The organism is Pseudoclavibacter sp. RFBA6 (assembly GCF_002931575.1).
Taxonomy (GTDB): Bacteria; Actinomycetota; Actinomycetes; order Actinomycetales; family Microbacteriaceae; genus Pseudoclavibacter; species Pseudoclavibacter terrae.
On the sequence record NZ_PSUA01000011.1, the window covers coordinates 1 to 56,663 of the forward strand.

At 68.0% G+C, this 56,663-nt stretch carries 55 protein-coding genes (1 of these 55 running past the window's edge); 13 read left to right on the forward strand and 42 right to left on the reverse strand.

Annotated features, from left to right (window positions below; genetic code table 11):
* Positions 1-223 precede the first annotated feature (223 nt).
* From tyrS to argC, 8 genes are all read right to left on the reverse strand, one after another.
* Positions 224-1,528 carry a tyrosine--tRNA ligase gene (tyrS, locus tag C5C17_RS08570; RefSeq protein WP_104252983.1) on the reverse strand — a complete coding sequence of 435 codons (1,305 nt, stop codon included), beginning with the start codon at positions 1,526-1,528 and terminating at the stop codon, positions 224-226.
* A 28-nt stretch (positions 1,529-1,556) separates the two neighbouring features.
* Positions 1,557-2,198 carry a DNA-3-methyladenine glycosylase gene (locus C5C17_RS08575; protein ID WP_104252984.1) on the reverse strand — a complete coding sequence of 214 codons (642 nt, stop codon included), beginning with the start codon at positions 2,196-2,198 and terminating at the stop codon, positions 1,557-1,559.
* An 8-nt stretch (positions 2,199-2,206) separates the two neighbouring features.
* Positions 2,207-3,640, reverse strand: a complete 1,434-nt coding sequence (argH, locus tag C5C17_RS08580; RefSeq protein ID WP_104252985.1) for an argininosuccinate lyase — start codon at positions 3,638-3,640, stop codon at positions 2,207-2,209.
* Positions 3,641-3,642: 2 nt separating this feature from the next.
* Positions 3,643-4,842: an argininosuccinate synthase gene (locus C5C17_RS08585; RefSeq protein ID WP_104252986.1), complete on the reverse strand. Its 1,200-nt coding sequence runs from the start codon at positions 4,840-4,842 to the stop codon at positions 3,643-3,645.
* Between the two features lie 55 nt (positions 4,843-4,897).
* Positions 4,898-5,827: an ornithine carbamoyltransferase gene (gene argF, locus C5C17_RS08590; protein WP_104252987.1), complete on the reverse strand. Its 930-nt coding sequence runs from the start codon at positions 5,825-5,827 to the stop codon at positions 4,898-4,900.
* Positions 5,828-5,882: 55 nt separating this feature from the next.
* Entirely contained in the window at positions 5,883-6,773 is an 891-nt protein-coding gene (gene argB / locus C5C17_RS08595; protein WP_104252988.1) for an acetylglutamate kinase, read from the reverse strand.
* 89 nt (positions 6,774-6,862) lie between these two features.
* Positions 6,863-8,026, reverse strand: coding sequence for a bifunctional glutamate N-acetyltransferase/amino-acid acetyltransferase ArgJ (gene argJ / locus C5C17_RS08600; RefSeq protein WP_104252989.1), 1,164 nt, complete (start codon positions 8,024-8,026; stop codon positions 6,863-6,865).
* Positions 8,023-9,072, reverse strand: coding sequence for an N-acetyl-gamma-glutamyl-phosphate reductase (gene argC, locus C5C17_RS08605; RefSeq protein WP_104252990.1), 1,050 nt, complete (start codon positions 9,070-9,072; stop codon positions 8,023-8,025). The genes argJ and argC overlap by 4 nt, the downstream gene beginning before the upstream one ends.
* Before the next feature lie 242 nt (positions 9,073-9,314).
* Between argC and C5C17_RS08610 the strand changes: the two genes are divergently transcribed.
* Positions 9,315-10,586 carry a SufS family cysteine desulfurase gene (locus C5C17_RS08610; RefSeq protein ID WP_104253207.1) on the forward strand — a complete coding sequence of 424 codons (1,272 nt, stop codon included), beginning with the start codon at positions 9,315-9,317 and terminating at the stop codon, positions 10,584-10,586.
* On the forward strand, positions 10,583-11,038 hold the full coding sequence (gene sufU, locus C5C17_RS08615) for a Fe-S cluster assembly sulfur transfer protein SufU (RefSeq protein WP_104252991.1): 456 nt from the start codon (positions 10,583-10,585) through the stop codon (positions 11,036-11,038). Before C5C17_RS08610 ends, sufU begins: the two co-directional genes overlap by 4 nt.
* Positions 11,039-11,141: 103 nt before the next feature.
* Here the strand turns inward: sufU and pheT are convergent, their stop codons facing one another.
* Both pheT and pheS read right to left on the reverse strand, forming a co-directional pair.
* Positions 11,142-13,709, reverse strand: a complete 2,568-nt coding sequence (pheT, locus tag C5C17_RS08620; protein ID WP_104252992.1) for a phenylalanine--tRNA ligase subunit beta — start codon at positions 13,707-13,709, stop codon at positions 11,142-11,144.
* A 2-nt stretch (positions 13,710-13,711) separates the two neighbouring features.
* Positions 13,712-14,758, reverse strand: a complete 1,047-nt coding sequence (gene pheS / locus C5C17_RS08625; protein WP_258066092.1) for a phenylalanine--tRNA ligase subunit alpha — start codon at positions 14,756-14,758, stop codon at positions 13,712-13,714.
* Positions 14,759-15,032: 274 nt separating this feature from the next.
* Here pheS and C5C17_RS08630 point away from each other — a divergent pair, with 274 nt between their 5' ends.
* The 4 genes from C5C17_RS08630 (at position 15,033) to C5C17_RS08645 (ending at position 18,501) form a co-directional block, all read left to right on the forward strand.
* The gene (locus C5C17_RS08630) at positions 15,033-15,782 is read left to right on the forward strand and encodes an amino acid ABC transporter ATP-binding protein (protein WP_104252994.1); all 750 of its coding nucleotides are present in this window, start codon (positions 15,033-15,035) and stop codon (positions 15,780-15,782) included.
* A 67-nt stretch (positions 15,783-15,849) separates the two neighbouring features.
* Positions 15,850-16,758 (forward strand): glutamate ABC transporter substrate-binding protein, encoded by a 909-nt coding sequence (locus tag C5C17_RS08635; RefSeq protein ID WP_104252995.1) that lies wholly within the window; start codon positions 15,850-15,852, stop codon positions 16,756-16,758.
* Positions 16,759-16,849: 91 nt separating this feature from the next.
* Entirely contained in the window at positions 16,850-17,503 is a 654-nt protein-coding gene (locus tag C5C17_RS08640) for an amino acid ABC transporter permease (protein ID WP_104252996.1), read from the forward strand.
* On the forward strand, positions 17,500-18,501 hold the full coding sequence (locus C5C17_RS08645) for an amino acid ABC transporter permease (protein ID WP_104252997.1): 1,002 nt from the start codon (positions 17,500-17,502) through the stop codon (positions 18,499-18,501). Before C5C17_RS08640 ends, C5C17_RS08645 begins: the two co-directional genes overlap by 4 nt.
* Before the next feature lie 92 nt (positions 18,502-18,593).
* On the opposite strand, the gene C5C17_RS08650 is transcribed toward C5C17_RS08645, so the two are convergent.
* The 4 genes from C5C17_RS08650 to infC form a co-directional block, all read right to left on the reverse strand.
* Positions 18,594-19,394: an RNA methyltransferase gene (locus C5C17_RS08650; RefSeq protein WP_104252998.1), complete on the reverse strand. Its 801-nt coding sequence runs from the start codon at positions 19,392-19,394 to the stop codon at positions 18,594-18,596.
* Between the two features lie 199 nt (positions 19,395-19,593).
* On the reverse strand, positions 19,594-19,980 hold the full coding sequence (gene rplT / locus C5C17_RS08655; protein ID WP_104252999.1) for a 50S ribosomal protein L20: 387 nt from the start codon (positions 19,978-19,980) through the stop codon (positions 19,594-19,596).
* 40 nt (positions 19,981-20,020) lie between these two features.
* A complete protein-coding gene (gene rpmI, locus C5C17_RS08660; protein WP_068481113.1) occupies positions 20,021-20,215 on the reverse strand; it encodes a 50S ribosomal protein L35 in 195 nt (64 codons plus the stop codon).
* Complete coding sequence (gene infC / locus C5C17_RS08665) at positions 20,215-20,886, reverse strand: translation initiation factor IF-3 (RefSeq protein WP_104253000.1); 672 nt, start codon at positions 20,884-20,886, stop codon at positions 20,215-20,217. The genes rpmI and infC overlap by 1 nt, the downstream gene beginning before the upstream one ends.
* Positions 20,887-21,178: 292 nt before the next feature.
* Here infC and C5C17_RS08670 point away from each other — a divergent pair, with 292 nt between their 5' ends.
* Entirely contained in the window at positions 21,179-21,553 is a 375-nt protein-coding gene (locus C5C17_RS08670) for a DUF1844 domain-containing protein (protein WP_104253001.1), read from the forward strand.
* A 50-nt stretch (positions 21,554-21,603) separates the two neighbouring features.
* Here the strand turns inward: C5C17_RS08670 and C5C17_RS08675 are convergent, their stop codons facing one another.
* The 12 genes from C5C17_RS08675 to C5C17_RS08730 form a co-directional block, all read right to left on the reverse strand.
* Positions 21,604-23,145: an NAD(P)/FAD-dependent oxidoreductase gene (locus tag C5C17_RS08675; RefSeq protein WP_104253002.1), complete on the reverse strand. Its 1,542-nt coding sequence runs from the start codon at positions 23,143-23,145 to the stop codon at positions 21,604-21,606.
* Positions 23,142-23,981: a carotenoid biosynthesis protein gene (locus C5C17_RS08680; protein ID WP_104253003.1), complete on the reverse strand. Its 840-nt coding sequence runs from the start codon at positions 23,979-23,981 to the stop codon at positions 23,142-23,144. Before C5C17_RS08680 ends, C5C17_RS08675 begins: the two co-directional genes overlap by 4 nt.
* Positions 23,982-24,063: 82 nt before the next feature.
* Complete coding sequence (locus C5C17_RS08685) at positions 24,064-24,756, reverse strand: monooxygenase (protein WP_104253004.1); 693 nt, start codon at positions 24,754-24,756, stop codon at positions 24,064-24,066.
* Positions 24,753-26,321, reverse strand: a complete 1,569-nt coding sequence (gene crtI / locus C5C17_RS08690) for a phytoene desaturase family protein (RefSeq protein ID WP_104253005.1) — start codon at positions 26,319-26,321, stop codon at positions 24,753-24,755. Before crtI ends, C5C17_RS08685 begins: the two co-directional genes overlap by 4 nt.
* Complete coding sequence (locus tag C5C17_RS08695; RefSeq protein WP_104253006.1) at positions 26,318-27,187, reverse strand: phytoene/squalene synthase family protein; 870 nt, start codon at positions 27,185-27,187, stop codon at positions 26,318-26,320. Before C5C17_RS08695 ends, crtI begins: the two co-directional genes overlap by 4 nt.
* On the reverse strand, positions 27,184-28,305 hold the full coding sequence (locus C5C17_RS08700; RefSeq protein ID WP_181028531.1) for a polyprenyl synthetase family protein: 1,122 nt from the start codon (positions 28,303-28,305) through the stop codon (positions 27,184-27,186). Before C5C17_RS08700 ends, C5C17_RS08695 begins: the two co-directional genes overlap by 4 nt.
* 99 nt (positions 28,306-28,404) lie before the next feature.
* Entirely contained in the window at positions 28,405-29,262 is an 858-nt protein-coding gene (locus C5C17_RS08705; RefSeq protein WP_104253008.1) for an SseB family protein, read from the reverse strand.
* Positions 29,263-29,280: 18 nt separating this feature from the next.
* The gene (priA, locus tag C5C17_RS08710; protein ID WP_104253009.1) at positions 29,281-30,024 is read right to left on the reverse strand and encodes a bifunctional 1-(5-phosphoribosyl)-5-((5-phosphoribosylamino)methylideneamino)imidazole-4-carboxamide isomerase/phosphoribosylanthranilate isomerase PriA; all 744 of its coding nucleotides are present in this window, start codon (positions 30,022-30,024) and stop codon (positions 29,281-29,283) included.
* A 121-nt stretch (positions 30,025-30,145) separates the two neighbouring features.
* Positions 30,146-30,799: an imidazole glycerol phosphate synthase subunit HisH gene (hisH, locus tag C5C17_RS08715; protein ID WP_104253010.1), complete on the reverse strand. Its 654-nt coding sequence runs from the start codon at positions 30,797-30,799 to the stop codon at positions 30,146-30,148.
* Positions 30,796-31,404 (reverse strand): imidazoleglycerol-phosphate dehydratase HisB, encoded by a 609-nt coding sequence (hisB, locus tag C5C17_RS08720; protein WP_104253011.1) that lies wholly within the window; start codon positions 31,402-31,404, stop codon positions 30,796-30,798. The genes hisH and hisB overlap by 4 nt, the downstream gene beginning before the upstream one ends.
* 9 nt (positions 31,405-31,413) lie before the next feature.
* The gene (locus C5C17_RS08725) at positions 31,414-32,502 is read right to left on the reverse strand and encodes a histidinol-phosphate transaminase (protein WP_104253012.1); all 1,089 of its coding nucleotides are present in this window, start codon (positions 32,500-32,502) and stop codon (positions 31,414-31,416) included.
* A 67-nt stretch (positions 32,503-32,569) separates the two neighbouring features.
* Complete coding sequence (locus tag C5C17_RS08730; protein WP_104253013.1) at positions 32,570-32,884, reverse strand: LysM peptidoglycan-binding domain-containing protein; 315 nt, start codon at positions 32,882-32,884, stop codon at positions 32,570-32,572.
* A 225-nt stretch (positions 32,885-33,109) separates the two neighbouring features.
* Between C5C17_RS08730 and lexA the strand changes: the two genes are divergently transcribed.
* Positions 33,110-33,763 carry a transcriptional repressor LexA gene (lexA, locus tag C5C17_RS08735; protein ID WP_104253014.1) on the forward strand — a complete coding sequence of 218 codons (654 nt, stop codon included), beginning with the start codon at positions 33,110-33,112 and terminating at the stop codon, positions 33,761-33,763.
* 96 nt (positions 33,764-33,859) lie between these two features.
* Here the strand turns inward: lexA and hflX are convergent, their stop codons facing one another.
* On the reverse strand, positions 33,860-35,383 hold the full coding sequence (gene hflX, locus C5C17_RS08740; protein ID WP_104253015.1) for a GTPase HflX: 1,524 nt from the start codon (positions 35,381-35,383) through the stop codon (positions 33,860-33,862).
* A 36-nt stretch (positions 35,384-35,419) separates the two neighbouring features.
* On the opposite strand from hflX, the gene C5C17_RS08745 reads away from it, so the two are divergent.
* Positions 35,420-36,031, forward strand: a complete 612-nt coding sequence (locus tag C5C17_RS08745) for a class I SAM-dependent methyltransferase (protein WP_104253016.1) — start codon at positions 35,420-35,422, stop codon at positions 36,029-36,031.
* On the opposite strand, the gene dapF is transcribed toward C5C17_RS08745, so the two are convergent.
* From dapF to miaB, 3 genes are read right to left on the reverse strand one after another with little or no spacing between them, the layout of a single operon-like run.
* The gene (dapF, locus tag C5C17_RS08750) at positions 36,000-36,911 is read right to left on the reverse strand and encodes a diaminopimelate epimerase (RefSeq protein WP_104253017.1); all 912 of its coding nucleotides are present in this window, start codon (positions 36,909-36,911) and stop codon (positions 36,000-36,002) included. The genes C5C17_RS08745 and dapF overlap by 32 nt on opposite strands.
* 51 nt (positions 36,912-36,962) lie before the next feature.
* Positions 36,963-37,880: a tRNA (adenosine(37)-N6)-dimethylallyltransferase MiaA gene (gene miaA / locus C5C17_RS08755; RefSeq protein ID WP_104253018.1), complete on the reverse strand. Its 918-nt coding sequence runs from the start codon at positions 37,878-37,880 to the stop codon at positions 36,963-36,965.
* The gene (miaB, locus tag C5C17_RS08760; protein ID WP_104253019.1) at positions 37,877-39,400 is read right to left on the reverse strand and encodes a tRNA (N6-isopentenyl adenosine(37)-C2)-methylthiotransferase MiaB; all 1,524 of its coding nucleotides are present in this window, start codon (positions 39,398-39,400) and stop codon (positions 37,877-37,879) included. Before miaB ends, miaA begins: the two co-directional genes overlap by 4 nt.
* 67 nt (positions 39,401-39,467) lie before the next feature.
* Here miaB and C5C17_RS08765 point away from each other — a divergent pair, with 67 nt between their 5' ends.
* Positions 39,468-40,409 (forward strand): hypothetical protein, encoded by a 942-nt coding sequence (locus tag C5C17_RS08765; protein ID WP_146079116.1) that lies wholly within the window; start codon positions 39,468-39,470, stop codon positions 40,407-40,409.
* On the opposite strand, the gene C5C17_RS08770 is transcribed toward C5C17_RS08765, so the two are convergent.
* The 10 genes from C5C17_RS08770 to lepA form a co-directional block, all read right to left on the reverse strand.
* Complete coding sequence (locus tag C5C17_RS08770; protein WP_104253021.1) at positions 40,371-41,234, reverse strand: regulatory protein RecX; 864 nt, start codon at positions 41,232-41,234, stop codon at positions 40,371-40,373. The genes C5C17_RS08765 and C5C17_RS08770 overlap by 39 nt on opposite strands.
* Entirely contained in the window at positions 41,231-42,313 is a 1,083-nt protein-coding gene (gene recA / locus C5C17_RS08775) for a recombinase RecA (protein ID WP_104253022.1), read from the reverse strand. Before recA ends, C5C17_RS08770 begins: the two co-directional genes overlap by 4 nt.
* A gap of 258 nt (positions 42,314-42,571) precedes the next feature.
* Positions 42,572-42,802, reverse strand: a complete 231-nt coding sequence (locus tag C5C17_RS08780) for a DUF3046 domain-containing protein (protein ID WP_104253023.1) — start codon at positions 42,800-42,802, stop codon at positions 42,572-42,574.
* Positions 42,803-42,892: 90 nt separating this feature from the next.
* A complete protein-coding gene (locus C5C17_RS08785; protein WP_104253024.1) occupies positions 42,893-43,204 on the reverse strand; it encodes a helix-turn-helix domain-containing protein in 312 nt (103 codons plus the stop codon).
* 170 nt (positions 43,205-43,374) lie between these two features.
* Positions 43,375-43,914: a CinA family protein gene (locus tag C5C17_RS08790; protein WP_104253025.1), complete on the reverse strand. Its 540-nt coding sequence runs from the start codon at positions 43,912-43,914 to the stop codon at positions 43,375-43,377.
* Positions 43,911-44,540, reverse strand: a complete 630-nt coding sequence (gene pgsA / locus C5C17_RS08795) for a CDP-diacylglycerol--glycerol-3-phosphate 3-phosphatidyltransferase (RefSeq protein ID WP_104253026.1) — start codon at positions 44,538-44,540, stop codon at positions 43,911-43,913. Before pgsA ends, C5C17_RS08790 begins: the two co-directional genes overlap by 4 nt.
* Positions 44,541-44,554: 14 nt before the next feature.
* Entirely contained in the window at positions 44,555-47,410 is a 2,856-nt protein-coding gene (locus tag C5C17_RS08800) for a DNA translocase FtsK (protein WP_104253027.1), read from the reverse strand.
* Positions 47,411-47,495: 85 nt separating this feature from the next.
* A complete protein-coding gene (locus tag C5C17_RS08805) occupies positions 47,496-49,169 on the reverse strand; it encodes a ribonuclease J (RefSeq protein ID WP_104253028.1) in 1,674 nt (557 codons plus the stop codon).
* A 45-nt stretch (positions 49,170-49,214) separates the two neighbouring features.
* Complete coding sequence (gene dapA / locus C5C17_RS08810) at positions 49,215-50,189, reverse strand: 4-hydroxy-tetrahydrodipicolinate synthase (protein WP_104253029.1); 975 nt, start codon at positions 50,187-50,189, stop codon at positions 49,215-49,217.
* 39 nt (positions 50,190-50,228) lie between these two features.
* Positions 50,229-52,073, reverse strand: coding sequence for a translation elongation factor 4 (gene lepA / locus C5C17_RS08815; protein WP_104253030.1), 1,845 nt, complete (start codon positions 52,071-52,073; stop codon positions 50,229-50,231).
* Positions 52,074-52,182: 109 nt separating this feature from the next.
* Between lepA and C5C17_RS08820 the strand changes: the two genes are divergently transcribed.
* The 3 genes from C5C17_RS08820 (at position 52,183) to C5C17_RS08830 (ending at position 54,788) form a co-directional block, all read left to right on the forward strand.
* Entirely contained in the window at positions 52,183-53,784 is a 1,602-nt protein-coding gene (locus C5C17_RS08820; RefSeq protein ID WP_104253031.1) for an ABC-F family ATP-binding cassette domain-containing protein, read from the forward strand.
* Positions 53,785-53,926: 142 nt separating this feature from the next.
* On the forward strand, positions 53,927-54,187 hold the full coding sequence (gene rpsT / locus C5C17_RS08825; protein WP_068493103.1) for a 30S ribosomal protein S20: 261 nt from the start codon (positions 53,927-53,929) through the stop codon (positions 54,185-54,187).
* Between the two features lie 10 nt (positions 54,188-54,197).
* A complete protein-coding gene (locus C5C17_RS08830; RefSeq protein WP_104253032.1) occupies positions 54,198-54,788 on the forward strand; it encodes a DUF1697 domain-containing protein in 591 nt (196 codons plus the stop codon).
* A 153-nt stretch (positions 54,789-54,941) separates the two neighbouring features.
* Here the strand turns inward: C5C17_RS08830 and holA are convergent, their stop codons facing one another.
* Together holA and C5C17_RS08840 are read right to left on the reverse strand one after the other, a co-directional pair.
* The gene (gene holA, locus C5C17_RS08835; RefSeq protein WP_104253033.1) at positions 54,942-55,955 is read right to left on the reverse strand and encodes a DNA polymerase III subunit delta; all 1,014 of its coding nucleotides are present in this window, start codon (positions 55,953-55,955) and stop codon (positions 54,942-54,944) included.
* Between the two features lie 3 nt (positions 55,956-55,958).
* Positions 55,959-56,663 carry the 3' portion of a ComEC/Rec2 family competence protein gene (locus C5C17_RS08840; protein WP_104253034.1) on the reverse strand. 2,433 nt of this gene lie beyond the right edge of the window, so only the last 705 of its 3,138 coding nucleotides appear in the window; its start codon lies off the right edge, out of view — the gene reads right to left on this strand; the stop codon is at positions 55,959-55,961.

The following is a 56,663-nucleotide window of genomic DNA, read 5'->3' on the forward strand; positions in this document are numbered from 1 at the left end:
GATCTCGCTACCCGGTGAGGCAGGAGTTCCGAGTGTAGATCATGTTGCTCCAACTTGCAAGAACAAGTGGCAGATGCTGATCTTTCTTTCAGAACTGTCCGGCCCGTGCGACCCGCTCTCGCGTTTCGCTCCGTCGGCCTGACGAGTGATTACATTACGCAGGGCCAGCCCGGCGCACAACTCGGCGCACATCCCGGGCGTGTCGGGGCCAGGCGGCGAGCCGTCAGGCCCGGAATACCAGGCCTGCGAGCGTCTTCTTGCCCCGACGGAGGACGGCGACTCCGCCGGCGAGCGCTGCCGACCGGCTCACGACGGCGGACTCATCGGTCACGCGCTCATTGTTGAGCGAGACCCCACCCTGCGAAATCGCGCGGCGGGCCTCACCGAGGCTCTTCGCCAATCCCGTGTCGACGAGGGCCTGCGCGACAGGTGCACCATCCGCGATCTCGGCGTTCGGAAGTTCGAGGATCGCCGATCGCAACGTCTGGCCGTCGAGCGCGGTCAGCTCCCCCTGCCCGAAGAGCGCTGCGGAAGCCGCGATGACCGCTTCGGTCGCTGCCGCACCGTGAACGAGCGAAGTCACCTTCGAGGCGAGCGTCTTCTGCGCGACGCGCTTGAAGGGCTCAGTTTCGACAAGGATCTCAAGCTCGGCGATCTCGGCACGAGTGAGGAACGTGAAGATCTTGATGCGCGCGATCACATCGGCGTCGTCGGTGTTGAGCCAGAACTGGTAGAACGCGTACGGGCTCGTGAGCTCGGGGTCGATCCAGATCGCATTGCCCTCGCTCTTCCCGAACTTGGTCCCATCCGCGTTGGTGATCAGTGGCGTTCCGAGCGCGTGGACACTTGCGCCTTCCGTGCGGCGGATGAGATCGACGCCGGAGGTCAGGTTGCCCCACTGGTCGCTGCCACCCGTCTGCAGCACGCAACCGTACTTGCGGTGCAGCTCGAGGAAGTCGATCGCCTGCAGGATCTGGTAGCTGAACTCCGTGTACGAGATACCCGCCTCGGAGTTGAGCCGGGCCGACACGGCATCCTTCTTGAGCATCGAACCGACACGGAAGTGCTTGCCGATCTCACGCAGGAAGTCGATCGCCGAGAGCGGCGCCGTCCAGTCGAGGTTGTTCACCATGCGCGCCGCGTTGTCACCCTCGAACGACAGGTAGCCGTCGATCTGCCCGCGGAGTCCCTCAACCCATTCGGCGACCGTCTCTCGGGAGTTGAGGGTGCGCTCCGCAGTGGGGCGCGGGTCGCCGATGAGCCCGGTCGATCCGCCCACGAGCCCAAGCGGCTTGTGGCCGGCTAGCTGCAGCCGACGGAGAAGGATCAGCTGCACGAGGTGGCCGAGGTGCAGGCTCGGAGCGGTCGGATCGAACCCGCAGTAGTACGTGATCGGCCCCTCGTTCATCCGCTCCTTGAGCTCGGCCAGATCGGTCGAGACGTGGATGAACCCGCGCCACTCGAGTTCGTCGATGACGTGCTCGAAGGTGGCGTCGTTGTGCTGGGTCGTCAGATCACGCGTAGTCACCGCGCAACCGTATCAAGCAGTTGCCCGCTCAGCGCCGCCCCGCGCGGAGCGACCTGTGCGCGATGTAACGGGAGACGGACGCCTCACCGTCGAGCCAGAAGCGCCAGTCGAACGGAAGCGCGCCACCTGGGACGCCAACCCCGACGCGAAGCCCGCGCACGACAGCACGCCGGGCGCCCGGTGCAGGCGGCTCGAGCGCGAAAGGATCGACATCGAACCGCGCGCCGTCATCGGCGATGGTCGCGCCCAGCGCCGTCACGAGGTTGCCCGGCCCACGGGCCAGCTCATGGTCGCGCAGCGGAGCAGCCGAACGGCGCCCCTCGGTGCGCCGCGCCGTCGCCAACTCGACCCCCTCGACGACCTCCCCGGCCCGCAGGAGGACTGCGGAGGAGATCCCCGCCTCCCCCGCCACGACGTTGAGGCAGGTGTGGATACCGTAGATGCGATACGCGTACAGGCGCCCGGCGGGACCGAACATCGTCGCGTTCCTCGCCGTTCGGCCCCGGAAGCCGTGCGACCCCGGATCATCCGACCCCGCGTAGGCCTCCACCTCGGTGAGGCGGACCGAGACGGTGCCCTCGGGAGACGTACGCGAAAGGACCGCCCCCAGCAGCGCGTCTGCTGCGGAGAGCGGTCCCTCGAGAAGGGCCCCGTGGAGGTCCGCGTGCACTCGGGAGCCTAGGACCTGAGCGACGCCAGTCGCTCGCGGAGCTCTGCGATCTGCTCGGTGACGCGAACGGGAGCCGTGCCGCCACGCCCGTCTCGGGTCGCGACGGAACCGTCGACCGACAGGACCTCGCGTACCTCAGGTGAGAGGTGCTCAGACACCGCCGAGATCTCGTCGTCGCTCAACCCGTCGAGGTCGACTCCCCTGGCTTCTGCGGCCTGGACCATGGACCCGGAGACCTCGTGGGCCACCCGGAACGGGACCTGGCGCTTCACGAGCCACTCAGCAACGTCCGTCGCGAGCGAGAAGCCCTGCGGTGCGAGCTCCCGCATCCGCTCACCGTGGAACGTGAGCGTCGCGACCATTCCCGTGAAGGCGGGGAGCACGAGCTCGAGCGTCTCGACCGAGTCGAAGATCGGCTCCTTGTCCTCCTGCAGGTCGCGGTTGTACGCGAGCGGGAGGGCCTTGAGCGTCGCGAGCAGGCCGGACAGATTGCCGATGAGGCGCCCCGCTTTGCCGCGAGCAAGCTCGGCAATGTCCGGGTTCTTTTTCTGCGGCATGATGCTCGACCCCGTCGAGTAGGCGTCATGCAGGGTGACGAAGCCGAATTCCTTCGTGTTCCAGAGGATGATCTCCTCGGAGAGACGCGAGAGGTCGATGCCGATCTGCGCCGCGATGAAGGCGAACTCCGCGACCAGGTCGCGGCTCGCCGTCGCGTCGATCGAATTCGGGGACGACGAAGCGAACCCGAGCTCGCGCGCGACGCGCACGGCGTCGAGCCCGAGCGTCGAGCCAGCCAGGGCGCCAGCACCGTACGGCGACTCGTCGAGGCGCCGGTCGAAGTCACGCAGACGATCGAGGTTGCGGACGAGCGGCCACGCGTGGGCGAGGAGGTGGTGCGACAGCAGCACCGGCTGGGCGTGCTGCAGGTGCGTTCGGCCCGGCATGATGACCTGGATGTTGTGCTCGGCCTGCTGGGCGAGCACGTCCACCAGGGTCTCGAGCTGCTCCGCGATCGTCGCGCTGTGGTCGCGCAGGTACATGCGCACGAAGGTCGCGATCTGGTCGTTGCGGCTACGACCCGCACGCAGCTTGCCGCCCAGCTCCGGCCCGGCGATCTCGATCAGCCCGCGCTCGAGAGCACCGTGCACATCCTCGTCGCTGTCCGCCGCCACGAACTCCGCAGCGACGACACGTCGCTCGAGCTCCGTGAGCGCATCCAGCATGCCGATGAGCTCGACCTCGTCGAGGTACCCCGCGGCCGCGAGCGCACCAGCGTGCGCCCGCGACCCGGCGATGTCGTACTTCGCCAGCTGCCAGTCGAAGTGCGTGGACTTCGACAACCGCGCGAGCTCCGGGGACGGCCCGTCGCTGAAGCGACCGCCCCAGAGCGCGCCCTGCGTGGTCACTCCCCCGGACTTCGGTCCGCCCTCGGCTGCGACCATGCTCAGAGTTCCGGCTTGTCGCGACGCGCCGAGATCTTGGACGGCAGGCTCCAGAGCTCGATGAAGCCCTTGGCGTGCGACTGGTCGAACGTGTCGCCGGTGTCGTACGTCGCGAGGCTGTAGTCGTAGAGCGACTCCTCCGAGCGACGGCCCGTGACGACGGCGCGGCCGCCGTGCAGCGTCATGCGCACCTCGCCGGAGACGTGCTCCTGCGTGTGGTTGATGAACGCATCGAGCGAGCGCTTGAGGCCCGAGAACCAGAGTCCGTCGTAGACCAGGTTCGACCACTCGGCCTCGATACCGCGCTTGAAGCGTGCGACATCGCGCTCGAGCGTCAGGTCTTCCAGGTGCTCGTGCGCCTCGATGAGGGCAAGGCCAGCCGGGGACTCGTAGATCTCGCGGCTCTTGATGCCGACGAGGCGGTCCTCGACGACGTCGATGCGACCGACACCCTGGTCGCCGGCGAGCGTGTTCATGAGCTCGACGACCTGGATGGGCGAGAGCGCCTCCCCGTTGATCTTGACGGGGACGCCCTGCTCGAACGTGACCGTCACCTCGGTGGGCTCGCGAGCCTCGTCCGGGCTCTTCGTGTAGGTGTAGAGGTCCTCGATCGGCGGGTTCCACGGGTCCTCGAGGAACCCGGTCTCCACCGCACGACCCCAGACGTTCTGGTCGATCGAGTACGGGCTCTTCTTCGACTGCTCGATCGGCAGGTTGTGCTCCTGCGCGTACACGATGGCCTTGTCACGCGTGAGCGCGAGGTCGCGCACCGGCGCGATCGACGTGAGCTCCGGGGCCACGGCGGCGACGGCCGCCTCGAAGCGAACCTGGTCGTTGCCCTTGCCCGTGCAGCCGTGCGCGATCGAGTCGGCACCGAGCTCGCGCGCGGTCTTCGCGAGGTGCTTCGCGATGAGCGGGCGGGAGAGCGCGGAAACCAGGGGGTAGCGCTTCTGGTAGAGCGCGTTCGCCTTGAGCGCCGGCACGATGTAGTCGCTCGCGAACTCCTCGCGAGCGTCGATGACCACGGACTCGACAGCGCCGCAGTCAAGCGCTCGCTGTCGCACCTTCTCCATGTCCTCACCGGCCTGGCCGACGTCGATCGCGAGTGCGACCACGTCCTTGCCGGTGGCATCCTTCAGCCAACCGATGCCGACGGAGGTATCGAGACCTCCGGAGTATGCGAGAACGACGCGTTCCGTCATCAATGCTCCTAGCGTTTGAGTCTTGTGTTCAGTCTATGTGCGGTGGATGCGCGGGTCAGGCCGCGGCCTTGGCGAGCAGCCAGACGAGCAGTGCCTTCTGGGCATGGAGACGGTTCTCCGCCTCGTCCCAGATGACCGACTGCGGACCGTCGATGACAGCCGCGTCGACCTCGTACCCACGATCGGCTGGCAGGCAGTGCAGGAAGATCGCGCCTTCAGCCGCCTTCGCCATGGTCTCCTCGGTGACCCGGTAGGCACTCAGCGCATCGATGCGACGCTGCTTCTCGTCTTCGCGACCCATCGACACCCATGTATCGGTGACGACGACGTCCGCGCCTGCCACGAGGGCGTCGATGTCGTCGCCGACGACGACGGAGCCGCCGGTCTCAGCGGCGATGCGCTCGGCGTCCGCGACGACATCGGCACGCGGCTGGTAGCCGACCGGTGCCGCGATACGGACGTGCATCCCCGCCGTCGCGCAGGCGAGGAGATAGGAGTGGCCCATGTTGCTCTCACCGTCGCCGAGGAAGACGAGCGTGCGCCCCGCAGGGTCACCGAGATGCTCGTTGACCGTGAGCAGATCGGCGAGCAGCTGGCACGGGTGGAAGTCGTCGCTGAGGGCGCTCACGACCGGAACGAGCGCGCCGTGCGCCATCTCCTCCAGGCCGCTCTGCGCGTAGGTGCGCCAGACGATGGCGGCGACCTGGCGCTCGAGGACGCGAGCCGTGTCCGATGCCGTCTCCTTGCCACCGAGCTGGCTGGACGCCGTCGAGATGATGAGCGGCGAGCCGCCGAGCTCCGAGATCCCGACGTGGAACGAGACTCGCGTGCGCGTCGAGGTCTTGTCGAAGATCACGGCGACGCTGCGAGGGCCCTCGAGCGGACGCGCGGAGAAACGATCGCGCTTGAGCACCGCGGCGAGCTCGAGCACCTCGCGCTGCTCGGCGGGTGTCAGGTCGTCGTCGCGGAGGAAGTGGCGAATCACAGTGTTGCCTTTCAGTGGGTGACGGAGAGGTGTCAGAACGACGGGCGCGCGCGCATCAGGCGGAGACCTTGGTGCCGAAGCCCTCGGTGGTGAAGATCTCGAGCAGCATCGAATGCGGCACCCGGCCATCGATGATCGCCGCCTGGTCGACGCCGCCCTCGACGGCCTCGATGCACGCCTGCACCTTCGGGATCATGCCGGCCGAGAGGGTCGGAAGCACGGCACGCAGCTCTTCGAGCTTGATCTCGGAGATGAGCGAGTCGACGTCCGGCCAATCCCGGTACAGGCCCGCGACATCGGTGAGCATGATGAGCTTGGCCGCGCCCAGAGCCTGCGCGAGCGCCGACGCAGCTCGGTCCGCGTTGATGTTGAGCGCCTTTCTGGGCGTGTCGATGTCGCTCGCGATCGACGAGACGACAGGGATGCGGCCGGCCGCGATATCAGCCTTGACCACCGTGGGGTCGACGCTCTCGATCTCACCGACGAGGCCGAGGTCGACGGTCTCGCCGTCGATCAGGAGCTTCTTCCGCCTCGCCTGGAACAGGCCGGCATCTTCTCCGCTCGTCGCCACCGCGATCGGAGCGCGCTCGTTGATCGCCGCCACGAGCTCACGCGCCACCTGGCCCCCGAGCACCATGCGAACGACCTCCATGGCCTCCTCACTGGTGACGCGGTAGCCGTCCTTGAACTCGCTCTCGATGCGAAGCTTGCCGAGCATGCGAGAGATATGCGGGCCGCCGCCATGCACGATCACGGGCTTGATGCCGGCGTAGCGCAGGAAGGCGATGTCCGACGCGAACGCCTCGAACAGCTCGGTGTCGACCATGGCGTTTCCACCGAACTTGATCACGAGGACACGACCCGAGAACTCCTGCATCCAGGGCAGCGCCTCGATGAGCGTCTCGACCTTGGAGGTCGCCTTCTCGTACAGGTCAGGAGTGGTCATGTTGCCCCTTTCGGGCCGGTCAGAAACCGTCGGGCTGGTCGGGCATCCGCTCGGCGACTGCGGCTCCTCACAGCGACTCGCGTCGGCCGTCAGGACGAGTACGCGCTGTTCTCGTGCACATAGTCGTGCGTCAGGTCGTTGGTGAGGATCGTCGCCTCGCTGACGCCCGCATGCAGGTCGATGAGGACGCTCGTATCGCGCGGGGTGAGGTCGACGAGCTCTGCAGACTCGTGGGGTGTGCCAGCGCGGCAGACCATGACGCCGTTGATCGTGACGTCCAGCGCCTGCGGGTCGAACTCCGCGTCCGTCGTGCCGACCGCCGCGAGCACGCGACCCCAGTTCGGGTCGTTGCCGAAGATGGCCGCCTTGAAGAGGTTCGAGCGAGCGACGGCCCGTGAGGCGTCGAGCGCGTCCTCCTCGGTCGCAGCGCCGATCGTCGTGATGGTCACGTCGTGGCTCGCGCCCTCGGCATCCTGCTGCAGCTGACGTGCGAGGTCGGCGCACACGTCGGTGAGCACCGCCGTGAACGCGGCCTCATCGGGAGTGACTCCGCTCGCGCCGGAAGCCATGAGCGTGACCTGGTCGTTGGTCGACATGCAGCCGTCCGAGTCGACACGGTCGAAGGTGACCCGCGTCGCCGCCCGCAACGCTCGGTCGAGTGCCGCGGACTCGAGGTCGGCGTCGGTCGTGATGACGACGAGCATGGTCGCGAGCCCGGGCGCGAGCATGCCGGCGCCCTTCGCCATGGCTCCGACGACGTACCCCTCGCCCTCGCGCACAGAGCGCTTGGGCTTCGAGTCGGTAGTCATGATGGCGAGCGACGCCTCATCGCCCGCTTCTGCCGTGTCGGAGAGCGACTCTGCCGTGAGCTCGACGCCGCGCAGGACGCCGTCGCGGAAGCTCTGGTCGCCGACGCCGATGAGCCCGGTCGAGCACACCAGCACGTCGCCTGCGCCGATTCCGAGCCTCGCGGCCACAGCCTCGGCGGTCTGGTGCGTGGTCTGGAATCCGAAGGAGCCGGTGTAGCAGTTCGCGCCGCCGGAGTTCAGGACGATGGCGGAGATGGAACCGCCCCTGATGGCCTCCTGCGACCACAGGATGGGGTTGGCCTTGCAGCGGTTGCTCGTGAAGACCGCCGCGCAGGCCGCGCTCGGGCCGTCGTTGACGACGAGGGCGACGTCGCGTCGCCCCTCTGACTTGATGCCGGCGGCGACACCTGCCGCGCGGAAGCCTGCTGCTGCGGTCACGCTCACGGTGCCACTCCGTCCAGGGGAAGGCCCAGCGACTCCTCGAGTCCCAGGGCGATGTTCGCTGACTGCACCGCGGCGCCCGCAGTGCCCTTGCCGAGGTTGTCGATCGCGGCGACCGCGACGAGCCTGCCCGCTCGCTCGTCGATGCCGATGCCGATGGATGCGCGGTTCGAGCCGGTCACATCACCGGTCCGCGGCCATTCCCCGTCGGGGAGGAGCTGCACGAAGCGCTCGGCTCCATACGACTCCTCGTACGCTGCGCGCAACTGGGCCGCATCCACGCCATCGGAGAGGCGCGCCGTCGTCGTGGCGAGGATGCCGCGGGCCATGGGCACCAGGACCGGAGTGAACGCGAGCGTGACCTCGGCCCCGCCTGCGCGGCGGAGGTTCTGCCTGACCTCGGGGTTGTGCCTGTGCCCGCCCGTCACGGCGTACGGGTTGGCCGAGCCCATGAGCTCGGAACCGAGGAGCGAGACGGCCGCTTTCTTGCCGGCCCCGGAGGGACCGACGGCGAGGACGGCGGTGAGGTCGGCCGGCTGCACGAGGCCGCGGTGGAGCGCAGGTGCGAGCGCGAGCGTGATCGCCGTGACGTTGCAGCCCGGGACCGCGATTCGAGAGACGCGCTCGAGGTTCGTCCGCTGCTTGGTCTCGGCCCCGGAGAGCTCCAGCTCGGGCAGGCCGTAGGCCCACGTGCCGAAGAAGTCTCCGCCGTAGTACTCGGCCCAGTCCTCCTCGCGCTCCAGACGGTGGTCGGCTCCGCAGTCGATGACCAGCGTCTCCTCCCCCAGCTCTGCGGAGATCACCCCGGAAGCCCCGTGCGGCAGCGCCAGGAACACGACGTCGTGCCCTCGGAGCACGTCAGCCGTCGTCGGCTCGAGCACCAGATCGGCGTAGCTCGCGAGGTGCGGATGCACGCGCAGCAGCCGCTCACCCGCGTTCGCGTGCGCGGTGACGGTGCGGACCTCGAGTTCGGGGTGCGAGGCGAGAATGCGCAGGAGTTCGCCACCTGCGTACCCGCTCGCCCCAGCTACTGCAACGGAGAAAGCCATGCCGTTCATCCTAGGCCGTGCCACCCCCACCCACGGTCGGGCGGGCCACGGGCCCCTCCTGGGGCGTCTCCTGCGGGAATGTCGACAGCGCCGCGCACGTTGCACTCGTAGGCTTGACAGGCTGAGGCGTCGACGTTCACGCGTCGGCGGCGCGATGCCGATGAGAGGACGACGTGACACTGAACACCGAAGACGCAACTCCGACCGGGAGCGCTGACGGGACACCGAGCGCGGTCCAGGCGCTGAGCGACACACGGGTGAACCAGCTGCGACGAGACTTCCCGATCCTCGACCAGGAGGTGAACGGCGAGCCGCTCGTGTACCTCGATTCCGGCGCCACCGCACAGCGGCCGACCCAGGTCCTCGAGGTCGAGCGCCGCTTCCTCGAGAACGAGAACGCGGCCGTCCATCGCGGGGCCCACACGCTGGCGGCCCTCTCGACGGTCGCCTTCGAAGATGCCCGCGAGACGGTCGCCGCCTTCGTCGGTGCCGCCCCGGAGCAGATCTCCTGGACGCTGAACGCGACCGACGCCATCAACCTCGTGACCGGCGGGATCCGCATCGCGAGCGCGGGCCGCGGCGGACCACGGGCAGCACGTCTCGCGATCGGCGAGGGCGACGAGATCCTCATCACCGAGGCCGAGCACCACGCCAACCTCGTGCCGTGGCAGGAGCTGGCGCTGGACACCGGCGCGACACTCGTCTACGTGCCGGTCAACGATCGCGGGACCTGGAGCGTCGAGGATGCGGCCGCCCTCATCTCCTCGCGGACCAAGGTCTTCGCATTCGCGCACGTCTCCAATGTGACCGGGCTGGTCGCGGATGCGAAGCGCCTGACCGAGCTCGCGCACGATGCGGGTGCAGTCGTCGTCCTCGACGCCTGCCAGTCGGTACCGCACCTGCCGGTGAACTTCCCCGCGATCGGCGTCGACTTCGCCGCGTTCTCCGGGCACAAGATGCTCGGACCCAACGGCGTCGGTGTGCTGTACGGGCGAGCCGAGATGCTCGACGCGCTGCCTCCCGCCCGCACGGGCGGGTCGATGATCTCGACCGTCACCATGGAGGCCAGCGACTTCATGGCTCCCCCCACCCGCTTCGAGGCCGGCACGCAGCCGGTCTCCCAGGTCGTCGCGCTCGCCGAGGCCGTGCGCTACCTCGAGTCGGTCGGCATGGATGCGGTCGCGGCTCACGAGGCCGAGATGGGCCAGCTCCTCCTCGCGGGCCTCTCCGGCATCCCGGGCGTGCGCATCATCGGCGAACCAGCCGGCGTGCCACGTGCCGGCCTCGTCAGCTTCGCGGTCGAGGGCGTCCATTCACATGACGTGACCCAGTTCCTCGACTCGAAGGGCATCGCGGTTCGTGGTGGCCACCACTGCGCGCAGCCCCTGCACCGAAGGCTCGGGCTCACGGCGTCCACACGCGCGAGCAGCTACCTCTACACGACCCGGGAGGAGATCGACAGGTTCGTCTTCGCGGTCGGGCAGATCCGCGGCTGGTTCGGAGTCGACGCGTGAGCGCGCTCGACGGCCTCTACCAGCAGCTCATCCTCGAGCACTCGAAGAAGCGGTCAGGCGATGGGCCCCTGCCAGACGCCGAGGCTGAGCACTTCGAACGCAACCCCAGCTGCGGTGACGAGATCACCGTGCGCGTCAAGCTCGATGAGGCGGGGACCGGTCTCTCGGAGCTCGCTTGGCAGGGCGACGGATGCAGCATCTCGATGGCTTCCGCGTCCGTGCTGAGCGAGCTCGCCGTCGGCAAGACCACCGCCGAGATCGAGGAGCTCGTCGCCGCGTTCCGCCTCATGCTCCGGACCCGAGACGGCTCGGAGCCGGACGAGGATCTCCTCGAGGACGCGGTGGCGTTCCAGGGTGTCTCGAAGTTCGTCATGCGCGTCAAGTGCGCCATGCTCTCCTGGGTCGCCCTCGAGGCGAGTCTGAAAGAGGCTTCGGTCGCCCGCGAGCACTGATTCCCTCCGCAGGCAGCGCTGCTGCCTGCCGAACAGCATCGCCCGGCCCCATCGGGGCCGGGCGATGCTGTTTCGAGTCCGTGCTTCGGAGTTCGTGCGACCGTCAGGCGCGCATGGTCGCGCCGAAGCGCTCCGCCGCCAGCGTCGCGCCCGACTCCTTGGCCTCGCTCGCCTCGGCGGCCGTCAGCGTCCGGTCGGTCGCACGGAAGCGAAGCGCGAACGTCAGGCTCTTCTGTCCGTCCTCGAGTCCCGCGCCGCGGTAATCGTCGACGATGGTGAGCTGTTCGAGCAGCGCACCGGCACCTTCGGTCACAGCCGCCGACACGTCGGCGGCGGGAACGGTCGCGTCCACGACGAGGCTCAGGTCCTGAGTGGCTGCCGGGAAGGTGGAGATGGGCTCCGGCAGCACCTCGCGCCGCGCCAGGTCGATGACCGCGTCGAGGTCGACCTCGAACGCGGCGACGACGCGGGGCAGGTCGGCCCCCTCAGCGATGTCTGGGTGCACCTCGCCCGCGAAGCCGACGACGATCTCGTCGCTGCCGAAGCTCATGAACAGCTCCGCGCAGCGGCCCGGGTGGAAGGCGCGGTGTGTCCCCTGCCTCACCTGGATGTCGGCGCCGGTCGCGAGGCCGAGCTGCGCGACCAGCTCGAGTGCGTCTTCCCAGGACGCGGCGGTCGGTGCGTGGCCAGGGCGCTTGGGCTCGCGCTGTCCGAGCACGATGCCCGCGGCATGCCGCGGCTGCGGCGGCAGACCGGCCTCGAGCTCCGCGATGCGCTCGGTTGTCGGTCGCACCGCGACCGATGGCACCTCGTCGACGCCGTACACGACGCCGGACTCCGGCTTGAAGACGGTACCCGTCTCGAAGATGGTCAGGTCCGTGAGGCCACGGGACACGTTTCGGTGCGCGATGGTGAGAAGTCCGGGCAGGAGGCTCGTCCGGAGCCACGCCGCGCGCGGGTCGAGCGGGTTGGCGAGCTTGACGGCCGCCACCTCGCCGGCATCCGGTCGGCCGAACGTGACCGTGTCCGCCTCGGCGACGAACGGGTAGCTCTGCACCTCGACGGCGCCGGACGCCGCCAGGACGTCCGCCGCGGCGCGACGCAGGCGCTGCTCGCGGGTCAGCCCACGCCCGGGAGGGGCGACGGGGAGGCGGGACGGGATGCGCTCGAAGTCGCACAGGCGCCCGATCTCCTCCACAAGCGTGACCGGCTCGGTGAGGTCGCCGCGCCAGCTTGGAACGGTGACCCCGAGGAGCCCCTCCGCTTCCTCCCAGACCTCGCAGCCCACGGCACGCAGCGCACCGATCGTCTCGTCGAGCGAGTAGTCGACGCCCATGATGCGAGCGGCGGCATCAACCGGGAGGATCAGCGACTCGGGGGTGGGGATCTGCTCGTGGACGCTTCCCGCACGGACCACGTGTCCGCCAGCGTGCTCGACCAGCAGCTCCGCGACGCGTGCCGCGGCCGGCTGCGCGACGCGGGGATCGACGCGGCGCTCGAAGCGGCGCGAGGCCTCGCTCGGCAGCTTGTGCCTGCGCGCCGTGCGCGCGATGGAGATCGGTGAGAACGATGCGGCCTCGATGAAGACATTGCGAGTCTCGGTGCCGAGCTCGGTCTCCTCGCCACCCATGACCCCGGCGAGACCGATGGGTCCCCGGTCGTCGGTGATGAGGATGTCCTCGGCGCTGAGCGTGCGCTCCTTGCCGTCGAGGGTCGTGAGCTGCTCCCCCTCAGCCGCACGCCGCACCCGGATGCCGCCGCGCAGCTTGTCCAGGTCGTAGCCGTGGATGGGCTGCCCCAGTTCGAGCATGACGTAGTTGGTGATGTCGATGGCGATGCCGAGCGGACGGATGCCCGCGAGGCGGAGTCGCTGGGCCATCCAGGTCGGCGTCGGCCGCGTCGCGTCGATGCCCTCGACGATGACACCGACGAACACGGGGGCCATCGGCTGGTCCCGCACTGAGGCGTCGTCGTCGACGGTGACCGGCACGCGCACATCCTGAGCATCCGAGGCGATGGCTTCGGCCAGGATCGCCTCGAGCTGCGGTCGCAGCGCCGGATCGCTGAAGGCGGCGCCGGTCGCATTCGAGTACTCCCGCACGAGACCGCGGATCGACATCGCATAGCCGCGATCGGGGGTGACGTTGACCTCGACAGCCTGCTCGGTGAGGCCGAGCAGCTCGATGGCATCGGTGCCAGGGGTCGCGCTGACGCCGAGCCGCGACAGCACGATGATGCCCTCGTGGTCGTCGCCCATGCCGAGCTCACGCTGGGACGCGATCATGCCGTCGGACACGTGCCCATACGTCTTCCGGGCCGCGATGGCGAAATCGCCGGGAAGGACAGCGCCGGGAAGCGTCACGACCACTGAGTCGCCGACGCCGAAGTTGTGCGCGCCGCAGACGATGCCGCGCACATCCGCGCCGCCGTCGGCGGCGAGCTGGCCCTCAGGCGCAACACGCACCTGGCACCAGTTGATGGTCTTCCCGTTCGACTGCGGCTCAGGCTCAGCAGAGAGCACCTCGCCCACGACGATCGGCCCCTGCAGCTGCGTGCCGTGCACGGCTTCGTCTTCGAGGCCGACGCGGACGAAGGCGTCGAGCACGGACGCCGGGGACACCGAGGCGGGGATCTCCGCATACTCGCGGAGCCAGGAGAGTGGGGCACGCATGACTAGATCACCATTCCGAACTGAGTGCTGAAGCGAACGTCGCCCTCGACCATGTCTCGCATGTCGGTGAGCGCGTTGCGGAACATGAGGGTGCGCTCGACACCCATGCCGAACGCGAAGCCCTGGTACTCCTCGGGGTCGACGCCGGCCGCAAGCAGCACGTTGGGGTGCACCATGCCGCATCCGCCCCACTCGATCCAGCGCGGGCCACCCTTGGCGCCGGGGTGCCAGATGTCCATCTCGGCACTGGGCTCCGTGAAGGGGAAGTAGTTGTTGCGCAAGCGGATGCGGGCCTCGTCGCCGAACATGGACGTCGCGAAGTGCTCGAGCGTCCCGCGGAGGTGCGCCATGGTGAGGCCCTTGTCGATCGCGATGCCCTCGAACTGGGTGAAGACCGGCGTGTGCGTCGCGTCGAGCTCGTCGGTGCGGTACGTGCGGCCGGGCGCGAGGACGTAGAGCGGCACGCCGCGCTCGATCAACGAGCGCATCTGGACGGGTGACGTGTGCGTGCGCATCACGAGGTGCCGGTCCGCGGGCTCGACGAAGAACGTGTCCTGCATGGCTCGCGCGGGGTGGTCTGCGTCGAAGTTGAGCGAGTCGAAGTTGAACCACTCGCTCTCGAGCTCCGGCCCTTCCGCGATCTCCCAGCCCATGCCGACGAAGATGTCGCTCACCCGGTCCTGCAGCACGGTCAGCGGATGCCGCGCTCCGATTCCGCGAGCGGGTCGCGCGAGCGTGACATCGACGGTCTCTGCGGCGAGACGCGCGGCGGCCTCGGCGCCAGCCAGCTCCGCCTCGCGTTCGGCGAAGGACTCGTTGACGCGGGTGCGCGCCTGCCCGATGAGCTGGCCGGCCTCCTTCTTGCTCTCCTTGGGGACGGAGCGCATGGCGGCGTTCAGCGACGCGATCGCCGAACCCTCTGCCAAGTGCTCGGCGCGCACGCGCTTGAGAGCGGTCAGGTCAAGCGCCGCGGCGATGGCGGCGAGCGCCGCGTCGACCGCGGAGCCGACGGCTTCCTGCGTGATGGGGTTCGATGAGGCGTCAGACACAAGGGTCGAGTTTAGCGAACCGCGTGGACAACGGCTCCAGAACCGCGGACGACTATTTCTCACGGCGTGAGACGGGCTGCGTCGGGGTCGGCACGAGAACGGCGCTTCATCTCGGCGCGTGGCCGCGATCCCCATGAATCCGGCGATCTTCCAGGGTCACGGTGTATCCATGAGCACCGAAATTGTGGCCGACGTGCACCAATCAGGTAACCATCTCGTTGCGAAAGCGAGAAATAGGCAACCGCGCAGTCTGACGCTGTGGTGGAATCGCTCCATGCAAAATCAGAGCGAGCCCCTCGTCGTCGTTGATCACGTCGAGAAGCACTACGGTGAATTCCACGCCCTGAAGGACATCAATCTCAACGTCGAGCGCGGTCAGGTCGTCGTCGTCATCGGACCCTCCGGTTCCGGCAAGTCGACGCTGTGCCGCACGATCAATCGACTCGAGACGATCACCTCGGGGGAAATCAGGATCGACGGGAAGGTGCTGCCCAAAGAAGGGAAGGCACTCGCCGCGCTCCGCGCCGACGTCGGAATGGTCTTCCAGTCCTTCAACCTCTTCGCCCACAAGACCATCCTCGAGAACGTGGCTCTCGGCCCCATCAAGGTCCGCAAGCTCTCGAGGGCTGACGCCGAGAAAGAGGCAAAGGCGCTTCTCGACCGCGTCGGCATCGGCCACCAGGCGGCGAAGTTCCCAGCCCAGCTCTCGGGTGGCCAGCAGCAGCGTGTCGCGATCGCCCGCGCACTGGCCATGAAGCCGAAGGTCATGCTCTTCGACGAGCCCACGAGCGCCCTCGACCCGGAGATGATCAACGAGGTCCTCGACGTCATGGTCGATCTCGCCAAGGAGGGCATGACGATGATCGTCGTGACGCACGAGATGGGCTTCGCTCGCAAGGCGGCCGACCGGGTCGTGTTCATGGCCGACGGCCAGATCCTCGAGGACCAGGCGCCAGAGGACTTCTTCACGCACCCGAAGACCGACCGGGCCAAGGACTTCCTCTCCAAGCTCATCACCCACTGACGGCAGGCGCGGACCGCGCCGCGACCGTCCCGCAGGACCAGACAGACTTCCAACAGAAGGAGAAGAAATGCGAAAGACCAAGCTCAGCGCCATTCTCGGCGCAGGCATCCTGGCCTCGCTCGTACTGACCGGCTGCGCCGAGGGCGCCCCGCCCGCCGCAGGCGACGGCGAAGGCACCACGACCGGTGAAGCACCCGTCTTCGAGGTCGCGACCGACGTCGCGATCGAGGGCTCGCCCACGTTCGACGCCATCAAGGCACGCGGCGACAAGGTCGTCGTCGGCGTCAAGGAAGACCAGCCGAACCTCGGCTACCTCGACGCGGTCACCGGTGAGCGCACCGGCTTCGACGTCGACGTCGCCCGCTGGATGGCGGCATCGCTCGGCGTCTCCGAGGAGAACATCGAGTTCAAGCCGATCGCCTCCGCCAACCGCGAGCAGGCGATCTCCAACGGCGACATCGACTACTACGTCGGCACGTACTCGATCACCGACAAGCGCAAGGACCAGATCGACTTCGCCGGTCCGTACTTCGAGACCGGCCAGGGCCTCCTCGTCGGCGCCGACTCCGAGATCACAGGCGTCGACTCGCTCGTCGCCGGCGTCAACGTCTGCTCCGCGACCGGCTCGACGCCGATCCAGAACATCCGCGACAACTACCCCGAGGTCACGACCACCGAGTTCGACACGTACTCGCAGTGCGTCGAGGCGCTCCTCAACGGCCAGGTCGACGCAGTGACGACCGACGAGGCCATCCTCATCGGCTACGCGGCTCAGGACCCTGAGCAGCTCAAGGTCGTCGGCGAGCCCTTCAGCGAAGAGCTCTACGGCATCGGCCTCGCCAAGGGCGACGACGCGCTCCGCGACCACTTCAACACGACCCTCGAAGAGGGCGGCGACATGTGGCAGTCGATCTTCGACTACAACCTCGGCTCCTCAGGAACCACGGTCTCGCAGCCAGCGGTCGACCGCTACTAATCCCACAGGCGAGCGGCGGCGAGACTCACTCTCGCCGCCGCTCGTTCGCACCTAGGGCGCCTCGCGCCCTGTCTCAGAAAGGAAGGCGAGCGTGTTCGATATCTTCACGAACCACCTCGACCTGTGGAGTGAGGCCCTCGTCGGGACGCTCATCCTCTTCTTCGGGGGCGCGCTCCTCGCGCTCGTCCTCGGCTTCATCGTGGGTGCCATGCGGGTCTCGCCGGTCCCGATCGCGCGGGCCGTCGGCGCCGCCTACGTCAACATCGTGCGCAACACCCCGCTCACCCTTGTGTTCTTCATCTTCGTCTTCGCGGTGCCCGTCCTCATCCCGATGGGCCGCACCGACTACCTGCTCCTCGGCATCCTCGCGCTGGGCGTCTACACCGCCACATACGTCGCCGAGGTGCTCCGAAGCGGCATCAACACCGTCCCAGTCGGCCAGGCAGAGGCCGCACGGGCCATCGGCCTTCCCTTCGGGCAGGTCATGACCCTCATCGTGCTCCCCCAGGCAGCACGTGCCGTCGTCCCGCCCATGATGAGCGTCCTCATCGCACTGCTGAAGAACACCACCGTCGCTGCTGGGTTCTCGGCCGTCAACCTCGGCATCATCCGCGCCAACATGAGCGAGCGGGGTGAGAACGCGATGGAGGTGCTCATCTGGGTCGCCATCGTCTTCATCGTCCTCGTACTCCTGCTCTCGTGGGTGCAGAACGCGCTCGAACGCCACTGGAAGGTTGCCCGATGAGCCAGACCTCTGTTCTCTACGACGTCCCGGGACCTCGCGCGCTCGCCCGCAACAAGCTCCTCGGAATCATCACGGTCGTCGTCATCGTCGGCCTCGTGGCGTTCCTGATCTACCGCCTCGGGGCAACGGGCAACCTGAGCGCCAACAAGTGGCAGATCTTCGGCTACGCGGCCATCTGGACACAGATCGCGCAGGCGCTCTGGGCCACGCTCAGCGCCTTCCTGGTCGCAGCCGTCGGCGCGCTGGCGCTCGGATTCGTCCTCGCCATCGGCCGTCTGTCGGACCACGCGTGGGTCCGCATCCCGTTCACGGTTGTCGTCGAGGGGCTCCGCGCGATCCCCGTCCTCATCCTCATGATGCTCATGTACTACGGCCTGCCCGCCATCGGCATCAAGATGGAGCCGTTCTGGGCCGTGGTCATCGCGCTCATCGCGTACAACGGCTCAGTGCTCTCCGAGGTCATCCGAAGCGGCGTCCAGTCGCTGCCAAGCGGACAGGCTGAAGCCGGCTACGCCATCGGCCTCCGCAAGAGCGGCGTCATGCAGATCATCCTGCTCCCGCAGGCCATCCGCGCGATGCTGCCCGTCATCATCGCGCAGCTGGTCGTGACACTCAAGGACACGGCCCTCGGCTCGATCATCACCTACAACGAGCTCCTCTACATGGCGAAGCTCATCGGCGGCCAGGCAGACTACGGCCGCCCGTACATCCCGGTGACGATCGTGATCGGTGCCATCTACATCGCAACCTGCGTGCTGCTCTCGTGGCTCGCGACCATCGTGCAGAAGCGCATCTCGCAGAACCCGAAGGTCATCGCGGGTGCGGCGCCGGAGCCGCTCACCAACGCGGGCAACGTGACCGACACGGAGCTCATCCTGGTCCAGCAGTCGGACGTCCTCGAACTCGAAGAGGACGAGCGGCAGAAGGCCAAGCACGATCTGGCCGAAGCGCAGCGGCAGAGCGATCTCCGCAAGCGCGACGACGGCGATCGCGTGTAGACGCCACCAGCGACGAAACGCTCCCCGCCGGCAGGTACCGAGATTCTCGGTCCTGCCCGCGGGGAGCGTTTCGTTGCTGCGGCTCGCGAGCGCTACGCGCGCTGAGCGAAGGCACTCTCGTACAGGCACACGGATGCTGCGGTCGCGAGGTTCATCGACTCCGCCTGACCGTAGATCGGCACGCTCATCGTCGCGTCGGCGTACGCGAGCTGCTCAGCGTCGAGGCCGCGGGCCTCGTTGCCAAACAGCCACGCGGTCGGCTGAGCCAGCTCGCCCGACTCGCGCGCGGAGAGCAGGTCGGAACCGTCGATGTCGGCGGCCACGACGCGCAGCCCCGCGTCACGAGCGCGCGAGGTCGCGACGTCGAGCGTCACCTCGACAGCGATCGGAAGGTGGAAGATCGAGCCGGTGCTCGAGCGGACGACCTTCGAGTTGTAGAGGTCGACCGTGCGACCCGTGAGGATCACGGCGTCAGCACCCGCAGCATCGGCTGCCCGGATGATCGTGCCCAGGTTGCCCGGGTCACGCACCTCCTCGAGGATGGCGACGAGCTTCGGGGAGCCGCTCAGCGCATCGCGGATGGAGGCGGGGAACTGTCGGCAGACCGCGATGACGCCCTGCGGCGCGCGTGTGTCGGCCATCGCGTCGATGGCTTCCTCGCTCGCGAAGTCGACCTCGAGCTGCGCCTCCTCCGCAAGGCCACGCAGCTCGGAGTGGCGTTCGAGCGCCGTGGGCGTGACGAACAGCTCCTCGATGAGCTCGGGGCGCGAGACGAGCGCCTCACGGACGGCCTGCGGGCCCTCGATGACGAACAGGCCAGTCTCCTGGCGCTCGGACTTCTGCGAGAGCTTCCTGACTTCCTTGACTCGCGCGTTCCGCGGACTCTCGATCATGGTGTCGACTTCTTCCTGCGCACGGGGCGCTGCTTGGCTGGAGTGGTGGTTCAGGGGGCCGACCTCATGCAAGGGCGGCACCGTCCCGATGCGGGCGGCTGCGGAGCTCGAGGCAAAAGAAAATGCGGCCGAGAGCTGGACTCTCGGCCGCATGTTCAGACGGCCACTGACTGCATATCGAGTCGGGCCGCGGAGGTCGCTACGCTGCTGCGCGCGGGGCCGACGTGTCGGCCGGGAGGGCCTGCTTGGCGGCCTCGACGAGACCCGCGAACGTCGCAGGCTCGTTCACGGCGAGCTCGGCGAGGATACGGCGGTCGACCTCGATGCCGGCAAGGCCGAGGCCCTGGATGAAGCGGTTGTACGTGAGGCCGTTCGCGCGGGACCCGGCGTTGATGCGCTGGATCCAGAGGCGACGGAACTCGCCCTTCTTGGCGCGGCGGTCACGGTACGAGTAGACCATCGAGTGGATGACCTGCTCCTTGGCCTTCCGGTACAGGCGCGAACGCTGTCCGCGGTAGCCGGATGCGCGCTCAAGGATGACGCGACGCTTCTTCTGGGCGTTAACCGCCCGCTTTACACGTGCCATGTGTGTTGATTCTCCTCAGTAAGTTCGTGTGCGGGGCGGCTTAGTGGCCGAGCAGCTTCTTGGCGACCTTGGCGTCTGCCGGGGACAGGAGCTGGTCCTGGTTCAGGCGAGCCTTGCGACCGGGGGACTTGACCTCGAGGTTGTGGCGGAGGCCAGCCTGCTGCTTCATGATCTTGCCGCTTCCGGTGACCTTGAAGCGCTTCTTGGCGCCCGAGTGGGTCTTCTGCTTCGGCATTACTTCTCCTCTGTTGGTGCAGACTCTGCTGCAGACTCTGTCGCAGCTTCATTTACAGCTGGTTGTGCAGCTTCGTCTGGTGACGGCTGCCCGTGCTTGGCCGCCCGCGACGCCTCGCGAGCTGCGTTCCGCTTTGCGGAGGCATCGGCCTTCACGTCGGACTTGTTCCGGAACGGGCCGATGATCATGACCATGTTGCGGCCATCGATCATGGGGTTGGACTCGACGGTGCCGTACTCCGAGACCTCTTCAGCGAAACGCTGGAGAAGACGCACGCCCATCTCCGGGCGCGACTGCTCGCGACCGCGGAACTGGATCATGGCCTTGACCTTGTCGCCGTCTTCGAGGAAGCCGATAGCGCGCTTGCGCTTGGTCTCGTAGTCGTGTGCGTCGATCTTCAGGCGGAAGCGGACCTCTTTCAGGACCGTGTTGGCCTGGTTGCGGCGGGCTTCTTTGGCCTTCTGGGCGGCCTCGTACTTGAACTTCCCGTAATCCATGATCTTGGCGACGGGTGGCTTCGAGTTAGGGGCGACCTCGACGAGGTCGAGCTCAGACTCCTGCGCGAGGCGCAGGGCCATCTCGAGCTTGACTACTCCGACCTGCTCACCGCCCGGGCCGACAAGGCGGACTTCACTGGCACGGATGCGGTCATTGGTACGTGGTTCGCTGATGGAAGGCTCCTGACTTCACTGAATGTGGAAAGGAGGCGTCACACCAACACCACTGCGCTCGCAGTGTGTTTCCACCCGACGTCATGGAGTCCGTAGGTCGTGCATCTCGTGCACGACCTGCAGGCTCTGTGACCTCTTCCCGTCCAGCCGTGAGGCCGAGCTGAGGAAGGGAGTGGAGCAACCCGGTAACCTACGTAGAGCGGTTTGCGCGGGTGGGACGAATCCTCTTTCGCGGTCTCTGCACAGCAGAAACCGATCGCTACATTACCAGAACTTCGCACAAAGGACCAGCGTGACCGACGCCTCACTCGAAAACCCCTCCGCCAGCGATCCCGAGTACGGCGACCTGCGTCGCGACATCGGCGAAGTGCCCGCTGTGGAGCTCATCACGACCACTGCAGTCCACCTCATGAGCGCCGCAGCGGTCGCGTGCGGACTCGACGAGGACAGCGGTGAGGACGAGCTCGACCTCGACGAGGCCCGCAAGCTCATCTCTGCGCTCGCAGGCCTTCTCACCGCGAGCCTCCCCTACCTCGGAGACCACCACGCGCGACCACTCCGCGACGGCCTTCGCTCGCTGCAGCTCGCGTTCCGCGAAGCGTCGGACCACCCCGACGCCGTCGGCAAGGGGCCGGGCGAGGACCTCACGGGCCCCGTCTACGGCTAGCCATTCGCAGCCGCCTGCCGACTCGCCGCATATCGCGGCGGGCAGGCGGCTCAGGTCGAGGCCGGACCTCGCCGCTCGGCTGGGCCGATCATCTCGGCCACGATGGCCGCGGAGAGGGTCACGAGCGGCAGACCGCCGCCGGGGTGCGATGATCCCCCGACCAGGTAGAGCCCCTCGACCGGCTGGCGGTTCGCGGGCCGCAGGAACGACGCCTTCGCCCCGTTCGACGCGGTGCCGTAGATCGACCCCCCTGGTGAGCGCGTCTCCCGCTCGATGTCGGCGGGCGTGCGGATGCGCATCCACCGCACGTGGTCGCGCACGTCCACACCGCGTTCGGCCATGAGGTCGAGGAGCGACGCTGCATAGCGCTCGGCGAGACCGGGCTCGTTCCAGTCGACGCCGTGCTCGGGGTCGTGACGAGGCGCGTTGACGAGCACGAACCAGGCACCGCTGCCCGGACCGGGAACGATCGCCGGATCATCGGGTGCGGCGATGTAGATCGTCGGCCGCTCGACGGGCTTCGGCCCCGACTGCGCCTGCCCCCCGACCCCGAAGATCGAGTCGAACTCTGCGTCGTAGTCCTCGGCGAAGAGCACACGGTGGTGCGTGGCCCCGCCGTGCTCGAAGGCGGCATCGTCCAGCCCGTCGAGCGCGAGCAGCAGGACGAACCCGGACAGCGACGGGTCGAGCTTCGCGTGGCTTCTCGCCGCCCGCCGGGCACCCTCGCTCCGCAGCAGCTTCCCATAGACCGTCTCTGCGTCCGCGTTCGAGACGACGACGTCGGCGGTGATGCGCTGGCCGTCCGCCGTCTCGACGCCCGACACCCGCGCGCCGTCCTGCAGGATTCGGGTCACATCCACGCCGGTGCGGATACGCGCGCCGCACTCGCGGGCCCGATCGGCGATGGCCGCGCCCAGGCGCCAGAGACCGCCGGGCACGTACCAGGACCCGTACGCCTGCTCTGCGTATGGAACGGTCGCGAGCGCCGATGGCGCGCGCCGCGGGTCCGAGCCGGTGTAGGTCGCGTAGCGGTCGAGCAGGGCACGCAGGCGCGGGTCGGCGAGGTCCTGCTCGCCGAAGCCGCGGAGGCTCCGCCACGGGGCGACCTTCGCGAGCGACCGCGGGTTCGCGGCGAGCATCGCTATGCCGGCCGCGGTGATGGGCGACTCGAGGAACGGCCCACGGGCGATGTCCCAAACGCTCCTGGAGCGTTCGAGGAAGCTCGACCACTGCCGCCCGGTTCCTGACCCGAGTGCCGCATCCAGCGCGCCGGGGATCTCCTCGACCCGACCGGGCATGTCGAGCTCGGTGCCGTCCGCGAAACGGTACCTGCACGCGACCTCGAGGCGCCGGAGCTCGAGCACGGACTCGAGCGGCGCACCAGTCTGACCGAACAGCTCGGCGAAGACATACGGCATGGTCACGAGCGATGGCCCGGTGTCGAAGAGGAAGCCGTCGTGCTCGACGGTGCCGAGCTTGCCGCCGATGACGTCGGACTGCTCGAGCACCGTCACGTCGTGCCCCAGCGACGCGAGGCGCGCCGCCGAGGCGAGCCCACCGACGCCCGCGCCGATGACCACGATCGAGCTCATCGCGACGAGTCCGCACCCCGCGCACCGGCCGTGGCCAGGTCACCGGCAGACCTGCGCGCGCGCCAGTCTCTCAGCAGCACGACGATCAGCGGCACCGCGATGGCACCCATGATGATGCCGCCGACGAGAGCCACACTCGGGCGCTCGAAGAAGGTCAGGTTGCCGAGGACGCAGGTCACGTAGGTCCACAGGTAGACGGTGAACGGAACCGCGTCACTCGGTGCGCCCTCGATCCGCTTCGACCTCACGGCCACGGCATCGATGAGCCCGCAGATGATGAGCGAGACGAGGTACCAGCCGAGGAAGTTCGTGAGCGGGATGCCGTCGACGCCGGGGATGCCGGGATCCGGGTGCTTCCAGCCCCAGTGCCCCGAGTCGACCATCTGCGGGTCGAGGAAGACATCCCAGGCGGTCAGCGCCCACGCGGCGACCGCGACGCGAGCGATGCGGCGGAGGACCCCGGGAGCCGTGCCGACGAGGCGCCGCGCGACAATCACCGCAGGGTAGGCGATCGTCACCCAGGCGAGCGGCACGATGAGGGGAACCTCGAACAGCGAGAAGCCCAACGACGGGGTGTAGATGTACTGCCCGAACGGGAAGCTCGTCGCGACGCCCACGACCTCGGCGAAGAAGCCGATCGCGGCCGCAGCGAGGAGGACGGAGGCGAACGTTGGGCCTCTGGTCGCCCACGCGTGCAGCACCCCGGTCGCGGCGAGGAGTGCGACGCTCGCGATCGTCAGCGGTACAGTGCCCCCGCCGGTGAAGGCGAAGAGGCTCTGCACGAACATGCCGGCGGCAAGGGTCACCCACATGAGTCGTCGTGTGATGGCGGTCATCTTGAGTCCGTTCCTCTCGGTCGTGGCTCTGGATCTTCGTCGTGTGGTCTCGTGGCTCGTGGCCCGTCTCGCCGCGCGGAGCTCATCCCGTCTCGCCCGCCCACCCTTCGACCGCATCCACTGCGAATCTGGCGAAGAGCTCTTCCGCGAACCACTCACCAGCCCTGCTGTCCAGCATCGCCGCGCGATGCGACGGCGCACCGGAAATGAACTCCCGAAGCGCCGGCGCAGACTCCCACAGCGTGAACGTGCCGAGCAGGCCGGCCGGCAGCTCGCCCATCCCGAATCCGAGCCGCAGGCCTCGCGACCTCGCCTCCATGAGCTCGGCGGCGATCGGCGGCACGGTGCCGGAGAAGCGGTGCGCAGCCGAAGGGCGGATGCGGGCCCGAGTGATCACGGCGACCCGCTGCCCCTCTTCCGCCTCAGCCACCGCCGGACCGAATGGCTCGCGGCCTCCCCAGAGGCCCACGGAGCGGATGGCGCGCATCCGCACCCTGACTCGCTCCCGGGCACGCGCGTCCCAGGCGGCGACCAGTGGCCCGCGGTCGAAGGCGTCCGCCGCCTCCCGCGACTCCCAGGACGCGACCAGCGCCCAATGCCCGAGGTCGGCGTCTCGCGACGAGAAGCTCGTCCCCTTCGCCGTGCCGAGGATGCGGGAGAAGCGCAGCCCCTCCGGCCTGCGGCGCCCAAGCAGCTGCAGCGTCGTCTTCGCCGTCAACCCGAGGCCGGTGCTCGCGCTGCCGGTTCCCCAGAGGTGGACGGTGGCGACCGTCACCGGTTCTCGACCTCGAGAGGTCCGGCGCTGCGGTCGCCCCGCACATGCTTGAGGACGAGCTCCGCGCTGATCAGGCACATGGGCACACCGACACCGGGGTTGACCGTCGCGCCCGCGTAGTACAGCCCCTTGACCTTGGGAGAAGCGTTGCCCGCTCGGAGCATGGCCGACTGGGCGAGCTCGTGCGACGGGCCGAGGATTCCCCCGCGCCACGAGTTGTATTCGTTCACGAAGTCCGCGGGCCCGAGCGTGCTCCGAACGACGATGCGGCTGGCCAGATCGGCAGCCCCGGTCCACTCGGCGAGCTGGGCGATCGCGAGGTCGGCGATGCGCTCCACCTCGGCGTCTCCCCTGCCGTCCGCTCCTCCCCCGCCGATAGCGGGATCTCCCTTCACCGGGATGAGCATGAAGAGGTTCTCGTGCCCCTCCGGCGCGACGTCGGGGTCGGTCGCGCTCGGCTTGCACACGTACACGGAGACGGGGTCCGGGAGTGCGACGTCCTGCCCGAAGATGGCGTCGAAGTTCTCGCCCCAGTCCTTCGTGAGGAGCAGCGAATGGTGCGGGAGCGTCGGCAGCTCTCCCTCGACACCGAGCATGACAAGCACGGCGCCCGGCCCGGAGTCTGTCTTCTGCCACACTCGCTCCGGGTAGCTGCGGTAGCGCTCCGGCAGGAGCTGCGTCTCCGTGTGGTGCAGGTCGGCCGCTGAGACGACCACCTCGACGTCCTCGAAGTGTCGGTCACCCGCGGAGTCCAGCCAGTGCACACCACGGCTCCACCCGTGTGAGACGGCGATGCCCGTCACCTCGGCCTCCAGCCTGAACTCGACCCCAGCCTCGACCGCGAGGCCGTGCAGCGCATCCACCACCGCCGTGAAGCCGCCCATCGGGTACTGCACGCCCTCGACGAGGTCCATGCGGCTCATGAGGTGGTAGATCGCCGGCGCGCGGCGCGGATCGGTTCCGAGGAACACGGCCTGATACGCGAGGATCTGCCGGAGCAGCGGATGCGTGAAGGACGCTTCGACGAACTTCTCGAGCGGCGTGGTGAGCCACGTGAGGAGATCCGGCAGCTCGCGGCGGACCCGCTCGCCGACCAGCGACAGCGGGTTCGCGAACGTGTTGTAGAGGAAGACGTCCTCGGCCATGTCCATGGCGCGTCTGGCGGTCTCGAGGTAGTCATCGAACGCGGAGAGCGCGTCAGGCTCGAGCTCGGCGACCAGCTCACGCACGGCGTCCTGGCCGTACGGGATGGAAATGGGCTCACTGGGTGCGCCGTCGGCGGTCGGCTCGGGGAAGACCCGGTAGCCGGGGTCGAGCATCCGGAGGTCGAGCTGCTCCTCGGTGCTCGTGCCCGCCAGCGCGAAGAAGTGGTCGAAGACGCTCGGCATCAAGTACCAGCTCGGGCCGGTGTCGAAGCGGAACCCATCGACCTCGAGAAGACCGGCTCGGCCTCCCACCCTGTCGTTCTTCTCGAGCACGGTGACGGCGAAACCGTCCCGCGCGAGGAGGATCGCCGTGGCGAGCCCAGCCATTCCAGCGCCGACGACAACTGCTCGAGTGCTCATGATCGTGTCTCCAGAAGGACTCGTGCTGCGATACGCGCCTTCTCGGCGCCGGGAACCCTGACTCGCGTCGTACGCAGCTGCTCCGCTGGCGTCGCCGCGATGCGGTCGGCCAGGGCGGAGAAGAGCGCGCTCGCGAGCGCGACACCCCTCCTGCAGTCTCGCGGAAGCAGCGGGATGCCCGCATCCGCCGTCTCGATGTCTGCGCGGATGCGGTCGAGCCAGATGAGCTTGCGACGCTCGTCGAGCGGCGCCGACTCGAGGCCCTCCACCGGGAGGTAGTCCCGGCCGAGCCGATCGGCGTCATCGCCGACGTCGCGCAGGAAGTTGACGTTCTGAAAGGCGGCGCCGAGCGCGCACGCAGCCGCATCGATTCGTTCGCGTTCCTCGTCCGTGCGGGAGACGCCCGTGAGGAAGACTCGGACGCACATCAGGCCGACGACTTCGGCAGAACCGTAGACGTACCGACGCTGCTCCTCCACGTCGAGGGACTTCGGCTCCAGATCCATGCGCATCGACGCGAAGAAGGGGACGACCAGTTCGGCACCGAACCCGCAACGTCGCGCCGTGACCGCGAACGCATGGACGACCAGGTTGGTGCTGAAACCGGATTCGATCGCGTCCAGCGTCTGCGCCTCGAGTCCGTCGAGCGCGGCGTGCTGCTGCTCGAGCGAGAGTCCGGCAATCGCTCCGACACCGTCGACGATCTCATCGGCCACCCGGACGAGCGCATAGATGCTGCGCACGGGTTTGACCGTGCGGCGGCCGAGCAGGCGCGTGGCCGCGCCGAAGGAACTCGAGTAGGCGAAGATGACCTCCGCGGCGGATTTCTCAGCCGTGCGCGTGTACTGCTCGAGCGGAGAGATCATGAGGTGCGCCGCTCCAGCAGCATGAGCAGCCGCTCCATCATCTCCGCGAGCTTCCTGTCGCCCTCGCGGCCCGAGGCGCCCACGGCACGGGCCGCGGCGCTCGCCCTCGCGAACTGCGCCGCCAGCTCCTGCTCGACGGCCGCACGCGAACCGGACGCGTCGATGAGGTCGCGCGCTTTCGCCCCATCGACCTCGCTGAGGTGCGGGTCGCCGAGCAGCGACTCGAGCTCATTCCACACAGGGGTCCCGCAGGCCAGCGCGATCAGGGCCGTGAACTTGCCCTCGCGAATATCCGAGTACGGCGCCTTCCCGAGTTTGTGCTGATCCCCGAAGACACCGAAGAGGTCATCCTGCAGCTGGAACGCCAGACCAGCAGCGTCGGAGAACTGCGCGATGAGCCGTGCATCCACGAGCTCCTCGCCACCCGCCGCGATCAGGCCGAGCTCCAGCGGAAGCAGCACCGTGTAGGCCGACGTCTTGTTCGAGCTCATCGACAGCACCTCGGCGAGCGCGGGATGCTCGGCCCGGACCGACAGGCTGACATCGCTGAACTCGCCGGCCACCGACACCGAGAGCGCACGCTCGATGGCGTCGAGCACGCGGAGGCGGACAGCATGCGGCAGGTCGATGCGCGCGACGCGCAGGTGGGCTTCCGAGAGCAGGAGGTCACCGACCAGGATCGCGGCGGCCTGGCCGAGTCGGTTTCCGCGTTCGTCATCGAACGTCGAACCGCCGACGATCTCCTCGACGCTGCCGAGCAGGTTCCGGACACCACGTCGCATGGTGTCGTTGTCGATGACGTCGTCGTGCGTCAGGAACGCGAGATGGAGGAGCTCCGTGGCCGTCGCCAGCTCGATCACCGCATCCGGTACCTCTTCCGCGCCCGTGTAGGCGAGGTAGCTCTGCACGACCAGGGCCGGCCGGAAGAGCTTGCCGCCCTCCGCGCTTCTGGCCGTGATGCGCCAGAGGGTCGCGAGCCCTTCGTCGATGACGCTGGCCGCTTGGACGCGCTCATCGAGGAACTTCTCGATGCGCCGTCGCACCTCAAGCAGCTGCTGCGCTGCGAGCTCGAAGCCCGAACCCTGGCCACGGGGGCTCGCCAGAGGCTCACGAATCACTCGGCACCACTCCCTGTAGTTCGGTTGGCTAGCTATAAGAGTATCTAAGTACTTCTCGGTGAGCCTACAGGCAAGCCTTGCCCGACATGCTGAGCCCGGTCAATCCCCTCTGCGACGCCACCAGGAGCGTCTAGAATCCGGGCCCGCAGAGCCCTGCGCCTTCCGTCGATGAGGACTGGCGGCACGGGAGAAGGAGATGCCGAGGGAATCGACCTCTGTGCGGAACGCTTCGCTCTCCTGCAGCAGCTCGCTGGCCCGCCGCGACAGGTCTGCGAGCTCATCGCGGCCGAGCGCTGAGCCCACATGGAGCACCACGCGCAGCTCCGGCCCCGTCAGCCTGGCCTCGGGATCGCCCGGCACCAGGTCGACGCCGGCCACGTCGGCCAGCTCGTCCATGACCCGAGAGAGCTCATCGGCGACCACGGGGTTGACCCACGGGGCGAGCCACACCCGCTCCTGCGCGATCGCCCACACCGCGGGTCGACGGACGACGAATTCTGTGTCGCTCGTCGCATCGACGACGATCAGGTCACTGCCCTCGGCTGCAGCGGAGATCGCTGCACGCTGCATGAGCGCGGGGACCGGGCGGGCGGCCGGGTTCCACCGTTTCATCGCCTCGGCCGAGGTGAACACGGGAAGCACGGTGCGGCCGTCCGGGCCGGCGACGGTCACGATCGACAGATCGGCGCTCTTGTCGACGGTGGAGCCTCGCTCGTTGACGCCAGCCTCACCGAGCTCCGCGACGAGAGGGATGAGCACCCTCGCTTCGCGGAGAGCGTCGACCACCGCGTCGGGTCCCGCCTCGCGGGCACGAAAGCGCTGCATCGCAGCGACGAACTCCGCGGGAGCAGTGCCGTCGTCGTCACCGAAGGGGTTATCGCTGAAGCTCCGTCCCGACCAGCTCTGGCCGGCCGAGTCAGCTTCGCTCGGATGGAAGTGCTCAGGCAGGGACGGCATGGGTCAGCGCCTCTCGACTCAGGACGAGACGTCGAGCGCTTCGACCAGCGTGAAGGCCCCGGAGTAGAGGGCCTTGCCGATGATCGCACCCTCGAGCCCCTGCGGGACCAGCCCACGAAGAGCGACGAGGTCATCGAGACTCGAGACGCCACCGGAGGCGACGACAGGTCGATCGGTGCGGTCGAGAATGTCGCTCAGGAGCTGCAGGTTCGGGCCCTGAAGCGTGCCGTCCTTGGTCACGTCGGTCAAGACGTAGCGAGCGCAACCGGCTTCTTCGAGGCGCTCGAGCACCGTCCAGAGGTCGCCGGCATCACGCGTCCAGCCACGCGCCGCGAGCGTCGTGCCCCGCACGTCGAGGCCCACGGCTATCAGCTCGCCATAGCGGGCGATGACGCTGGCGGCCCACTCCGGGTTCTCCAGCGCCGCCGTGCCGAGGTTGATGCGGCTCGCACCGGCTTCCACCGCGCGCTCGAGCGACTCGTCGTCGCGGATCCCGCCAGAGAGCTCGACGTTGACGTGCTTGGCGGCCCGAATGACGCGCTTGATGACGCCGCGGTTCTCACCGCGCCCGAAAGCGGCGTCGAGGTCGACGAGGTGGATCCACTCGGCGCCCTGCTCGATCCAGTCCTCAGCCGCATCGACGGGGTCGCCGTAGTTCGTGGCCGAGTCGGCTTCCCCCTGAACCAGGCGGACGGCCTTGCCACCCGCGAGGTCGATTGCGGGGAAGAGCACGAGCTCCGGTGACGTGTTGAATTCGCTCACGAGCGTTGGTTCCTTGTTCTCGTTCAGAGGCGCCTGGATGTCGACGCCGGAAGGGCAGGCCCTGGCCGTCCGGGCAATAGCGTATCGGCAGGCGGTCGCACCGTGCGCCGAGGCGAGCGGCCTAGGCGCTCGTCGGGAGCGTCTCGATCCAGTTGCGGAGCAGGCGGACGCCAGCCTCGCCGGACTTCTCGGGGTGAAACTGCGTGGCCGAGAGCGGGCCGTTCTCGACGGCCGCGATGAAGCGCTCGCCGTGCTCCGCGTACGTGACGAGCACCGGGCGGGCCTTGGGATGAGGCTCGAGCGGCAGCTCGTGCGCCGCGTATGAGTGCACGAAGTAGAAGCGCTCGTCGGCGATGCCTGCGAAGAGCTTGGAGTCGGTCGGCGGCTCGACGAGGTTCCAGCCCATGTGCGGAAGCACGTCCGCGTGGAGCTCGGTCACTTCCCCCGGCCACTCGCCAAGGCCCTCGGCACGCTCCCCGCCCTCGATGCCGCCATCGAAGAAAATCTGCATGCCGACGCAGATACCGAGGACCGGGCGACCGCCGGCGAGCCGCCTGCCGACGATCTCGCCGATACGCTGCCGGTTGATGGCCTCCATGACGTGCGCGAAGCTGCCCACGCCCGGAACGACGTAGCCGTCGGCGTCGTAGGCCGCAGCACGGTCGGCGGTGAGCGCGACGTCGGCTCCCGCGGCTTCGAGCGCCTTGACCGCCGAGTGCACGTTGCCGGACCCGTAGTCGGCGACGACGACGCGCGGGCGAGCGGCCCCGGTCACAGGGCGCCCTTCGTCGAGGGGATGCCGACGACCTCGGGGTCGAGGCGCTTCGCAGCACGGAAGGCTCTTGCGAAGGCCTTGAACTCCGCCTCGGCGATGTGGTGGGGGTCGCGCCCGCGGATGAGTTCGATGTGCACGGTCAGACCCGCGTGGAAGGTGATCGCCTCGAAGACGTGGCGCACCATCGCGCCAGTGAAGTGACCGCCGATGAGGTGGTAGACGAACGCCTCAGGCTCCCCCGTGTGCACGAGGAACGGCCGCCCTGAGATGTCGACGACTGCCTCAGCCAGCGACTCGTCGAGAGGAACCCGGGCGTCGCCGTACCTGGCGATGCCGGACTTGTCGCCGAGGGCCTGCCGGATCGCCTGGCCGAGGACGATCGCGGTGTCCTCCACCGTGTGGTGGACATCGATCTCCGTGTCACCGGTGGCGCGGACCGTGAGGTCGGTGAGCGAGTGCTTCGCGAAGGCCGTGAGCATGTGGTCATAGAACGGCACGGACGTCTGGATGTCGGCGGTGCCGGTGCCGTCCAGGTTCAGGCTCAGCTCGATGGAGGACTCGCTCGTCGCTCGCGAGAGCGTCGCAGTGCGTGGCGTCGTGGTCATCCCTCCAGCCTAGGCCTTCCCGGCGTTCGTGATCTCGGCGAGAGCGTCCAGGAAGGCGGACGTCTCCGCGCGTGTTCCCGCCGTCACCCTGAGCGTGTTCGGGATCCCGACGTCGCGGACCAGGATGTCGCGTTCCAGCAGCCGGGAGAAGGTGCCTGCCGGGTCGTCGACGCCCCCGAAGAGCACGAAGTTCGCCCCGGACTCCCACGGCGTGAAGCCGAGCGCCGGGAGCTCTCGAACAAGGCGGTCGCGCTGCTCGCGGATGGCGTCGACCTGCTGCAGCATGATCTGGGAGCACTCGAGTGCGGCGGTTGCCGCGGCCTGCGTGATCGCGGACAGGTGATAGGGAAGGCGGACGAGCCGCACGGCATCCACGACGGCGGGGTCAGCCGCGAAGTACCCGACGCGAGCGCCCGCGAACGCGAATGCCTTGCTCATGGTCCTGGAGACGACGAGCCGCTCGCGTCCGGGAAGCAGCGAGAGCGCGGTCTCCTCGCCGTCTGGGAGGAACTCCGCGTAGGCCTCGTCGACGATGAGGATGCCGTCGGTCGCCTCGTAGGCCGCGGCGATCACGCTGAGGTCGGTCGCGGTGCCCGTCGGGTTGTTGGGCGAGCAGATGATCGTGATGTCGGGCTGCTCCCGCTCGATGGCCTCGGTGACGAGCTCTGCGGTGAGCGTGAAGTCATCGGCCCGCGGCACGGGCACCCAGGTGGACCCCACCCCTTGCGTGAGCAGCGGGTACATCGAGTAGCTGGGCGTGAAGCTGAGCACACTCCGACCTGGCCCCCCGAAGACCTGCATGAGCTGCTGCATGATCTCGTTGGAGCCGTTTGCCGCCCACACCTGCTCGGGTGAGATGTCGTGGCCGAGGTAGACGCTCAACTGTTCGCGGAGCGCTGTGAACTCGCGGTCCGGATACCGGTTGAGGCCCGGGAGCTCGCGGGCGATCGCCTCGATGATGCGTCGTGCGACGACCTCTGGAACCTGGTGCGGGTTCTCATTGACGTTGATGGCGACGCGCACTGGTCGCTGAGGCGCTCCATATGGGGTGAGTCCGCGAAGATCGTCGCGGATTGGCAGGTCTTCGAACGAGGTCACCGGATAAGCCTACGACGACGCCCCCGCCACGCCGCGGCCGCGGTGTCCGTCGAGGACATGTGTGACGTCAGTCGAGGGGCAGCGCGAGACGCTGGCCGGCCTGAACCGTGCCGTTCTCGAGCGCGTTGAGCTTGGAGATCTCGACGATGACGTCACGGACGTCGGCGTCGCCTGCGATCTCCTCGGCGATACCCCAGAGGGTGTCGCCTGCGCCGACCGTGACGTACTCGAACTCGACATCGGCTGCCTCGCTCGACGCCGCTGCAGACGTCATGTGCGTGGCGCCGAGCGCGATGGCGGCAGCGACGGGCAGCGCGGCAAGCGCCAGGACGACCCGGCGGCCTCGAACGGTGAGGCGGAGCGGTGCGACAGTGTTGTTCATGATTCCTCCTGATTCGTCCACATCTTCGAGTGGTCGAATGTATGTACTGAATATAGCTACGAACAAAGTGTCAAGTCAAGGTCGAACGTTCGAATCTGCCGAACATTCCTCCACAACACTCGAAGAAATGTTTCATAGCTGCGTGCACCCTCGGTAGGGTTGGCGCTATCAGGCAGTGCATCATCTGCCACCGACATTCCGTGTCGGAGAGCGGACGGAGACGACATGGCCAAGAAGCCAGCGAGCGACATCTACAGGAAGCTGACCGAGAAGCAGGAGCGGATCCTGACCTGCATCATCGAGTCGGTGCGCACTCGCGGGTACCCGCCGAGCATGCGGGAGATCGGCGACACGGTCGGGCTGGTCTCGCTCTCGAGCGTGACCCATCAGCTCGGGCAGCTTGAGAAGTTCGGCTACATCAAGCGGAACCCGGGCATGCCACGAGCCCTCGAGGTGCTCGTGCATTTCGACCACGCGGACGACGGAGACTCGAACGACACGGCGGAGGCCGCCTTCGTGCCCGTCGTCGGTCGCATCGCTGCCGGCATCCCGATCACGGCGGAGCAGCAGGTCGAGGACGTCTTCGCGCTCCCCCGCCAGATCGTCGGCAAGGGCGAGCTCTTCCTGCTCCGCGTGGTCGGCGAGTCGATGATCGACGCCGCCATCTGCGACGGCGACTGGGTGGTGGTGCGGTCACAGCGCACTGCCGAGAACGGTGACATCGTCGCCGCCATGCTCGACGGCGAGGCCACCGTCAAGACCTTCCGCAAGCGGGACGGACACATCTGGCTGCTCCCCCGCAACAGCGACTTCGAGCCGATCCTCGGTGACGAGGCGGAGATCCTGGGCAAGGTCGTCGCCGTGCTCCGCTCCATCTGATCCTGCCCGGAGAAGTCCCACCTGAACGCAGAAGAGCGGCAAGCCCATTGGGCTTGCCGCTCTTCTGCGTGTGGCGCTCAGTCGCGCTGAGGCGACTCAGCCCGCGACGGTGAACTGCTCGAACAGGCCGAGCTGGTCGGGGTTCACTCGCGCCTTGAGGCGAGTGCCCCCCTCCTCGTGGCCCAACTCGAGCACGGCGCCGCGCTCGTGGAGGTAGGAGACGAGGTCACCTCGTTCGAACGGCAGCAGCACGTCGATCGTGACCTCCGGTGTCGGGAGCAGCTCCGCGATTCGCGCGAGCAGCAGGTCGATGCCCTCGCCGGTGTGCGCAGATACGAAGATGCCGTCGTTCGCGAGGCCCTGCAGCTCAAGGCGCCGGTCGCTGTCGACGAGGTCGGCCTTGGTGAAGACGATGATCTCCGGAACGTCGTGCGCCTCGACCTCACCGATGACATCGCGGACCGTCGCCAGCTGAGCGGCCGGATCCGGATGCGAGGCGTCGACGGCGTGCACGATGACGTCGGCCGCCTGCAGCTCCTCGAGCGTCGAACGGAAGGCCTCGACCAGCTGGTGAGGCAGGTTCCGCACGAAACCGACGGTGTCGGCGATCGTGTACGGACGGCCGTCCTCCGTAGATGCCTTGCGCACCGTCGCGTCCAGCGTTGCGAAGAGCACGTTCTCGACCAGAACTCCCGCATGAGTGATGCGGTTGAGCAGGCTCGACTTGCCGGCGTTGGTGTAGCCGACGATGGCGACGGCCGGCACCTGGTTGCGCTCACGAGTCGCGCGCTTCACGTCGCGGGCGTCCTTCATGTCCGCGATCTGGTGCCGGAGCTTGGCCATCTTCGTGCGAATGCGCCGACGATCGAGCTCGATCTTCGTCTCACCGGGACCCCTCGACCCCATTCCAGCTCCGCCGCCGACCTGCCCACCAGCCTGGCGGGACATCGACTCACCCCAGCCTCGGAGGCGCGGGAGCATGTACTCCATCTGCGCCAGCTCGACTTGAGCCTTGCCCTCACGGCTCTTCGCGTGCTGGGAGAAGATGTCGAGGATCACGGCCGTGCGGTCGATGACCTTGACCTTGATCTCGTCCTCGAGCGCACGCCGCTGGCTTGGTGCGAGCTCCGTGTCCGCGACCACCGTGTCGGCCTCGAGGGCCGCGACGATCTCCTTCAACTCCGCGACCTTGCCTCGGCCCAGGTACGTGGCCGGGTCTGGGTTCGGGCGCCGCTGGAGCACGCCGTCGAGGACGACGGCGCCCGCTGTCTCCGCGAGGGCCGCCAGCTCCTGCATGGAGTTCTCGGCCTCCTCGAGGGAGTTTCGGCGGTAGACGCCGACGAGGACGACCCGCTCAAGACGCACCTTGCGGTACTCGACCTCGGTGACGTCCTCGAGTTCCGTGCGCAGGCTCTCGACGCGCCTTAGTGACTGGCGCGCCTCACGCTCGAGCTGGTCGCCATCGGATTCGCCGTCGTACCCCGTGCTCGCGCCGTCCTGCAGTGCCTGCGCACGCCCGGACGAGAACAGGGTCATGGTCGCGCCCGGCTCTTTCGCCGCTCGAAGGATTCGGTCGATCGCGTCGTTGCTCTCGCCTGGAGGAGTTTCAGAATCTCGCATATTCGTAGGATTCTACGCCGGTGCTAGCGTCTAGGGGTGACCGCTCAGCATTACTTCTCAGCAACCCCGGACGGCCCGCTCGAGCGGCGAAGCATCCAGGTCAGGCTCCGGGGGCGAGCCGCGACCGTGACCACGGCGGGCGGCACCTTCAGCCCGGAGCATCTCGATCGAGGAACCCAGGCGCTGCTCGCCGCCGCCCCGAAGCCTCCAAGCACTGGCACGGCGGTGGATCTCGGCTGCGGCTGGGGCGCGATCAGCCTGGCCCTGGCGCTCGAGTCGCCCGAGCTCGACGTGTGGGCCGTCGATGTCAACGAGCGAGCACTCCTCCTGACCCGTGAGAATGCGGAGAACCTCGGCCTCGATCGGATCAGGGCATTCCTGCCGACGGATGTCCCCTCGGACGCCCGCTTCGACCTCATCTGGTCCAACCCGCCCATCAGGATCGGGAAGGACGCGCTGCATCAGCTGCTCATCGACTGGCTCCCCCGCCTCAACGCAGACGGCGAGGCATGGCTCGTCGTCGCGAAGAAGCTCGGCGGCGACTCGCTGCAGGCGTGGATCGCGAAGCAGTTCGGTCCGGAGCTGTCCGTCGAGCGCCACTCGACGGACGCCGGATTCAGAGTGCTGCGGGTGCGGCGAGCTCAGTAGCGAGGTCGTCCTCGACAACGCCGGTGAAGGCGATCTCGGCCGGCCCGGACAGGAACACGTGCTCGACGCCGTCGACCGGCGCGACGGTGACCTCGAGTACGCCGCCCTGCACGCGCACCGACCACACGTCCGGTGCTCCTGCACCAGCCCAGGAGCGGACCGCAAGCGCTGACGCGACCGCGCCGGTGCCGCAGGAGAGCGTCTCGCCGACACCTCGCTCGTGGACGCGCATCCGGATGTGCCCGACCCCGTCCTGGACGAGCTGGTCGTGCGGCACCACGAACTCGACGTTGGCGCCGAGCTCGGGCGCAGGCTCGATGAGCGGGGCGTGGAAGAGCTCGAGACGATCCAGCTCCTCCTCGCTCGAGAGGGCCACGACGACGTGAGGGTTGCCGACGTCGATGCCGAGGCCCGGTCGGGACACACCGATGTGCGGCACGGTCACCAGCGGCTCTCCGCCCTCAAGACGCCACGGACCCATGTCGACGCGGAAACCGTCGCCCTCGCGCTCGACGATCCGGAGCCCAGCGCGCGTCCCGATCTCGAGACGCTCCCCCGCCGCCAGCGTCGCCAGACCGGTCTCGGTGAGGAATCGAGCGAAGGCGCGGACCCCGTTGCCACACATCTCGGCGATGGATCCGTCGCCATTGCGGTAGTCCATGAACCACTCTGCACGGGGGTTCGCCGCCTGCAGCTCGCGGCCCTCCGCGAGGTGCGCGGAGCGAACGGCGCGGATGAGCCCATCGCCGCCGACGCCGAAGTTGCGGTCGCACAGCCGCGCCACGCGCTGAGGTCCGAGCTCGAGTTCGCCATCCGGGTCGGAGACGAGGACGAAGTCGTTGCCGGTGGCCTGCGCCTTGGTGAACGCGAGTTGTGTCATGGCGTCAATGCTACGGACATCTGACGCGGCCCGTGCGCAGCGAACGCGGCATCAGAGTCCAGCTGCTTCGATGATGCGCTGGGCGGCGAAGCCCTCGCCGCTGTGCGCGCGGACGGCCGTGCGGTAGCGACGGAACCAGGAGACCTGTCGCCTCGCGTACTTCCGAGTGAGCATCTGCGCCTCCGCGATCGCCTCCGCGCGAGTCATCTGACCTCGAAGTTGCGCGAGTGCCTGCTGGTAGCCGATGGCTCGTCTCGCGGTCGTGCCGCGTTCCAGGCCGGCTTCCGCCAGCGTCTCCGTCTCTTCCAGGAGTCCGCTGTCCCACATCCGCTCCACCCTGGCGTCCAGCCGCGGCGTGAGCACTTCGCGGTGCTCCTCGACGACGGCGAAGGTCACGTCACGCCAGGTCGCCTCCTGGTCGGGCAGCTGCGCGCTGAACGGCTCGCCGGTGACCTCGATCACCTCGAGCGCACGGACGAGACGACGACCGTTCCGCGCGTCCATCGTGGCTGCGGCGGTCGGGTCCAGCTCGCGCAGCCGTGCGAAGAGCGGGCCAGGTCCGTCGCTCTCCAACTCGGCGTCGAGCCGCGCGCGGATCTGCGGATCGGTTCCGGGGAATCGCAGGTCGAAGCACACGCCGGCGATGTAGAGCCCGGATCCGCCGACGAGGATAGGCACGTCTCCTTCGTCTTCGATCTGCTCGATGAGAGCCCTCGCGCATTCCTGATACCAGGCGACGCTCGCGTCCTCTGTGACCTCCAGGACGTCGAGGAGGTGGTGCTGCACTCCCTCGCGTTCCTCGACCCTGAGCTTCGCGGTGCCGATGTCCATGCCGCGGTACAGCTGCATGGCGTCGGCGTTGATGATCTGAGCTCCTCGACCTGCGGCGCGAAGCCGCGCGGCCACCTCGAGCGAGAGCTGCGACTTGCCCGTGCCGGTCGCTCCCCCGATGGTGATGAACACGGTCAGGCTCGCCGGCGCGTCGGAAGACCGAGCGAGACGCGGCTCTGGGCTCCTCCCGGCGTCGGTACCGCGCAGCTCTCCGCGAGCGAACGATCCCAGGCGTCCCCCGCCGTCGTCCGGCGGACATCGAGGTGGGGCGAGCGAGCATCGGCCACGAGGTGGAACGACGCCGCGGTCGTGATCTCGGCGGTCACGACGTCCCCGGGTCGCGGACGCTCCGCATCCGTCGGCACAGAGAAGTGCACGAGCCTGTTGTCTTCAGCTCGCCCGGACATGCGATGGGTCTCGCCGTCCTTCTTCCCCTCGCCGGCGCTGACCAGGATCCGCTGCACCGAGCCGACGAGCTTCTCGTTCTCCTCGCGGCTGATGCGGTCCTGCAGTGCCATGAGCCGCTCGTAGCGCTCCTGCACGACCGCCTTCGGCACCTGATCCGGCATCGCGGCGGCGGGCGTGCCCGGCCGGATGGAGTACTGGAAGGTGAAGGCACTCGCGAATCTCGAGGCCTCGACGACGCGCATGGTCTCGGCGAAGTCCTCTTCGGTCTCACCCGGGAAGCCGACGATGATGTCGGTGGTGATGGCAGCGTGCGGCATCTGCTCTCTTACCTTGTCGAGGATGCCGAGGAACTTCGTGCTGCGGTACGAGCGCCGCATGGCTTTGAGGATGCGGTCCGAGCCGGACTGCAGTGGCATGTGCAGCTGCGGCATGACGTTGGGGGTCTCCGCCATGGCATCGATGACGTCCTGCGTGAAGGCGGCGGGGTGCGGGCTCGTGAAGCGCACGCGTTCGAGGCCTTCGATCTGCCCGGCCGCGCGGAGGAGCTTGCTGAATGCCTGGCGGTCGCCGAACTCGACCCCGTAGGAGTTGACGTTCTGCCCGAGCAGCGTGACCTCGATCGCGCCGTCGTCGACGAGCGCACGCATCTCGCCGAGGACGTCTCCTGGCCTGCGGTCCTTCTCCTTGCCTCGGAGGGACGGCACGATGCAGAAGGTGCAGGTGTTGTTGCATCCCACTGAGATGGACACCCACCCGGAGTACGTCGAGTCGCGCTTGGTCGGCAGCGTCGACGGGAAGACGTCGAGGGATTCGAGGATCTCGAGCTGGGCCTCGTCGTTGTGCCGTGCCCGCTCGAGGAGGCTCGGCAGCGCCCCCATGTTGTGTGTTCCGAAGACCACGTCGACCCACGGGGCCTTTTCCAGGATCGTTCCGCGATCCTTCTGGGCCAGGCACCCGCCGACGGCGATCTGCATGCCTTCGTGTTCGCGCTTGATCGCAGCCAGCTGCCCGAGGTTGCCGTAGAGACGGTTGTCCGCGTTCTCGCGGACGGCGCACGTGTTGATGACGACGACGTCTGGTTCGAGGCCGTCGGCTTCGACGTACCCAGCAGCGCGCAGCGAACCGGACATGCGCTCGGAGTCGTGCACGTTCATCTGACAGCCGAGCGTGCGCACTTCGTAGCTCCTCGGCGACCCGTCTGGTCTGCGTGCAGCTGGGGAGGGTGCGATGGGTGTGGCTGTCTCGCTCATGATCCGCCAATTCTACGTTCGCTTCACGATGGCGCACTGCCACCGCTACGCTGGCGGGATGCGAGCCATGACCACTGATGACGGCGTCACACCGGCGACTTCTCTTGCTCTCCAGAGGGGGCTATTGCAGACCGATGCTGGCCGCGTTGAGGCGCGCGGGGAGCGTTCGGGTGTCATCTCGGCGCCGAGCGGGGCCCTGTATGTCGGACCGGCGGGCGGTGAGAACGGAGTCGACGGTCTCGTGCTGAAGGTGGGCGGCGGTCCGCTGCAGACGGTGACCACGGTGGTCACCGATGAGTCGGGGGCCTCGACCCTCGAGGCTCTGACGATCTCGATGCACGATGAGCCTGAGCGCTGGAGGGACGCGCCTCGCGATGAGGCGTACTGGCATTCTCTGCCGAGCGAGCTCCAGGGCGAGGTTCCGGTTGTCGAGCCGCGCCATGGGCTGCTGATCGTCTGCGACGCGGGGTTGCGCGATCAGTACCGACAGAGCGAGTTCGCCTGGGATCGGTGGGTGGATGAGGTGGTTGCTCCGGCAGCGGCGTCGCGGGGGCTGCCCGTGACGGCCGTGGAGTTCGCCGGGCGGAGCGAGGTGCTCCTGGCCCTCGGGGCGACGTCGTTCCCGTCGGGTGCCGCGGTGTTCGCGGGTTTCGACGCCAACCTTCAGATCGCGGCCCTGCACCTGTCGCCCGTCGCCGAGCGGGAGCAGGAGGCCGCGATCCTGGCGGTTCGCCGCGCTCGCGCGGCCTTGCGCGACGGCGAGCCGTCGCGTGCGGCGACGCAGGCGATGGCTGCCATCTCGGCCCTCGAAGCGGAACGGGACCTGCGCGCGGCAGGTCGCGTGGGCTTCGTGCTGGCTGAGGCGCACGATCGGGCTGGTGCTCCAGCTGCGGCTCGGCGAGCCCTCGAGGAGGCCCTGGTCCGCCTCGAGGTCGCCCGCGACGCTGAGGGGCAGCGCGTTGCGCTGGCGCTACTCGACGGGAGTGGCGCCGAAGAACACGCCGGCTGAGTCGCTCGCAGGGCGGCGCGTCCTGGCACCTCCCTGGACGGCTTCCCTAGCGGCGGCGAACGCGACGCCTGCGGAGTATCCGCGCCTGGCGAGGAACCCGGCGATGCGACGGATCGCCGCGTCTGGCTCGACCCCGGTCACTCGCCTGGCGCGCTCGGTGGCGAGTTCGGTGGCGCGCTCGAGCTCGTCGTCGCGATCGATCTCGGCGAGCGCCTCCTGGATCGCTTCCGTGGACAGGTGCCGGTCGCGAAGTGCGCGCTCGACGCCCTGGATGCCCGACCGCTTCTTGTCTCTGGCCTTGTGCACGAGCAGCTCGGCGAGTCTGAAGTCGTCGAGGTAGCCGAGCTCAGTGCAGCGTTCGATGATCCGCTCGGTCTCGTCGTCGTCGAGCCGAAGGGATGCCTCGTACTCGGCGGCTTCGTCGGAGCCGTCCTCGGGAGCCTGCGCCCCCCTCGGGTCCTCACCTCGCCAGTCTCGGAGCAGTCGCCGCGCCTCCTCGGTCGACCGGTCGCTGCGTGCGAGCGCACGGACCAGCGTCTCCTGCGCTTCTTCGACAAGCCGCAGCCGAGATTCCGAGTCCATCCCAGCGGGCACGACGGCCGTGAAAGCCTGTGTCTCGCCTTGCCCGCCTGGGATGGAAACGAGTCTCGGGGTTCCGCCAGTCGAGGGGCGGGACTGTGCCGCAGAGCTGGCAGCGTCTCGCATCGTCGGACGCGACGGGGCTGGCTCAGTGGTCGGCTCGACCGGATCAGCCTTCGAGGCTGACTGACGGCCCGCGGGCGACGCCCCGAAGAGGGGCGTCACCGGAGCGAGCTCGTCGGTCATGCGCCGCGCCGCTGAGCGACCTTCGCCTCGGCGGCGACAGGCGCGAGCGGTGCCTCGACGGCCTCGGCGGGCGCGTCGACTGGCTGGCCCACACCGAGCTTCGCCAAGATCTTGCGCTCGATCTCTTCGGCGATCTCGGGGTGCTGGATAAGGAAGTTGCGGGCGTTCTCCTTGCCCTGCCCCAGCTGGTCGCCTTCGTAGGTGTACCAGGCGCCCGACTTGCGCACGAGGCCGTGCTCGACCCCGAAGTCGATGAGCGAGCCCTCGCGGGAGATGCCGACACCGTAGAGGATGTCGAACTCCGCCTGCTTGAAGGGCGGTGCCATCTTGTTCTTGACGACCTTCACACGGGTGCGGTTGCCAACGGCGTCGGTGCCGTCCTTGAGGGTCTCGATGCGACGGATGTCGAGGCGGACCGAGGCGTAGAACTTCAGTGCCTTTCCACCGGCGGTGGTCTCGGGGCTGCCGAAGAAGACACCGATCTTCTCGCGGAGCTGGTTGATGAAAATGGCGGTGGTCTTCGTCTGGCTGAGCCCACCGGTGAGCTTGCGGAGCGCCTGCGACATGAGGCGCGCCTGAAGGCCGACGTGGCTGTCGCCCATCTCTCCTTCGATCTCCGCCTTCGGCACGAGGGCTGCCACGGAGTCGATGACGACGAGGTCGACGGAGCCAGAGCGGATCAGCATGTCCGTGATCTCAAGCGCCTGCTCGCCGGTGTCTGGCTGAGCGACGAGGAGGGCGTCGATGTCGACGCCGAGCTTCTTCGCGTACTCGGGGTCGAGCGCGTGCTCGGCGTCGATGAACGCCGCGATGCCGCCGGCACGCTGCGCGTTCGCGATGGCGTGGAGCGTCAGCGTCGTCTTACCCGAGGACTCCGGGCCGTAGATCTCGACGATGCGGCCGCGAGGGAGCCCCCCGATGCCGAGCGCGACGTCGAGCGCGACGGATCCGGTCGGGATGGTCTCAACGGGTGCGCGCTCGTCGCTTCCGAGGCGCATGACCGACCCCTTGCCGAACTGGCGGTCGATCTGGGCGAGTGCGGCGTCAAGTGCCTTTTCGCGGTCTGCTGGGTTTGGCATGGTGGTGGTCCTCTCGGAATGTGGCGGTCGCCTCTCGGCTGTCGCGCGCTGATGGAGAGCGCTGACGACAAGGCGGATCGGGTTCCTTGGCTACTCGACACTCACGCTAGAGGCGACCACCGACATTCTGTGATCGAGGTCCCTCATCTGTGGACAAGTCTCCGAGGAGTCCGACGTGAACACCCTACGCGCTTAGAACATTATTTCGAACACCCGACAGGCGTGTCGGACGGACGGCAGCAACTCCAGAGGTCGAGATCAGTCCCGAGTTCGGGGATCTATCGTGCCGACGCCGTGGCGCCTGGACTCTGGCACCCCAGTATCCGCGCAGAGCGCGAGCCAGATGTCGCGGGGCTCGACTCCGTCGTCAAGCGCCTGCTGGGCCGTGCGGTCTCCGACGGCCCCGAGCACCAGGTCTCGCATCAAGGAGCGCCCGTAGGCGTCACCGAATTCGTCGACCACGGCCCTGTCGAACTCGCTCTTGCGCATCCCCCAAGCCTACGCCGACGGCGCCGCAGCTGATGCTGCGGCGCCGTCGGCTACTTCTCCAGGCGAAGGGCAAGCCTGAGGGTCGTCTCGCTAACGCGTGACGAGCGGCTTGCGAACTCCGAGCAGGAGGTCGTCCGGAACCGTGTCCGGGATGCTCGTGTCAAAGCGTTCGTGAACGGCCAGACGGTCGCCCACTTCGCGATAGATGGTTGAGAGGGGGGTCTCGAGGGCTTCCGCCACCGAAGCGAGGATTTCGCTCGAGGCTTCCTTCTGCCCGCGCTCGACCTCACTCAGGTAGCCGAGTGCAACCGAGGCGCGACCTGCGACCTGCCGGAGCGTGTGCCCCTTGCGCAGGCGCACATCGCGCAGGACTTCACCGATCTCTTGACGCGCTAGGACCATAGCGGGGTCCTCCTTACTGCCGTATGCCAAGAACTGTAACTTACGAGACTTCGTGGAGACTTCGTCACGCTGAGAACAACCAAGCAAACATCGATGGTATTCCTGAAAGAAAGCCGAATGTTGAGGCGATTCGACTCAACCTTCGAGGACGCTCCGCTCACGATACCGCGTCAGTGTTCCACGAGCATTTCGAGCACGTTGTGAACGGCCGCCTCGACCGTGGCACCGCGGACCCGCTGCCGACTGCCGGCTGGGTCGTCGAGGCGGACGAGCGAAGAGAAGTCGAGCTCGACGACCTTGTCGCCGAAGAGTGAGGAGATGCCGACGAAGACCACACCGGGAGCTCGGCCCGCCTGCGACTGCGGGCCTGCGACGCCCGTGGTCGAGAGTCCGATGTCGAGGCGCTCGCCACGTCCAGCGGCAAGAGCGGTCCGCGCGCCGAGGGCCATGGCGGCGGCTACGTCCGGGTCGACCGGCCCGCGCTCGGCCAGCAGGTCCTCGTCGACCCCGAGCAGCGAGTGCTTGAGTTCGGTGCGGTAGGCGACGATGCCGCCCGCGAGCGATGCGGACATGCCAGGGATCTTGACGAGCTCTGCGACGAGTGCGCCACCGGTGAGGGACTCGGCGACACCGATGCTGAGGCCGGCCTCGAGCAGCACGCGCCCCAGCTCGATCGTCTGCGGGAGTGCTGGGGTGATTCCGCCGGTCATCGCTGGTTCCCGTCATCGGCCCGTAGCTCGGGCGTTTTCTTGTTCTGCGGTCGGTAGGCCTGCCAGAGGTAGTCGATCCCGGACCACACGGTGAGGATGAAGGCCGCCGACATGAAGACGACGTTGAGCCAGTGCACCCAGTCCCCGAAGACGACCCAGAGCGGAAGCAGCGCGAGTGAGATGGCGAAGGCCTGGACAAGCGTCTTGAGCTTGCCGCCCCGCCCGGCAGGCAGGACGCGCTTCTTGGCGACCGCAAGCCGCCAGACGGTGATGCCCAGCTCGCGCACGAGGATGATGATCGTCACCCACCACGGGAGCTCGCCGAGCACGGAGAGCATCACCAGCGCGGTGCCGGTGAGCGCCTTGTCGGCGATGGGGTCGAGGAGCTTGCCGAGGTCCGTGATGAGGTTCCGGCTGCGGGCGATGTGCCCGTCAAGGCTGTCGGTCGCGATGGCCACGATGAACAGCACGGCCGCCGCCCAGCGCCAGGCACCATCGGTGTTGCCGTCCAGCAGGAGGAACCACACGAAGACGGGCACCAGCAGGATGCGCGCGATCGTGATGAGGTTCGGCACGCACCAGTTGCTCACCGGCCCGTCGCCTCCACGGAGTATTCGACCGGTCATGGTGCTGCCTCTCGCTAGTCGCGCCCCGTCAGACCCCAGGCGTCTTCGTCGCCGCTCTCGCCTTCGACTTCTTCAAGCCCATCGTATTGGGCGGCGACTGCATCGAACGACGCGGCCATGCCGTCAGACTCTGCCGGTATCGCGGCGGCGGCCGGCGCTGAGGCGCCCGCAGCGGGATCCTGTCCCCGGATGCGGGCCAGAACGCCCGGCAGCTCTTCGGCCGTGACGAGCACGTCGCGGGCCTTGGACCCCTCGGAGGGCCCGACGATCTCGCGGGACTCCATGAGGTCCATGAGGCGCCCGGCCTTCGCGAAGCCGACGCGCAGCTTGCGCTGCAGCATCGAGGTCGAGCCGAACTGCGAGTTCACGACGAGCTCCGCCGCCGCGAGCAGGAGCTCGAGGTCGTCCCCGATATCGGCGTCGATCTCCTTCTTCTCCACGACCTGCGCGACGTCGGCCCGGTACTCGGGCTGCGCCTGGCGCTTGACGTGCGCGACGATCTCCATGATCTCTTTGTCGTTGACCCACGCGCCCTGCACTCGGGCGGCCTTGTTCGCTCCGGACGGCAGGAAGAGCGCGTCACCCTGCCCGATGAGCGACTCGGCACCGACCTGGTCGAGGATGACGCGTGAGTCGGTGGAGCTCGTCACGGCGAACGCGAGACGACTCGGGACGTTCGCCTTGATGAGTCCTGTGACGACATCGACGCTTGGACGCTGCGTCGCGAGCACGAGGTGGATTCCCGCGGCGCGGGCCAGCTGGGTGATGCGGACGATGGAATCCTCGACGTCGCGGGGCGCGACCATCATGAGCTCGGCGAGCTCGTCGACCACGACGAGCAGGTACGGGTACGGCTTGAGCTTGCGCTTCGACCCCTCGGGCAGGACGATGCCGCCCGACCTGATCGCGGCGTTGAAGTCGTCGACGTGCCGGTAGCCGAAGCTCTCCAGGTCGTCGTAGCGCATCTCCATCTCCTTCACGACCCACTGCAGCGCCTCCGCTGCCTTCTTGGGGTTCGTGATGATGGGCGTGATCAGGTGAGGAACTCCGCTGTACGGCGTCAGCTCGACGCGCTTCGGGTCGACGAGCACCATGCGCACCTCGGCCGGCGTCGCGCGCATCAGGAGCGACACGATCATCGAGTTGACGAAGCTCGACTTTCCGGCACCCGTTGCACCGGCGACGAGGAGGTGCGGCATCTTCGCGAGGTTGGCGAGCACGAAGCCACCCTCGACGTCCTTGCCGACACCGATCGTCATGGGGTGCCTGGCCGCGATCGACTCCGGCGACTGGAGGACGTCGCCGAGGGACACGACCTCGCGGTCTGAGTTGGGGATCTCGACGCCGATCGCGCTCTTGCCGGGGATCGGCGACAGGATACGCACCTGGTTGCTCTTGACCGCGTACGCGATGTTGTTCGAGAGCTGCGTGACTCGTTCGACCTTGACACCGGGGGCCACCTCGACCTCGTAGCGTGTCACCGTCGGCCCCCTCGAGAAGCCGGTCACCTTGGCGTCGACCTTGAACTGAGCGAACGTGGAGTTCAGCGCCTCCACGATGAGGTCGTTCGCCTCGGTGCGGGCCAGCGCGGGCGCGCCCCTGGACAGCATCGACTGCACTGGGAGGCTGTACCCCTGGCCGGACGAGTCGGCGTCGCGGGAGTCCCACTGCTCGCCGTCCTCTTCGGCGGCTTCGGGAGCACCCTCAGGGGACGGGGTCGTCACGACGGCAGCCGCAGAAGCCGGAGGCGCGCCGAAGAGGTCAGCGAACTCGTCCGGGTCGGTCGGCGCCGAGTCGTCCTGGATACCGGTCGCGGAGAAGAGGGTCGGTGCTGCGACGTCGATGACATCGGTCGCGTCGTCCATGCGCAGGCCCGGGAGCACCGCGGTGGGCTGCGGCCCGGTGACGGCGTTGTCGGGGTCTTCCGAGGTGAGCCCTCGCAGCACGGTCGTCGTCGCCTCGGGATCGATGCGGTGGTGCTCGTGCTTCTTGGTGTCGGCGACCGCCGTCTCGTATGGCTGCTCCTCGTAGTCGACGTCGTCTTCACGGCCGGACTCGTTCCGGCGCCACCAGGGAAGTCGCTCGGCGTCGGCGGAACGCGAGCGGTCATCGTCGCCGAGCAGGCTCTCCTCGTCGCCGCCCGCTGCCTTGCCGGGCTTCGCGGAGCGTGCGTGGGCCGCGGACTCCTCGTCGATGCCGAACATCCACCCCCAGAGCTCGCGCAGTCGAGAGACGACCTTGTGCGGAGGGGTCTTCGTGATGATGAAGACCGAGAGCAGGACGAGCAATCCCGCGACGATGGCCGCACCGATGGGGGTGATGATGACCCCGAGGGTGCCGCCGAGGAGCCAGCCGAACACTCCGCCGCCGAGCGCAAGGGCGGGCATGCCGTTCGCCGGGTCCGGGTTGTCCGCGATGACGTGGCAGATCGCTGAGCTCGACACCAGGCCGAGGAACAGGCCGACGCCGATCCGGCCGTTGTCACTCACTGATGAAGGGTGACGGAAAAGCCAGAGGGCGAAGAAGGCGAGCACCACCGGCAGGGCGTAGGAGATGCGGCCGAAGAGCCCGCCGAAGGTGAAGTCGTTGAGGGCCATCGCAACGCCGTTGCCCGGGAAGAACCAGACGACCACGCCGCCGATGACCGCGAGCAGGAAGAGCAGGAACGGGAATCCGTCGCGCCGCTGATCCTTCTCGAGCGTCTCGGGCCCCAACGCGCGAGCCGTCTGGCCTGCGACGTTCGCCGCTGCCATCCAGGCTCGGGTCGCGATGCCGGGCTTCTCGGTCTCCACCGGAGCCTTCGCAGCTGCCGCGCTCGCCCGCTTCTTGGGCGCGGGGGTTCGCTTCGTGTTGGACGAGGTTGTGGCCATGGTGCCCAAGGTACCTGCGGCCACCGACAGGATCGAGGATGACGCCCCGAGAGCCGCCGAGATCGGCGGCCCCCGGAGCACGACGTCAGGCTTCGATGACCACCGGGATGATCATCGGGTGACGGCGGTGCTTCGTGTTGACCCAGCGGCCGATCGTGCGACGCACGACCTGCGAGAGCTGGTACGAATTCGAGTTGCCCGCCTCGACGGCCTCCTTGAGCGCCTTCTGGATGCCGGGGATGATGTCGTCGAAGACGGCCTCATCCGGCGCGAAGCCTCGTGCGTGGATCTCGGGGCCGACGAGGATGTTGCCCGTCGCCGCTTCGACCACCGTAAAGATCGAGATGAATCCCTCCTCAGCGAGGATGCGCCGGTCCTTGAGGTCGGCGTCGGTGATCGTGCCGACCGTCGAGCCGTCGACGTAGATGAAGCCGATGTCGAGCTGCGCGACCTGGCGTGCGACGCCGTCCTTCATGTCGATGACGGCGCCATTCTCGACGACCAGCACGTTCGCGTCGGCGATGCCGGACTTCTTCGCGATCTCGGCGTTGGCGACGAGGTGACGGATCTCGCCGTGCACGGGCATGACCTGGCGCGGCTGCAGGATGTTGTAGCAGTAGAGCAGCTCGCCCGCGGCGGCGTGGCCCGAGACGTGGACGTTGGCGTTCGCCTTGTGCACGACGTTCGCGCCGAGCTTGATGAGCGCGTTGATGACGCGGAACACCGAGTTCTCGTTGCCAGGGATGAGGCTCGACGCCAGGATGACGGTGTCGTCCTCCCCAACCTCGATGGCGTGCGTCTTCGACGCGATGCGGCTGAGGACAGCCATCGGCTCACCCTGCGACCCGGTCGACATGAAGACGATCTCGTTGTCGGGCAGCTTGAGTGCCTTCTTGTGGTCGATGAGCACGCCCTGCGGCACGTTCAAGTAGCCGAGCTCGGAGGCGATGCCCATGTTGCGCACCATGGAGCGACCCATGAGCGCGACGCGACGGCCATTGGCCGCTGCGGCGTCGATGACCTGCTGCACGCGGTGCACGTGGCTCGAGAAGCTCGCGACGACGACCTTGCCCTTCGTGCGCGAGATGACGTCCTCGATGACCGGGCCGATATTGCGCTCCGTGGGCGTGAAGCCCGGAACCTCGGCGTTGGTGGAGTCGGCCATGAAGAGGTCGATGCCCTCTTCGCCGAGACGCGCGAACGCGCGGAGGTCCGTGAGGCGGCCGTCGAGCGGCAGCTGGTCCATCTTGAAGTCACCCGTGTGGAGCACGGTGCCCGCGTCCGTCGTGATGTGCACGGCGAGCGCATCCGGGATCGAGTGGTTGACGGCCACGAACTCGAGCGAGAACGGGCCGAGCTCCTCGACCTGACCCTCCGCCACCGTGAGCGTGTACGGCTTGATGCGGTGCTCCTTGAGCTTCGCCTCGACGAGCGCGAGCGTCAGCGTGGAGCCGATGAGCGGGATGTCCGGCTTGAGTCGGAGGATGTACGGCACAGCTCCGATGTGGTCCTCGTGGCCGTGTGTCAGCACGATGCCGACGACGTCGTCCAGACGAGCGCGGATCGAGTCGAAGTCGGGCAGGATCAGGTCGACCCCGGGCTGCGTCTCCTCGGGGAAGAGGACGCCGCAGTCGACGATGAGGATCTTCCCGTCGATCTCGAACGTCGCCATGTTGCGGCCGACCTCGCCCAGGCCTCCGAGCGGGATGATCCGCATGGAGCCTGCAGCGAGCTTGGGAAGGTGTTCGGTCTTTGTCATATGAGCCTTAGAGAAGTCAGCGTTGCCGCTGGTGGAATGGTCGAATCAGCGGGTTGTGCCTGGGATGCGCGGGAGCGCACCACCCGCGGCCGCGTTGCGGTCAGGCCGGAAGTTCGTGAAGCTCGCGCCTTCGACGTCGCGAACCAGGTCGAGCTCGTCCTCGATGAGGGCGGCTTCCCACTCCTCGGGACCGACAAGCGGCAACCGAACTCGCGGGGACTTGATGCGGCCGAGGCCGTGCAGGATGTACTTGGTCGCCACGGTGCCCGGCACGTGGGTCATGGTGGCCCGGACGAGCGGCTCGAGGCGCTGATGCGCATCCGTCGCGGTCCGGAGGTCGCCCGCGTTGACGGCGTCGATCATCGTGCGGTACGGCTGCGACGCGATGTTCGCGGTCACGCCGATGAGGCCGGTCGCACCGATCGAGAGGAGCGGCAGCGTGTTGGCGTCGTCACCCGAGAAGTAGAGCAGCTCCGTCTGGTTGAGCACACGCGACACCTGCGCGAGGTCGCCCTTGGCGTCCTTCACCGCGATGATGTTCGGGTGCTTGGCGAGGCGCAGGATCGTCTCGTACGTGATCGGGATGCCGGTGCGGCCCGGGATGTCGTAGAGGATGAGCGGCAGATCGGTCGCGTCCGCGATCATGCGGAAGTGCGTGAGCACGCCAGCCTGGGTCGGCTTGTTGTAGTAGGGCGTGACGGCCATGACGCCGTCGGCGCCCGCATCCGCCGACTGCTTGGCGAGCTGGATGGCGTGCGCCGTCTCGTTCGACGGGCCACCGGTGATGATCTTCGCGCGCCCCGCCGAGACCTCCTTGCCGACGACGACGAGCTTGAGCTTCTCGGCGTCGGTGAGCGTCGACGTCTCGCCAGTCGTCCCGGTGACGACGATGCCGTCAGCGCCAGCCGAGATGACGTCGTCGATGTGCTTCTCGACGCCCGCCCAATCGACTTCTCCGTCGTGCGTCATCGGGGTCACGAGTGCGACGAGCACCTGGCCGAAAGGGTTGTCCTGTTCCATCACGTCTCTCAGGCTACTTCCACTAGGTAAAGACTGCTGCTACTTCTTCTTCTCGACATCACCGCTGAGGGCGGCGATGAATGCTTCCTGCGGCACTTCCACGCGTCCGACCATCTTCATGCGCTTCTTGCCGGCCTTCTGCTTCTCGAGCAGCTTGCGCTTTCGCGAGATATCGCCGCCGTAGCACTTGGCCAGCACGTCCTTGCGGATGGCGCGAATGGTCTCGCGGGCGATGATGCGGGCACCGATGGCTGCCTGGATCGGCACCTCGAACTGCTGGCGCGGGATGAGCTTGCGCAGACGCTCGGTCATGAGGAGCCCGTAGGCGTACGCCTTGTCCTTGTGGATGACGGCGCTGAACGCGTCGACGCGCTCGCCCTGCAGCAGGATGTCGACCTTCACGAGGTCGGCGACCTGGTCGCCCATGGGTTCGTAGTCGAGGGAGGCGTACCCCTGCGTCCGGCTCTTGAGCTGGTCGAAGAAGTCGAACACGATCTCGCCGAGCGGCATCGAGTAGCGCAGCTCGACGCGCTCCTCGCTGAGGTAGTCCATGCTGATGAGCGTTCCGCGCTTGCCCTCGCAGAGCTCCATGATCTTGCCGACGTAGTCCTTCGGCGCGAGGATCGCGGCGCGCATCATCGGCTCGCGCACCTCGAGGATCTTGCCCTCGGGGTACTCGCTCGGGTTCGTGACCGTGTGGAGCTGCTTGTCCTCCGTCTTGACCTCGTAGACGACCGACGGCGCGGTCGTGATGAGGTCGAGATCGAACTCGCGCATGAGGCGCTCGGTGACGATCTCGAGGTGGAGGAGGCCGAGGAAGCCGACGCGGAAGCCGAAGCCGAGCGCAACGGACGTCTCCGGCTCGTAGTTGAGGGCAGCGTCGGAGAGCTTGAGCTTGTCGAGCGCCTCACGCAGCTCCGGGTAGTCGCCGGCGTCGATCGGGTAGAGGCCGGAGAAGACCATGGGCTTCGGCTCGGTGTAGCCGGGCAGCGGGTCCTCGGACGGCCGGGTGCTTCCCGTGACGGTGTCACCCACCTTCGAGAGGCGGACATCCTTGACACCCGTGATGAGGTAGCCGACCTCGCCGACGCCGAGGCCCTTGGCGACGGTGGGCTCGGGCGACGAGACGCCGATCTCGAGCATCTCGTGCGTGGAGCCGGTCGACATCATCTTGATCTTGTCGCGGGCCTTGAGCTCGCCGTCGACGACGCGAACGTAGGTGACGACGCCGCGGTAGGCGTCGTAGACCGAGTCGAAGATCATCGCGCGGGCCGGAGCATCCGCGACACCGACCGGGGCCGGGATGCGCTCGACGACGCGGTCGAGGAGCTCCTCGACGCCCATGCCCGTCTTGCCGCTCACGCGCAGCACGTCGTCGGGGTCGCCACCGATGAGGTTCGCGATCTCGGCCGCGAAGCGGTCCGGGTCGGCGGCCGGCAGGTCGATCTTGTTGAGGACCGGGATGATCTCCAGGTCGTTCTCCATGGCGAGGTACAGATTCGCGAGCGTCTGGGCCTCGATGCCCTGCGCTGCGTCCACGAGGAGGATGGCGCCCTCGCAGGCGGCAAGGGAACGTGACACCTCGTACGAGAAGTCGACGTGTCCGGGCGTGTCGATCATGTTGAGCGCGAAGGTGTCGCCCTCGACGGCCCACGGCATGCGCACGGCCTGGCTCTTGATCGTGATGCCGCGCTCGCGCTCGATGTCCATGCGGTCGAGGTACTGTGCACGCATGGCGCGCTCATCTACGGAGCCCGTGAGCTGCAGCATCCGGTCGGCCAAGGTGGACTTGCCGTGGTCGATGTGGGCGATGATGCAGAAATTGCGGATCCGGGCGGGGTCGGTCTGAGCCGGCTCGAGCGGAGTGGAGGCGCGTGGTGACATGGTGTCGCCTATCCTCCCATGAGCCGCGAGTCCGCCGCTCATCGCCCGGCGATCAAGCGCGCTGCCAGCGGCACGCACCGCCCGAGAACGCCCAGGAAGGCACCACTGCATGAGTCTCATCCGCCTCAACGACGTCGAGGTCGGCTTCGGCCCCTCCCCCGTGCTCAAGGAGGTCTTCCTCACGCTCGACCGGGGCGACCGCGTCGGGCTCATCGGCCAGAACGGCTCGGGCAAGTCGACGCTGCTGAAGCTCATCCTCGAGCAGGTGTCGCCCGACACCGGCACCGTCTCGATCGACGACGGCGTGCGCATCGGCTACTTCTCGCAGTTCTCCGAGCTCGACGGATCCTCGACGATCCTGGAGACGCTCGAGACGCTGTTCTCGCACGTCCACGAGATGGAAGCCGAGCTCGCCCAGATCGACGCCGCCATCGCCGCCGAACCGGACGCCGACGGGCTCGACCGTCTCATCCTTCGCCAGTCCGAGCTCTTCGAGCAGATGGACCGGGCTGACGGCTGGGACTACAAGCGGCACATCGACACCGCCCTCACGAAGCTCGGCTTCAACGAGGACCACCGGACGAGCCCCATCGAGAAGCTCTCCGGCGGTTGGCGCAACCGAGCCGCCCTCGCGAAGCTCCTGCTCGAGCAGCCGGACGTGCTGCTGCTCGACGAGCCCACGAACTTCCTCGACGTCGCGGGCGTCGAATGGCTCGAGACGTGGTTCCGCTCGTTCCGCGGCGCCGCGATCATCGTGTCGCACGACCGCACGTTCCTCGATGCCGTGGTCACGCGCATCCTCGAGGTCGAGAACCTGCACCTGCACGAGTACCCGGGCGACTTCGGCGAGTACGTCATCCAGAAGCAGTTCCGACTCAAGACCCTCCAGGCGCAGTTCGTGCACGAGGCGGAGCTGCTCGCCTTCGAGGCCGAAGGCATCTCCGACCGGCGAGAGGCCGCGAAGGCCGGCGGCTCCGGGCTCGGCAAGCGCCTCTCGAGCATCAAGAAGAAGCGCGCGCCTCGGCCGGTCGACGAGATCGTCACCGAGATCTACGGCTCGCTGCACGTCAAGGATGTGCTCGCGCGCGTGTCCGGCCTCGGCAAGAGCTACGGGGAGCGCACGCTCTTCGACGACGTCACCTTCGAGGTGCACCGCGGTGACCGCATCGCCGTCATCGGCCCGAACGGCAGCGGCAAGTCGACGCTCCTGCGCGTGCTCACGAGCGAGGAGAAGGCCGACACCGGGCGGGTCGACTGGCCGAACGGCGTCAAGGTCGTCTCCTACAACCAGGTGCTCGCCGAGCTCGACGAGTCGGACACCGTCTCGCACTCGGTCAACGCCATGCCGGACAGCATCGCGCTCCGGGCCACGAAGAAGTCCGTCGCACGCTTCCTCAGCATGTTCCGCTTCAGCGAGGCAGAGCTGAAGTCCCGCATCGGGACCCTCTCGGGCGGGCAGCGCGCCAGGGTCGCGATGGCCCAGTGCCTGCTCTCCGGCGCCTCCGTGCTCGTGCTCGACGAGCCGACCAACCACCTCGACCTGCCGAGCACGCAGGTCATGGAGCGCGCGCTCGTGCACTTCCCCGGCGCCGTCATCGTCGTCAGCCACGACCGGTTCTTCATCGACAAGGTCGCGACCGGTACGGTCGTGTTCGGCACGAAGACGGATGCGCCGGCCGAGCTCGCGATCACCATCGCGGATTCGGCCTAGAACACTGCCGGGTACCGACGTCGCCTGAAGCCTGGTAGAGTTTCTGTTTGGCTTACGCGTCGCCCACTCGGCGCGGATTGGCGGCACGGCCCTCTTCCGTGCGGCACCGTTCCAGTACACCTTCCTGTAAGAAAGAAGCAACGTGGCAAATATCAAGTCGCAGATCAAGCGCATCGGCACCAACCGCAAGGCGACCGAGCGCAACCGCGCCTACAAGAGCGAACTCCGCACGGCTATCCGTCGCGTGCGTTCGGCTGTCTCCGAGGGCAACAAGGAGCAGGCTGAGCTCGCGCTCACCTTCGCTGCCAAGAAGCTCGACAAGGCCGTCTCCAAGGGCGTCATCCACAAGAACCAGGCAGCGAACCGCAAGTCGGCCATCGCCAAGACGGTCGCAGCGCTCTAAGCCTCCCGTCATGCCGACATCGACCCCCGCATCCTCGTCCGAGGCGCGGGGGTCGATTCGTCGTGTCGCCCTCCTGCAGAGCATCAACCTGGGTCAGCACCGGAAGCTCCCGATGGCGGACCTCAAGGCCGCGCTCGAGGCGGCCGGGCACACCAGCATCGCGACGGTGCTGCAGACGGGCAACGTGCTGCTCGACGCCCCCGCCGAGGTCGCGAACAGCGAACTCGAGACGAGGCTCCGCGCCGAGATGGCGGCCGCCTTCGACCTCGACGTCCCCACGCTCGTGCGCGACGCGGACGAATGGCGAGCGGTTGTCGAGCTGGACCCGTTCAGGGCCCTCGACCCGCATCCGAGCCGCTACGTCGTCGTGTTCTGCGTGGAGCCACCCCAGGAGCGCGCGGCGGCCGCGCTTGAGGGCGTCGACCTCGAGGAGGACCGCTGGGCCGTGCGCGGCCGCGAGATCTACGTCTCCTGCCCCAACGGGCAGATCCAGTCGCCCGTGCTTCAGCGTCTCGGCCGGCCGAAGAGCGCTGACACGTCGAGCGGACCGGCGACCGTCCGCACGTGGGGCACCGTGCTGCGGGTCGCCGCAAAGCTCTAGGGCCGGAACGTCTCAGGCCAGACCCCGGGCGACGGTCGGACCTCGTCACCAACGTGGGTGATCACGGGCCCTCCGGCGAGTGCCAAGGACACGCGCGCGCCGTTCCACCACGGAAACCGGTCAGCTGAAGGTGGCCCGGGTGGGCGTATGCGGTCAGACGTCGCGAAGTGCGATGCAGCGGAGCATCCGCTCCACGGCGAACTGCGGGTCCTTGCCTCCGCCTTTGACGGCGTGGTCGGTCTCGGCGACGAGCGTGATGGCGCGTCCGAGCGACGAGTCATCCCAGTCGCGCAGCTCACGACGGGCCTGGCCGACCTGCCAGGGGGACGCCCCGGCACGGCTCGCGATCTGCGCGTCCGACCCGCTGACGCCCTGCACCTTCGCCATGATGCGCAGCTTCGAGGCGACGGCCGAGACGATCGGCACGGGGTGCAGCCCGGTCGAGAACCCGTGTCGGACAAGCGCGAGCGCGTCGCGGACTCGCCCGGCGAGCGCCGCATCCGCGATCTTGAAGCCCGTCGTCTCGACGCGGCCACCGAAGTACTTGTCGACGTGCTCGTCGGTGATGGTGTCGCTCGTGACCGTCAGGAGCTGACGAGCGGCGCCGATGAGCTCGGCGAGGTCGGTGTTGAAGGCGGCGACAAGCAGCGCGGCGGCCTGCGGCTCGATGCGTCGGCCGGCGCCTCGGACCTCGGCGACGACGACGTCGACGAGCTCGCTCGGCTTCGGCTTCTGGCAGTCGATCTCGACGGCGACGTCCTTGGCCGCCCGGACCGCGTCGAGGAGCTTCTTGCCGCGCACTCCCCCGCCGTGCCTGAGGACCAGGGTTGCGCCATCCACGGGAATCTTCGTGTAGTCCACGACGTCGGCGATGAGCGCGTCGGTGCACTGCTGCACTCCGCGGATGATGACGAGGCGCGGCTCGAAGAACAGGGATGGGCTCACAAGCGTCGTGAGGTAGCCGCTCGAGTACCCGGAGGCCTCGATCTCGGTGATCTCAAGGTCGGGCGACTCGGCGCGGAGCACATCGCGCAGACGCGTGATTGCGGTCTCGGCGAAGTAGTCCTCCGGGCCGCTGACGAGGACGATGCCGGCCGGCCGCACCTCGCGGTGGGTGAGGACGGGGATCGCCCTCTTGGGGGTGCTCGCCCGCTTCGCCTGTGCCATGCGTCAATGGTAGCGACGACGGGTCTGGGCTCGGGACCAAACGCCCCCGCGCCAGCGCGATCGACCCCTCGTCCGTGTCACGGTCTCGATCCCGGCGATCACCGGCTGATCCGGACCGCCGCCGCGGCCCCCGACCGTGCCCCCGACCACGATGGTGCCGAGCTCGTCAGTGCGCAGCGGCTGCGTGCCAGCTGCGGTGAGCATCCCGAGTGCGGCATCCGTCGGATGCCCGTAGCCGTTGTCGGCACCGACCGAGACGAGCCCGATCGAGGAGCCGAGCTCCTGGTACAGCTGCGCGCTCTGGTCGCGCGAGCCGTGGTGCGCCATCTTGACGATGTCGGCTCGCGGATGCGCGTGCTCGCGGAGGACGTCGCGCTGGGCCTCCTCCCCCAGGTCGCCGAGGGCGGCCAGGGACAGGCAGACGGACACGCACGACGCCGTAGGCTCGAGCAGCGTCACGAGACTGCCGTCGTTGCCACCCCCGCTCGACGGCTCTCCGCTTCGTCCGCGCTTCGGCCAGAGAGCGCTCCAGGTGAGGTCGCCGAGCGTCCACGAGTCTCCGCTCGCCGCGTACGTGACCTGAGCCCCGGAGGCGCTCAGGTCTGCGACGAGCGGCTCCTCCCGGGCCTCGCTCGTGTCAGGGACGACAAGGACCGCGATGGTGACTCCAGACTCGACCATCGCCATGGCGGCCCCGGTGTGGTCCAG

Coding starts and splice junctions, on each gene's coding strand:
- argB (WP_104252988.1), bottom strand. CDS start 6,773: ATGACCACTCCTGACCTGTACGAGAAGGCGACCTCCAAGGTCGAGACG.
- C5C17_RS08680 (WP_104253003.1), bottom strand. CDS start 23,981: ATGACCGCCATCACACGACGACTCATGTGGGTGACCCTTGCCGCCGGC.
- C5C17_RS08705 (WP_104253008.1), bottom strand. CDS start 29,262: ATGCCGTCCCTGCCTGAGCACTTCCATCCGAGCGAAGCTGACTCGGCC.
- lepA (WP_104253030.1), bottom strand. CDS start 52,073: ATGTCACCACGCGCCTCCACTCCGCTCGAGCCGGCTCAGACCGACCCC.
- argH (WP_104252985.1), bottom strand. CDS start 3,640: ATGGTCGCAGCCGAGGGCGGACCGAAGTCCGGGGGAGTGACCACGCAG.
- lexA (WP_104253014.1), top strand. CDS start 33,110: ATGGCCAAGAAGCCAGCGAGCGACATCTACAGGAAGCTGACCGAGAAG.
- hisB (WP_104253011.1), bottom strand. CDS start 31,404: ATGACCACGACGCCACGCACTGCGACGCTCTCGCGAGCGACGAGCGAG.
- C5C17_RS08785 (WP_104253024.1), bottom strand. CDS start 43,204: ATGGTCCTAGCGCGTCAAGAGATCGGTGAAGTCCTGCGCGATGTGCGC.
- dapF (WP_104253017.1), bottom strand. CDS start 36,911: ATGACACAACTCGCGTTCACCAAGGCGCAGGCCACCGGCAACGACTTC.
- C5C17_RS08630 (WP_104252994.1), top strand. CDS start 15,033: ATGCAAAATCAGAGCGAGCCCCTCGTCGTCGTTGATCACGTCGAGAAG.
- holA (WP_104253033.1), bottom strand. CDS start 55,955: ATGGCACAGGCGAAGCGGGCGAGCACCCCCAAGAGGGCGATCCCCGTC.
- crtI (WP_104253005.1), bottom strand. CDS start 26,321: ATGAGCACTCGAGCAGTTGTCGTCGGCGCTGGAATGGCTGGGCTCGCC.
- C5C17_RS08820 (WP_104253031.1), top strand. CDS start 52,183: ATGAGTCTCATCCGCCTCAACGACGTCGAGGTCGGCTTCGGCCCCTCC.
- argC (WP_104252990.1), bottom strand. CDS start 9,072: ATGGCTTTCTCCGTTGCAGTAGCTGGGGCGAGCGGGTACGCAGGTGGC.
- dapA (WP_104253029.1), bottom strand. CDS start 50,189: ATGGAACAGGACAACCCTTTCGGCCAGGTGCTCGTCGCACTCGTGACC.
- pgsA (WP_104253026.1), bottom strand. CDS start 44,540: ATGACCGGTCGAATACTCCGTGGAGGCGACGGGCCGGTGAGCAACTGG.
- C5C17_RS08635 (WP_104252995.1), top strand. CDS start 15,850: ATGCGAAAGACCAAGCTCAGCGCCATTCTCGGCGCAGGCATCCTGGCC.
- C5C17_RS08645 (WP_104252997.1), top strand. CDS start 17,500: ATGAGCCAGACCTCTGTTCTCTACGACGTCCCGGGACCTCGCGCGCTC.
- C5C17_RS08800 (WP_104253027.1), bottom strand. CDS start 47,410: ATGGCCACAACCTCGTCCAACACGAAGCGAACCCCCGCGCCCAAGAAG.
- pheT (WP_104252992.1), bottom strand. CDS start 13,709: ATGCGTGCCCCACTCTCCTGGCTCCGCGAGTATGCGGAGATCCCCGCC.
- C5C17_RS08780 (WP_104253023.1), bottom strand. CDS start 42,802: ATGCGCAAGAGCGAGTTCGACAGGGCCGTGGTCGACGAATTCGGTGAC.
- rplT (WP_104252999.1), bottom strand. CDS start 19,980: ATGGCACGTGTAAAGCGGGCGGTTAACGCCCAGAAGAAGCGTCGCGTC.
- hflX (WP_104253015.1), bottom strand. CDS start 35,383: ATGCGAGATTCTGAAACTCCTCCAGGCGAGAGCAACGACGCGATCGAC.
- C5C17_RS08650 (WP_104252998.1), bottom strand. CDS start 19,394: ATGATCGAGAGTCCGCGGAACGCGCGAGTCAAGGAAGTCAGGAAGCTC.
- miaB (WP_104253019.1), bottom strand. CDS start 39,400: ATGAGCGAGACAGCCACACCCATCGCACCCTCCCCAGCTGCACGCAGA.
- recA (WP_104253022.1), bottom strand. CDS start 42,313: ATGCCAAACCCAGCAGACCGCGAAAAGGCACTTGACGCCGCACTCGCC.
- C5C17_RS08790 (WP_104253025.1), bottom strand. CDS start 43,914: ATGACCGGCGGAATCACCCCAGCACTCCCGCAGACGATCGAGCTGGGG.
- C5C17_RS08695 (WP_104253006.1), bottom strand. CDS start 27,187: ATGATCTCTCCGCTCGAGCAGTACACGCGCACGGCTGAGAAATCCGCC.
- C5C17_RS08585 (WP_104252986.1), bottom strand. CDS start 4,842: ATGACGGAACGCGTCGTTCTCGCATACTCCGGAGGTCTCGATACCTCC.
- C5C17_RS08675 (WP_104253002.1), bottom strand. CDS start 23,145: ATGAGCTCGATCGTGGTCATCGGCGCGGGCGTCGGTGGGCTCGCCTCG.
- C5C17_RS08830 (WP_104253032.1), top strand. CDS start 54,198: ATGCCGACATCGACCCCCGCATCCTCGTCCGAGGCGCGGGGGTCGATT.
- C5C17_RS08765 (WP_146079116.1), top strand. CDS start 39,468: ATGACCACTGATGACGGCGTCACACCGGCGACTTCTCTTGCTCTCCAG.
- rpmI (WP_068481113.1), bottom strand. CDS start 20,215: ATGCCGAAGCAGAAGACCCACTCGGGCGCCAAGAAGCGCTTCAAGGTC.
- C5C17_RS08730 (WP_104253013.1), bottom strand. CDS start 32,884: ATGAACAACACTGTCGCACCGCTCCGCCTCACCGTTCGAGGCCGCCGG.
- C5C17_RS08805 (WP_104253028.1), bottom strand. CDS start 49,169: ATGACAAAGACCGAACACCTTCCCAAGCTCGCTGCAGGCTCCATGCGG.
- C5C17_RS08770 (WP_104253021.1), bottom strand. CDS start 41,234: ATGACCGACGAGCTCGCTCCGGTGACGCCCCTCTTCGGGGCGTCGCCC.